The sequence below is a fragment of the Algoriphagus alkaliphilus genome, assembly GCF_900103735.1.
In the GTDB taxonomy this organism is placed as follows: Bacteria; Bacteroidota; Bacteroidia; order Cytophagales; family Cyclobacteriaceae; genus Algoriphagus; species Algoriphagus alkaliphilus.
Window position 1 is genome coordinate 1 of sequence record NZ_FMXE01000034.1, and the last position, 54,003, is coordinate 54,003.

39 protein-coding genes and 2 pseudogenes are annotated in these 54,003 nt (G+C 44.4%); 36 read left to right on the forward strand and 5 right to left on the reverse strand.

The genetic code is table 11. The features are described 5' to 3' along the window. From BLQ81_RS18155 to BLQ81_RS22825, 3 genes and pseudogenes are all read left to right on the forward strand, one after another. Positions 1–938, forward strand: a 938-nt coding sequence (locus tag BLQ81_RS18155; protein WP_139183668.1) for a PQQ-dependent sugar dehydrogenase, incomplete at its 5' end; no start/stop codon positions are given. Positions 939–1,042: 104 nt separating this feature from the next. Beyond that, positions 1,043–1,855: pseudogene (locus tag BLQ81_RS22820) on the forward strand (DUF1593 domain-containing protein); the annotation flags it as partial. Positions 1,856–1,906: 51 nt separating this feature from the next. Further along, entirely contained in the window at positions 1,907–2,350 is a 444-nt protein-coding gene (locus tag BLQ81_RS22825; RefSeq protein ID WP_262481064.1) for a DUF5060 domain-containing protein, read from the forward strand. A gap of 38 nt (positions 2,351–2,388) precedes the next feature. On the opposite strand, the gene BLQ81_RS18165 is transcribed toward BLQ81_RS22825, so the two are convergent. Further along, the gene (locus BLQ81_RS18165; RefSeq protein WP_092733232.1) at positions 2,389–3,603 is read right to left on the reverse strand and encodes an ATP-binding protein; all 1,215 of its coding nucleotides are present in this window, start codon (positions 3,601–3,603) and stop codon (positions 2,389–2,391) included. A gap of 230 nt (positions 3,604–3,833) precedes the next feature. Here BLQ81_RS18165 and BLQ81_RS18170 point away from each other — a divergent pair, with 230 nt between their 5' ends. The 5 genes from BLQ81_RS18170 to BLQ81_RS18190 all read left to right on the forward strand — a co-directional run bounded on the left by BLQ81_RS18170 (position 3,834) and on the right by BLQ81_RS18190 (position 6,797). Continuing rightward, positions 3,834–4,370, forward strand: coding sequence for a DUF2975 domain-containing protein (locus BLQ81_RS18170; RefSeq protein WP_092733235.1), 537 nt, complete (start codon positions 3,834–3,836; stop codon positions 4,368–4,370). Positions 4,371–4,373: 3 nt separating this feature from the next. Continuing rightward, positions 4,374–4,592: a helix-turn-helix domain-containing protein gene (locus tag BLQ81_RS18175; RefSeq protein WP_092733238.1), complete on the forward strand. Its 219-nt coding sequence runs from the start codon at positions 4,374–4,376 to the stop codon at positions 4,590–4,592. A gap of 189 nt (positions 4,593–4,781) precedes the next feature. Next, positions 4,782–5,411, forward strand: a complete 630-nt coding sequence (locus BLQ81_RS18180) for a YdeI/OmpD-associated family protein (protein ID WP_092733241.1) — start codon at positions 4,782–4,784, stop codon at positions 5,409–5,411. A 199-nt stretch (positions 5,412–5,610) separates the two neighbouring features. Continuing rightward, a complete protein-coding gene (locus BLQ81_RS18185; RefSeq protein WP_092733244.1) occupies positions 5,611–5,949 on the forward strand; it encodes a HopJ type III effector protein in 339 nt (112 codons plus the stop codon). A gap of 11 nt (positions 5,950–5,960) precedes the next feature. After that, the gene (locus BLQ81_RS18190) at positions 5,961–6,797 is read left to right on the forward strand and encodes a maleylpyruvate isomerase N-terminal domain-containing protein (RefSeq protein WP_092733247.1); all 837 of its coding nucleotides are present in this window, start codon (positions 5,961–5,963) and stop codon (positions 6,795–6,797) included. A gap of 10 nt (positions 6,798–6,807) precedes the next feature. On the opposite strand, the gene tamL is transcribed toward BLQ81_RS18190, so the two are convergent. From tamL to BLQ81_RS22375, 3 genes are all read right to left on the reverse strand, one after another. Continuing rightward, a complete protein-coding gene (gene tamL / locus BLQ81_RS18195) occupies positions 6,808–9,099 on the reverse strand; it encodes a translocation and assembly module lipoprotein TamL (RefSeq protein ID WP_092733250.1) in 2,292 nt (763 codons plus the stop codon). Next, positions 9,089–14,095, reverse strand: coding sequence for a translocation/assembly module TamB domain-containing protein (locus BLQ81_RS18200; protein ID WP_245693301.1), 5,007 nt, complete (start codon positions 14,093–14,095; stop codon positions 9,089–9,091). Before BLQ81_RS18200 ends, tamL begins: the two co-directional genes overlap by 11 nt. 433 nt (positions 14,096–14,528) lie before the next feature. Further along, the gene (locus BLQ81_RS22375) at positions 14,529–14,699 is read right to left on the reverse strand and encodes a hypothetical protein (RefSeq protein WP_175454273.1); all 171 of its coding nucleotides are present in this window, start codon (positions 14,697–14,699) and stop codon (positions 14,529–14,531) included. Between the two features lie 79 nt (positions 14,700–14,778). Here BLQ81_RS22375 and BLQ81_RS18205 point away from each other — a divergent pair, with 79 nt between their 5' ends. The 28 genes from BLQ81_RS18205 (at position 14,779) to BLQ81_RS22380 (ending at position 53,334) form a co-directional block, all read left to right on the forward strand. Beyond that, entirely contained in the window at positions 14,779–15,804 is a 1,026-nt protein-coding gene (locus BLQ81_RS18205; RefSeq protein WP_092733256.1) for a glycosyltransferase family 4 protein, read from the forward strand. A 521-nt stretch (positions 15,805–16,325) separates the two neighbouring features. Beyond that, a complete protein-coding gene (locus BLQ81_RS18210; protein WP_092733259.1) occupies positions 16,326–17,489 on the forward strand; it encodes a dipeptidase in 1,164 nt (387 codons plus the stop codon). A gap of 3 nt (positions 17,490–17,492) precedes the next feature. Then, a complete protein-coding gene (locus BLQ81_RS18215; RefSeq protein ID WP_092733262.1) occupies positions 17,493–18,212 on the forward strand; it encodes a VIT1/CCC1 transporter family protein in 720 nt (239 codons plus the stop codon). 272 nt (positions 18,213–18,484) lie between these two features. Beyond that, positions 18,485–19,009: a GNAT family N-acetyltransferase gene (locus BLQ81_RS18220; protein ID WP_245693302.1), complete on the forward strand. Its 525-nt coding sequence runs from the start codon at positions 18,485–18,487 to the stop codon at positions 19,007–19,009. A gap of 83 nt (positions 19,010–19,092) precedes the next feature. Then, entirely contained in the window at positions 19,093–19,899 is an 807-nt protein-coding gene (locus BLQ81_RS18225; protein WP_092733265.1) for a metallophosphoesterase family protein, read from the forward strand. A gap of 430 nt (positions 19,900–20,329) precedes the next feature. Beyond that, positions 20,330–21,262 (forward strand): aldo/keto reductase, encoded by a 933-nt coding sequence (locus tag BLQ81_RS18230; RefSeq protein WP_092733338.1) that lies wholly within the window; start codon positions 20,330–20,332, stop codon positions 21,260–21,262. Between the two features lie 156 nt (positions 21,263–21,418). Next, complete coding sequence (locus BLQ81_RS18235) at positions 21,419–22,444, forward strand: zinc-binding alcohol dehydrogenase family protein (RefSeq protein WP_092733268.1); 1,026 nt, start codon at positions 21,419–21,421, stop codon at positions 22,442–22,444. Positions 22,445–22,447: 3 nt separating this feature from the next. After that, positions 22,448–23,263 carry a sugar phosphate isomerase/epimerase family protein gene (locus BLQ81_RS18240; protein WP_092733272.1) on the forward strand — a complete coding sequence of 272 codons (816 nt, stop codon included), beginning with the start codon at positions 22,448–22,450 and terminating at the stop codon, positions 23,261–23,263. Positions 23,264–23,558: 295 nt separating this feature from the next. Then, the gene (locus BLQ81_RS18245) at positions 23,559–23,900 is read left to right on the forward strand and encodes an L-rhamnose mutarotase (RefSeq protein WP_092733275.1); all 342 of its coding nucleotides are present in this window, start codon (positions 23,559–23,561) and stop codon (positions 23,898–23,900) included. Between the two features lie 751 nt (positions 23,901–24,651). Continuing rightward, positions 24,652–24,933: a hypothetical protein gene (locus BLQ81_RS18250; RefSeq protein ID WP_092733278.1), complete on the forward strand. Its 282-nt coding sequence runs from the start codon at positions 24,652–24,654 to the stop codon at positions 24,931–24,933. Between the two features lie 324 nt (positions 24,934–25,257). Continuing rightward, entirely contained in the window at positions 25,258–25,512 is a 255-nt protein-coding gene (locus tag BLQ81_RS18255) for a TFIIB-type zinc ribbon-containing protein (protein WP_092733281.1), read from the forward strand. A gap of 737 nt (positions 25,513–26,249) precedes the next feature. Next, on the forward strand, positions 26,250–34,952 hold the full coding sequence (locus BLQ81_RS18265) for a GH36-type glycosyl hydrolase domain-containing protein (RefSeq protein WP_092733287.1): 8,703 nt from the start codon (positions 26,250–26,252) through the stop codon (positions 34,950–34,952). A 341-nt stretch (positions 34,953–35,293) separates the two neighbouring features. After that, a complete protein-coding gene (locus tag BLQ81_RS22975; protein ID WP_262481063.1) occupies positions 35,294–35,416 on the forward strand; it encodes a hypothetical protein in 123 nt (40 codons plus the stop codon). A gap of 106 nt (positions 35,417–35,522) precedes the next feature. Then, positions 35,523–38,012 carry an N-6 DNA methylase gene (locus BLQ81_RS18270; RefSeq protein ID WP_092733290.1) on the forward strand — a complete coding sequence of 830 codons (2,490 nt, stop codon included), beginning with the start codon at positions 35,523–35,525 and terminating at the stop codon, positions 38,010–38,012. Beyond that, positions 38,003–39,052, forward strand: a complete 1,050-nt coding sequence (locus tag BLQ81_RS18275; protein ID WP_092733293.1) for a PDDEXK nuclease domain-containing protein — start codon at positions 38,003–38,005, stop codon at positions 39,050–39,052. The genes BLQ81_RS18270 and BLQ81_RS18275 overlap by 10 nt, the downstream gene beginning before the upstream one ends. After that, positions 39,045–40,163 (forward strand): restriction endonuclease subunit S, encoded by a 1,119-nt coding sequence (locus tag BLQ81_RS18280; protein ID WP_092733296.1) that lies wholly within the window; start codon positions 39,045–39,047, stop codon positions 40,161–40,163. Before BLQ81_RS18275 ends, BLQ81_RS18280 begins: the two co-directional genes overlap by 8 nt. Before the next feature lies 1 nt (position 40,164). Continuing rightward, the gene (locus BLQ81_RS18285; protein ID WP_092733299.1) at positions 40,165–40,767 is read left to right on the forward strand and encodes a transposase; all 603 of its coding nucleotides are present in this window, start codon (positions 40,165–40,167) and stop codon (positions 40,765–40,767) included. After that, on the forward strand, positions 40,764–43,904 hold the full coding sequence (locus BLQ81_RS18290) for a type I restriction endonuclease subunit R (protein WP_092733302.1): 3,141 nt from the start codon (positions 40,764–40,766) through the stop codon (positions 43,902–43,904). Before BLQ81_RS18285 ends, BLQ81_RS18290 begins: the two co-directional genes overlap by 4 nt. A 3-nt stretch (positions 43,905–43,907) precedes the next feature. Next, a complete protein-coding gene (locus tag BLQ81_RS18295) occupies positions 43,908–44,636 on the forward strand; it encodes a M48 family metallopeptidase (protein ID WP_092733305.1) in 729 nt (242 codons plus the stop codon). 538 nt (positions 44,637–45,174) lie between these two features. Next, complete coding sequence (locus tag BLQ81_RS18300) at positions 45,175–45,705, forward strand: hypothetical protein (protein WP_217636684.1); 531 nt, start codon at positions 45,175–45,177, stop codon at positions 45,703–45,705. A gap of 76 nt (positions 45,706–45,781) precedes the next feature. Then, positions 45,782–46,546 carry a metallophosphoesterase gene (locus BLQ81_RS18305; RefSeq protein WP_092733308.1) on the forward strand — a complete coding sequence of 255 codons (765 nt, stop codon included), beginning with the start codon at positions 45,782–45,784 and terminating at the stop codon, positions 46,544–46,546. After that, positions 46,543–47,214, forward strand: a complete 672-nt coding sequence (locus BLQ81_RS18310) for a DUF3800 domain-containing protein (RefSeq protein ID WP_217636685.1) — start codon at positions 46,543–46,545, stop codon at positions 47,212–47,214. The genes BLQ81_RS18305 and BLQ81_RS18310 overlap by 4 nt, the downstream gene beginning before the upstream one ends. Position 47,215: 1 nt before the next feature. Then, a complete protein-coding gene (locus BLQ81_RS18315; RefSeq protein WP_092733314.1) occupies positions 47,216–47,755 on the forward strand; it encodes a hypothetical protein in 540 nt (179 codons plus the stop codon). A gap of 865 nt (positions 47,756–48,620) precedes the next feature. Next, the gene (locus tag BLQ81_RS18320; RefSeq protein WP_092733317.1) at positions 48,621–48,872 is read left to right on the forward strand and encodes a hypothetical protein; all 252 of its coding nucleotides are present in this window, start codon (positions 48,621–48,623) and stop codon (positions 48,870–48,872) included. An 11-nt stretch (positions 48,873–48,883) separates the two neighbouring features. Next, positions 48,884–50,308 carry an L-lactate permease gene (locus BLQ81_RS18325; protein ID WP_175454274.1) on the forward strand — a complete coding sequence of 475 codons (1,425 nt, stop codon included), beginning with the start codon at positions 48,884–48,886 and terminating at the stop codon, positions 50,306–50,308. A gap of 80 nt (positions 50,309–50,388) precedes the next feature. After that, positions 50,389–52,101 (forward strand): Na/Pi cotransporter family protein, encoded by a 1,713-nt coding sequence (locus BLQ81_RS18330; RefSeq protein WP_092733322.1) that lies wholly within the window; start codon positions 50,389–50,391, stop codon positions 52,099–52,101. Positions 52,102–52,369: 268 nt separating this feature from the next. Next, positions 52,370–53,050, forward strand: a complete 681-nt coding sequence (locus BLQ81_RS18335) for a hypothetical protein (RefSeq protein WP_092733325.1) — start codon at positions 52,370–52,372, stop codon at positions 53,048–53,050. Positions 53,051–53,172: 122 nt separating this feature from the next. After that, positions 53,173–53,334: a hypothetical protein gene (locus BLQ81_RS22380; protein ID WP_175454275.1), complete on the forward strand. Its 162-nt coding sequence runs from the start codon at positions 53,173–53,175 to the stop codon at positions 53,332–53,334. Between the two features lie 457 nt (positions 53,335–53,791). Here BLQ81_RS22380 and BLQ81_RS22525 read toward each other — a convergent pair. Beyond that, positions 53,792–54,003, reverse strand: a pseudogene (locus BLQ81_RS22525) (group II intron reverse transcriptase/maturase); the annotation flags it as partial.

Genomic DNA, 54,003 nt, shown 5'->3' on the forward strand with positions numbered 1-54,003 from the left:
TCGATCCCAAACGGGTAACCGGAATTCCTTTTATCTATGGAACTGACTTGGTTGGAGGGATGATGGATTTGGCTTTGGATCCTAACTATTCAGAAAATGGCTGGATCTATTTCGCTTACAGTCATAATCCAAAGAACACAGCCGATAGGACTTCACCTGCTATGACCAAATTGGTCCGAGGGAAAATAAAGGATTACCAATGGGTGGAGCAAGAGACACTTTTTGAAGCTCCGGATTCGATCTTAGTCAGCGGGGGAACACGTTGGGGAAGCCGCCTTCTCTTTGACACCGATGGATTCCTGTATTTCACCACTGGAGACATGCAGCAAAGCATCGCAGAAGGGCTAAATCCTCAGCTGCCATCTCGGGCAGAGGGAAAAATATTTCGGATCTATCCAGATGGTAGCATTCCCAAAGACAATCCTTATTACGGACAAGAAGGAACTATGCAAGGAATCTATGCGGTGGGCACCCGTAATGTCCAAGGTCTTGCCCAGCATCCAATCACCGGAGCAATCTACTTTACCGATCACGGACCCAAAGGCGGGGATGAAGTGAACCTACTAAAAAACGGAGGGAATTATGGTTGGCCCGTTATCACGTATGGCGTGAATTACAATGACAGTCCCATTACCAGTCATAGGTCCAAAGAAGGTATGGAACAACCTCTGATCTACTATGATCCTTCCATTGCGATCTGTGCGGCTGAATTTATCTATGGGAATATGTTTCCCAAATGGACCAATAACCTATTGATCACCGCGCTGAAAGATCAGGAAATCCGAAGATTGGTAATTGAAGGTGACAAAGTTTTGAGCCAAGAAGTCATCATCAAAGGAATAGGACGGGTGCGGGATGTCAAAATCGGGCCTGACGGGGCATTGTATGTGCTGACGAATTCACCTGACGCGCTGCTTCGAGTGACTCCGATGAAGTAAAGAGTTGACTATTAAATCTGGGATTTTTTTTATACCCTCGACTACAGGACAGAGAGTGTTTTGGATATTTAGAATTTGGGTCTTGATACATTATAATTCAAAACATGACCAAGATCCTGAAATTACTTGTGATCACGCTTACCCTCAGTTTTTTATCAATTCTTACTTTTTCCCAACAACCAGTTCCTGATAAACCCCGCATCCTCATCAGCACCGACATCGGAGGCACGGATCCAGACGATAATCAGAGCATGGCGCATCTGCTGATGTACAGTGATCGCTTTGACATCGAGGGCTTGGTCTCCTCCCCTTCCTATGGGAATGGAAGCACCGCTGAGATCCTTCGGATGATTGATCTGTATGAAAAAGACCTACCCAAGCTCCTCCGACACAACTCCGGATTTACACCCCCTGAGGATTTGCGACAAGTGACCAAGCAGGGCAGAAAGGGAAATGCCCCTTACCGAGGAATTACCACTTCTACCGAAGGCTCGGATTGGATTATTCGCTGCGCAAAAAAAGTGGATGCCCGACCGCTTTGGGTGCTGGTTTGGGGTGGATTGGAAGATCTGGCACAAGCCCTACATGATGCACCGGAAATCCAAAAAAACATCCGCGTCTATTAGATCGGCGGCCCCAACAAAAAGTGGAGCGCTAATGCGTATGCCTACATCGCCGCCAATTTCCCCAAGCTCTGGATGATCGAAGTCAATTCCAGCTACTACGGTTTTTTCTCCAACAATCAGACGCCCGATGTCATCCAAACCACCGATTACTACGACCGACACATCAAAGGCGCCGGTCATTTGGGCGAGGATTTCAAAAGCTATTACAAAGGAGAGATTAAAATGGGCGACACCCCTTCCCTACTCTACCTGATGCAGGGCAATCCGGAAGATCCTACCGGTGAAAGTTGGGGAGGAAGCTTTGAATCGATTTCCAGAAGTGCTCGGGTGGTTTATGACCGGATGACTACCCTTGCCGATACCGTTGCGTTTTGCTCCGTACTTGAATTCCGCCTCAAAGGCCCTGAAATCAACGTTCCGGCTGATTCGGCGGTCTTTTGGATGGAGGTGCCCTATGGTAATTCCAAGCAGATTTGGCCAGGCTACTACCTCGGAAATGGAAACTATGCAATCAATTATGCGCCCAAACAAGCCGAAATCTTGCGCTACCATATCACCTCAAAAATCCCCGGCTCCCCAGCCCTAGCGGGAGAATTGGTGGTCAGCAATAGATGGCCGGGCAAGCCAAACGAAACAGATTACCTCCTCGGGAAGAACTGGTACAGCGATTCTTCCGATCCAGAAAAATACGACGGCAAACTCCAAGGCGGCAAAACCCTCCTAAAATGGCGAAACGACATCCTGGCAGATTGGGGAAAGCGTTGGGAATGGCTGAGGGTTGATTGATTATTTGGAATAGCGGAATTTGAAACGAACCAATAGACTCAAATAGGTTTACTTAGGTATTCAAAAGCAGAAACCAATTCGATCACTTTCCCTTTCTCTTCAAATCGATCTCGCTGATTTTCAGTCACAATTACTCCATACTCAAGATTGAAAAAATCCATAGCATGGATCAGACCTGCATATTCCCTTGCAAAATTTTCATCCGAAATATGGTAACACACCTGAATGGCATGGGTCACCTTTCCCTTTTGTGATAACACAAAATCACATTCTCCCCTGTCATTAAAATAATGGATGGAATTGTACTTGCGTCGAAGATGGAGGTAAACCAGATTTTCTAATTTTCTTCCTATGTTTTCTGAAAATGAAGTCGAAATGGCTGCGACTAAACCCATATCCATGGCATAAACTTTTTTGGGATTCCGATTTTGAGCCTTGAGCGAATAGCTAAACTGAGGTACAAAATCTATCAGATAGGCATCTTGAAAATAAGAGAAGAAGTCCAAAATGGTGACTGCTGATTTGATTCCAAACATGCCGATAAGCTTATTTGCAGAAGTTGGTACACCGATATTACTTAACAAATAAAGCGCAAGTTGCTTAAGAGAGACCACATCTCTGATTCCATGACGGACAGCGATGTCTTTCACCAAAATATCATCCAACAAAGAAGTTATGATTAACTCATTTTCAGTTTTAACAAACTCCGGAATACCTCCTATTTTTAAATAAACTTCAAGAGACTCAGCTGAGGCTGCACGCTTTGTGAAAGCGATAAATTCCTGGTAAGAAAATGGAAACAACTCCTTTGACAACTGCCGGCCAGTCAAATGTGTCCCTAGTTCTTTACTCAAAAGCGAAGCATTAGAGCCAGTTACAAAAACCGAAAACCCTTCCCGTAAAAGCTGATTTACAAATATTTCCCACTTTTCTATCAATTGGATTTCATCTAAAAAAATCACTCGAACAGACCTCAATTGAATTTCCGAGTAAAGCCGTGAAAAATCGGCTGATTCAAAACCAATCAATCGAATATCCTCAAAATTAAGATAGATGGCCTTTTGAAACTTCTGTTTCATCAATTGGAGTAAAAGAGTACTCTTTCCACATCTTCTCTGCCCAGTGATAATGGTTGCATAATTCTCCAAAACCGGTATCTCAGAAAGGGAATCACGGATGAAGCCCGGATCTTTAGCCAAGAAATAATCCTGCTGAGAGTCGATGATCCTGGCAATTTGTTCCTGTCTAAGCATTGCTGATAAGTATTTATTTTATTCAATACTAATGTAAGGCTTTTATCATTACTAATGTAAGATACCTTACATTAGTAATGAAATATTTGGAATATACTAGCTCCTAGCACTCTCTTTTCTGTGAAAAGCTAAAATTGATTTTTAAAACAAATTTCTTTTTCGATTATTATTTATTGTTTATCAATAAATAATTACTGTTATTTGAGTAATCAACTCTAATCTCTTAAGCGATGTCAACAAGAACAGATTTCCTGATCAAATTCCTGCAGGTGATTTCCTGGATCACTTTCATCGGCCTCAGTATTCAAACTGGTGCCTTGATTTTCAATTTTATCTTTACCCAATTCAATCCAGCAGCTGCTAAAGATTTGTACCTAGGCATGGATCTTTCTGAATTGTTTGGTCAAAACGAGATCTATTTTGGCTTTCTGTTCAGTTTCATCATCGTGGTGACTGCGATAAAAGCGTATTTGTTCTTTTTGATTACTCAGATATTCAGTAGCCTGAACTTGGTCAAACCATTTAGCGAGAAGGTCTCCAAGCTGATATCCCAAATCAGCTATTATACCTTTTCCATCGGTTTGATTGGGGCGATCGCTCATCGATACGCCCAAAGCTTAGTGAAACGTGGTTATGATGTCGATTCCGCTGGACAGTTTTGGAATGATTATTCTGCTTTTTTGATGATGGCGGCGGTGGTATTTGTGATTGCCCAGATTTTTAAAAAAGGCTTGGAAATGCAATCTGAAAACGATCTTACTGTATAAGCCATGCCAATCATCGTAAACTTAGACGTCATGATGGCCAAGCGGAAAATATCTCTCAACGAGCTTTCCGAAAAAGTGGATATCACGCTTTCCAATCTTTCCATTCTCAAAACCGGAAAGGCAAAAGCGATCCGCTTCAGTACGCTTGAATCCATCTGTGCGGCTTTGGACTGTCAGCCAGGAGATATTTTGGAGTTTAGAGAGGAAGATAGTATCAAGTAGCTGGTATCAAGTATCTTGATCTTCGGTGTTCATTATTCATCATTCTGTGTTCGATATTTTTTAAATTTCGAACTTCGAATATCGAATGATGAAGAAAGAAAGGCGGAACCTTTAACTAGTTAACCATTAACCCTTAACTTTTTTAAATTTCGAATATCGGATTTTGAATGATGAATAATAAAGAATTCCATGCCCCAGTCCAATCTTCAAGTTGACCTCTTCCTCCTCGAAGGCTGCATGCGCTGCGAAAAGGGCGCAACACCAGCCTGCAAAGTTCACCGCTGGACGCCAATTCTTGAGCAATTGCGACAGCTTCTTTTGGGGACTGAATTGAATGAAGAGCGCAAGTGGGGAGTGCCTGTGTACACCTTGGGAGGAAAAAATGTGATCCTCCTGGGCGTCTTCAATGATTCCTGTGTGATCAGCTTCCTCAAAGGCAGCCTGATGCAAGATCCTAAAGGTATGCTAGAGCTTCCCGGCCCCAATTCCCATGAAGGACGGATCATTCGGTTTACCCAAATGGAAGATCTGGAAAGGGGACATTCAGTCTTAACTCAGTATATCCAAGAAGCCATCGAAGTCGAAAAATCAGGCAAAAAACCAGAGATTCCAATTCGTGGTGGCATAGAAATCCCAAAAGAACTAACTCAAAAATTCAACGAGTATGAAGGACTTGAAAAAGCATTTTTTGCCCTTACTCCCGGGAGGCAGCGAGGCTATTTGATTCACTTCACCGGAGCCAAACAAGTTGAAACGCGACTGAGTAGAATTGAAAAGTGTCTGGAGAAGATTATGGCGGGGAAAGGGATGATGGAATGACAATTTTCAATGAGCAATTGACAATGAGCAATTTTCAATTGACAGTGGACAATTTGTAATGGGCAGAAGACATGGACAATGAACAATTATTAAAAAAGCACAAGAATCAGTTGCCTTGATCATTGAGTTTGATAATTGAACATTGAGTTTGATAATTGAACATTTTATCGTTTTTATCTTGCACAAAATTTAAAGTGACATGACCCTTTTGGACAAAATCCACAATTCACCTGAATCCATTTCTTTCCCGGAAGTCATTGCCCACATTGATGCAAATTTTGACTTCACCCCTACCCGATTTATCAATGGCTCTGCCATCAACGAAGCCGGACAAAACAACGGAAGCTGCAAAGTTTTTTCTTTTGCGAAGCTAAATAACCTTACGGTAGATCAGACACTGTCCCTCTTCGGCGACTACTATCGGATCGATGTTCTGGGTAATCCAGCCGGTTCAGATCATCAAAATATCCGAAATTTCATGAAATCAGGCTGGCAGGGAATTCAATTCGAAGGAACTGCTTTGATCCCAAAATACTAGATTTCCGAGCTATGCAGGCTTTCGTTCCCATACCTACCCTCCACCTCTTTCCCATCCTGGATCAAAAACTACTGGAATTGCTTCGCTCCTTAAGTCCTGAGGACTGGGAGGCACAAACCGTGGCTAAACTCTGGAAAGTCAAAGATGTGGCAGCCCATCTTTTGGATGTGAACCTGAGAACGATCTCTATGTTACGCGATGGCTTTTTTGGAGAAAAACCCGATCACATTCAATCCTATCAGGACTTGGTCAACTATCTGAATGAACTGAACCGAACCTGGGTTCAGGCAATGAAGCGAGTCAGCCCGGCGATTTTGATCGATTTCCTGGAATCCAGCGGAAAGAAATACATCGAGCAACTCGAGTCCTTGCCTCCTTTCGAAAACGCCATTTTTTCAGTAGCCTGGGCAGGACATGAAACCTCGCCGAATTGGTTTCACATCGCCCGTGAATACACCGAAAAATTCCTCCATCAGCAGCAAATCAGGGATGCGGTGAATAAGCCGGGAATTATGACTGCCGAGCTATTTCAGCCTTTTTTGGAAATAGTCATGAAGGCATTCCCATATACCTTCAAGGAGGTGGAGGCCGAAATCGGAACTCTTGTTGCTCTGGAAATAACCACAGAAATCGGAGGAACTTGGAGTATTATTAAAACCGAAAAAACTTGGGAACTAAGCCAAAATCCCTCCGCCAGTCCCCTCGCAAAAGTGATGATGGATCCCGAAACAGCATGGAAGCTTATCTCCAAAAGCTGGAAATCAAATGAGGTTTTGGATCTGGTAAAGATTTATGGTGATCAGAAATTGGGAAGAAAAGCACTGGATATTACAGGATTTATGGCCTGAAGAAATTGGATTAAAATGGAAATCCGATGGCAAAGTTGAAGATCAGGTTATCTCTCCTCCAGGATTTACTCCCCACATCAAATCCGCTAACCCAGCGTTCATTTTCAGGTAGATAAGGAATACGAAGCGGTGTGGCCAAATCAAACCGGATCACAAAAAACTCAATATCGACTCGCAAACCAACCCCTGTCCCCACTGCCAACTCATCCCACCAGGAGGAGGAGAATTTTCCACCCGGCAAGGCTTCATTTTCGTTCATGAGCCAGAGATTACCTGCATCCAGAAATGCGGCACCTTTTAACACCGAAATGATCGGAAATCTATACTCCAAATTTCCTTCCAGCCGAATGTCACCAGCCTGATCAAAGAAAGATGCCTGATTGAACACCTCCGGTCGATAGGTTCCGGGGCCAAGGGATCTGATTCTAAAGGCACGGATGCTGTTAGGCCCACCGGCAAAAAACTGTTTGACGTAAGGCAAAGACACCGAGTTGCCCAGAGGCTTGCCAACACCTGCCAAAAATCGGGTGGCAATGGTGTGCTGGGTGTTCAGTCTGAGGTAATAGCGAAGATCCAAATCAGCCTTGGCATAATGGGCAAACGGCATCCCCAAAAACTCCCCTTCCGCTGAGCCTATGATTTTACTTGCCGCCTTGAACCCACTGCCCGCCAAATCAATCCCAACACCCACAAAAACCCCATGTGTTCTAAATCGATCTACAAGTTTGTTGAAATTGAAGGTGTAATTCATCCCTGCTATAAACTGTTGCTGGAAACTGTTTCGCAGGAACGGATTGGCATCCAGTATTGCTTCAAACTCATTCGAGGTTTTGGTCAGATTGACCACATTGATGCTGACCGGATTTATTTCATGATACACATAGCGATTGACATTCCAGAAATACCCATAGTTTCCCGAAAAAGTATTCAAACGGTACAAGCCTCCCCGATCGAGCAAAGCCGTACCGAGACTAATTTTGGTTTTCGGGACAGAATAGCTAAACCGCTCTTTGATTGGGGTGAAAAATATGACTCTTGGGTAGATCAAATCAGCATTCAACCCGAGTTCCACCGAATTCAACCCTTCTACTGCTCCCCTTCCAACCTGAAATTCGTATGCAAATTTTCCGCTGATGTTGAGTGTTTCACCCCCATAAAACAAATTTCGGTTTCTGTAAATCAGGTTTAAAGCCGGACCTGCAAAGTTGTTTGATTTTGAAATTCCCTGCAGCTCTGCACGCAAGGATCGTTTTTTCATCGGAGAGAGGTAAATGTTTGCTTTCAGATACCCAAGGGTGTCATCAGCCTCCATCTCCTCATATCGGAGATTGACAAATCGGTAATTTCCGATGGAGCTTAATCGATTACTGGAGAGTTTGGATTTACCGGGATGATAAAGTCCATCTTTTTCGATAAGAATATAATCGTCCAATAATTCAGGTCTGAAAACGAGCTGACCTTGTATGAAATTTTTACCGTTGATGGTCACCGTATCTATAAGCTCGGCCTTCTCATCTATGGAATAATTTGGGAAAACATTGATTTGATCTACTCTGTAAGGAATAATTCCTGATTTTGGTACTGAATTTTTAAATCTCAGATACAGATTAAATGTACGCGTGGAATCTCCTTGATTGGTATCGGCTTCGAAGATCAGGTATTCATCATTGAAATTGTAATAGCCTTTATTCTTCAGCGCATCTTCTATTCGTACCCGCTCAGTGTTGAGTTTGGATAGATCAAACCGGGTTCCGCGTGTTAATTTGGTGTCTTTTAACAATTCAATGATTTCACTGTCTACTTCCATCGAATCCCGATCCACGATGAGACTGTCCATTAAATAAGGGCCGGATAGCTTAACAGAATAGGCTACCGATGCAAATTTGCCCTTACGGCTTACCTCAGCATTGGTGATGCTGTAGAAAAACCCTCTGTTTTCCAATCGGTTGAGGATGAGTTCTTCTGTGCCCCGCAGGTTTACACCACTGAAATAAACAGGCTCCTCCCCTATTTTTTTATTTATAAAGCGGTTGATAAAACCGGGTTTTTCCTTTGCTCCCTTGTAGTGTGCCCACAGGCCTATATACATCCCAAGGATCTTCTTATTTGGCTTGGGCCTCAGTAAGTCTTCTACCTCTTCGGTCACTTCCTTGATATCGCTGATTTCTGATTCCGACTCCAGCGTTAACGCTGCCCCGGTATGGAGAAATTCATCATCGGGAATGAATCGCTTTACACTGCAGGCAAATCCCAAAAGAAGCAGAAAAGCGAATCCGACAAGTGCAGTGTATTTAGTTTTCATTCCGCTCTGTTTTGGTTTGACCATCCTTTTCACCTGACTTCTCTTCTTTTTTTATTCCGTTTTTCTTCTCGAGTTCATCGATTGGATTGACCCGGTTTTTATTTTCTTCCGATTGCCTCCACAGCTCCAAGAAGGTGTTGAATTCTCTGTTGAAAATCACACCAAAACCAGTCACCGTCAATTGCCCGTCTATGATGCTTTGAAATTCATTCCGCTGAAATCCCCGGAGACGGTATCGCCCATTTTTTGTCAACAAATATTCGATGCTGATATTTCCCAACAGGGCATTGCCCTGCTGTTGATTTTGAGAGCTTCCTTCCACATCCACTTGGCTGCCCACTTGGACTACGAGTCGATCATCGAACAATTGTTTTTTTGCACTGACATTCAGCTGGGTTCGCTCTTGCGGGGAGCTCCCCTGATAATCAGTAAAACTATCCAAGTCAAAATCCAACTCAAACCCGCTTTTACCCAGAAGATTGCTGGAAAGGGCGTTCAATTGCCCGGATAGCACCTGACTTACGCTGCTTCTCGCAATGGCTTCTGTGCCTCCACCCGATCCGTCACTTCCGGTTGAAGGAAAAAATCGATTTAATACCAGCAGGGAAAACACCTGTTTGTTCAGCTCATCCGCTTGTTCATTGACCTGCAATACTCTGGAATAAACATTCCCTCCCAAGGCTCCTCTTTGAGCCTCCGGCATATCGAGTCGAAATGAAATTTCCGGTCTTAGCAACTCACCGTTTACATTGAGATAGACCAAAAAGGGAAGCTCCTGGAAATATTGATTTTTTGAATCGCCTGTCGAGCCCGTCAACTGAGAAGCCATGAGTTCCGATGATGCGGTCCTGATTTGGTAGATCGCGCTGATTGCAAGTGTCGCATCCATCGGGTCACCGTTCCAGGTAATCCGACTTCCTTGGCCAATTGTAAATTTCCTGCTGACAAGATTGTAGAGGGACATTTCATAATGCCCTTCTCTGATCTCGTAGTTGCCGCTCAGCGTAATGCGCCCGTTAGGGTTGATTTCCAAATTGAGGTCTGCACTACCTGACACCAACAGATTATCTCCGGATCGCTCATCTATCACCAAACGAAACGAAGCCTTAGGGTCTACCTGAAGAATTGCCCGGATATCATATCCCATGAAGGCACTCGCCGTCTCCTCTGTCTTTCTGGTGAGGATATCGTAAGGATCACTTCGGTTTACAAAAACGACCACCCCATCCCGCGCAACCAAGTCAAGTTGTGATTCAGGAATGATCACTGTCAATTCTGTATTTTCCTTTACAGTCAGGTTGGCGGAAACTTTAGGCAAGAAAAGGTCACCGGTGACCCTCACATCTGCATCGATGATCCCTCTCCCATAAAACAAGTCATTGTCGCCTTTGGTAGAATTGACCACAGAAAAGTTTTTTGCGATCAGATTCAAGTCAAATGTGGGATTGATGATCCTTTCTGTGAAGATCGAACCGTCAATTTGAAAGCTGTTTTTGCTTTCATCCTGAATGGTGAATTTCTTGAAATAGAGTCCTGAATTATCCAAAGCTATGGTTTCATCAGCCAATAGGTATTTTGCCTTGAGCTGCGAAACGACAAAAGCCGCATCATTAAATTTAATTTGTCCTGAATAGTTGGGCTTCAATGTTGTTCCACTCGCTTCAATCAGACCTGAAAGGTAACCTGTACCATCTGAGAGCTCAGCTCCGGAAAGCCCCGCTACGACTTCCATATCGATCTGATTGAGGTTCAGCTTCACATCAAAGCTTCCTCCGGCTTCATCGGCCTGAAATTTTCCTGCTAAATCGACATCCATTCCCCCGTCTTTCAGGCGCATGGCAAGCACATAGTCACCCAAAGTCTCAGAGGTAGCCTCCACGCTCAAGTTGCCCAAAGGGATCTGAAGGACATTCAAGCTATCCACCTTCAAATCGCCCAGTAAACCTGTGGCTCCAAAAGGGTTTTCCAGCACAAGCCTACCATTGACTGCGCCCGAAGCAATCAAGTCATTTGGATTGAGCAAACTGGTAAAAGTCTCCAGTCTGAAATTTTCAAATTGGATTGCAAGGTGTTTATCATTAATATCCTCCAAGTCATTTCGCAGGGATAATACCTGTTGGTTTCTCGAAAATTTGAAGTCCTCAAAGTTCACATGCTGTGCGGCAATCTGTATGAGATTAGTTTCAGGTATACTCCATTCACGGGAGTTTACAAGGAGGTTTTCGGGGAAAACATGAATACTCAGCGTATCTCCGGAATAACTGATTTCCGAGGCTATGTGAACCAGCTTTTCTTTGCCTGCAAAGGAGTTGAAACCAAAGTAAAACCGGGACTGCTTGAGTTCTCCTGTAAAATAAGTTCGATCCATCGCCAATGGACCTGAATTAAGTGCCAAAAAGCTAAGCGCTAGGTCCAGATTATCATTAGTGGAATCGATCCTGATTCCCAGACTGTCCACTTCCGTGTCACCGTACTTGACAAAAGGAAAGTCAACACTTCCAATAAACTTGTCTTCAGCCTGATTAAAATTCACCTTGATTCTGGCGCTGTCCAATTGATCCAAACCCTGGAGTAGCACTTGGTTCAAAATCGGAGCCTGGTTGATGGCAAGATCCATTTCCATGGTTATTTTACCCAATGACTCCCCGATGGAGTCCAACTTATCCAAGCGCTGTCTGAAATGCGTCGTAACAGCCGCAATCAAGCTGTCGGGAGAAGTGTTCGAGCGAATGAACCCATTCAGCAAAAGGCTTTGAATCGAAACACTGGTTGAATCTTCGCGGATTCTGGCATCCAGATTCAGTCCCCCAACCGGGTAAGTCCGCTGACCATAGACCACAATGGCATCATCCAAGCTGGTAGTCAAGTCAAAATTGGCTGGATTACCTTCAAAATTAGCCAGTAACTGAAATTTGGCACGGGTACTTTGCCTTGCAAATCCCAACTCAAACAGATCAATCCCTTTCAGGTCCAAATTCAAATCAACACTGGAATTGATCGAATCCAATATCAGCTTGGTAAGCAAATCGAATTTCAAAAATTCATCATCCAACCACATGTGAACATCCCCAGCGCCGTTTATCAACTGTCCCTCAAGTGCCAAGCCTGAAAAGTCATTGCCGTTGATTCTTAGTCTTTCAAATGAGGAAGAGAGTTCGGCACTGAAATCATTCAGGCTTCTTCCGGATCCATTGCCTGATAGACTGAACGAGAGCGTATCCAATCCCGGATTACCCAAAATAGCTCCCAATTGGAGTCTGTCCACATCCAAATCCGCTTTGAATGCGAGAATTGCACTGTTCTGAAAACTTCCGTCCAGCAGCAGATTTCCCAGGTCAGTTTCAAGATTAACCCTTGCCAGTATATCATCGAGTTTACCCGAAGCATTCGCCTTGATGCTGATCAGATTCGGCAGCTTCACTCCCAGTTGGGATTCATCCACAAATTTGAGCAGGGTCTCACGGTTGGTTTGAAATTCCAGTCTTGAAAAATCGAAAGCCAACAAGTCGGAGTCCAACAGATTGCCGGCCTGACCAGTGCCGCTGAAATAAGTTTCACTCCAGCTCAAATCGAAAAGCGGGATCCCGACCGCATTCAGATCACCTTTTACCTCCAGCCGCAGGGCTATCGGGGCAGAAGCCAATTCCCGAATGAGGGTGTCGTAGGCAAGCTCGGGAGCAAAGAAATAACTGTCTCTGAGGTCCAGACGGGTTTCGGCCAAGGAAATATCAAACTTGGTTTTTTCCGGATTTTCGATCAAATCCTGTATGGACTGAAAGCCAAAATTGGCAATTCCTTTCAGCTGACTTCTGTTGGTTTCGATCCAAAGCTTCTCGATTTTGGAGTCAGCCTCTGAGATCGAAAAATCAAACCGGAGGTTTTTCAACTCAAATCCTCCTGCCTCTACAAATCCCGCCTCGCTAAGCTTAAGACCTGCCTGCTTATTTTCCAGAAAAATATCCCCTGCCTCAAGGCGCAGCGCTTTGATCGCTAACACCTCCGGATTAAAGTACCCCTGTCTGATTTCTTGGTCTTCGGAAGTTTTGAACTCCACCGAATTTTTGGCGAGTGACAAGCTTCCTATCTGAACGTCCCAAACGGGCCATGCGAAGGGAATTGATTCAACAACTTCCTCAAGGGCTTCAGCCACTTTAAAATCATAAAAGAGGATGTCCGAATCTCGAAGCGCGATGGAATTAACCTTAATCCGCTGATTTCGAAGATTAATTTCCGGTGCCTGAACATTAAAATCGCCAATCTTCAACCCTGCCTGCTGCCTGTCCACGGTATTGCTATAGGCGATGGAGACATTGGAAAGTTGGAAATTATCCAAGATCAAAAAGGGCAAAACCGAGGCGATAGAATCCTCTTCACCAGGTTCAAAAGCTTTGGTTTGAGAGTAGGAAAGCTGTGAATTTTGGAGGGTAAAGTTAGAAATCCGGAATTCAGACTTTTCTAAATTCAGAACCGGGACTTCGATTTTCAAGGATTCGAGCTTTAAAAAAGCATCAATTCCCATGCGCTCATCGAGGTATTTCAGGTCAAAATCCTTCAGCGAAACTGGAGATAATTTAATGGAAAGCACTTGGGAATTTTGCTGATTTGCCGGATCGACTTCGACGGCCACTTCCCCATTCTGTGTATCAAATGCCTCAATCAAAAAGTCGAAATTGAATTTTCCGGACACTTCAGTTCTGGAAATGTTGGCTTTAAGTCCTTCCCATTCCAGTTTGGTGATGTTAATGGCACCGGTTCTTATCAATGGAAGAATCTCAACCCCTGCTTCCAATTTTCGGGAGTAGATCAAAGTATCTCCGGCTGTATCCCCGAGGTAAAGCCCTTCCAAAAATAAATTTCCGGAGAAAGTAATGTAGAGCTTGTCAATGGAAACCGCTGTCTTGGTTTTATTGGAGACAAATTGGGTCGCCTTGTCCACAACGATGCCCTGACCCCAAGGGCTGCGGATAAAAAGCACTAAAAGAATCGCGATTACCAAAAGTGAGGCTATCGTAATCCCTAAAACCTTTAAGAATGTCCTGATAAATCTTTTGATAGAATTTATTTTAACTAGTTGGACTTTAAGAGCATCACACTCTCCCTTGCCTAATGGTCAAGAAATAAGCCAAATGGGTTCAAAAAACGGTCAATTAGATAATCGGGAATTGATCGATATGTTTACAAAACTAAGAATTTTGACGGGAAATTCAGTTTTAGACAAATTCATGCCTGCCAAATGGCCCCCATCCCTGTGCTGTGTCTCTACACTACAGTCGATTCTAAGCAATAAGCCTGTCTGATTGAATGTAAGTGGAAAATCGAATTGGAATAGGTGCTTGGAGCTGTATGGAGTGGATACACAATTGGAAATCAATAATCCCGGTCTTTGAGGAAACTAAACTGGGATGTGTTGAGAAAACCTTTGATCATTTTTATTTGCTCACCTCAATCACAAATCGCTGATATCGCGTCATCGGATGAACACCATTGTCTTGGAAGTTTGGATCATAGGTTTTGGCTTTGAGGAAAGAAAAATAGGGAAAGGCAAGTGAAAAACCAGAGAATTTATTGACCCCACCATTTAAGCTTTGAGCTTTTGGCACCAATCATTGCGATGGGATCAAATGCAAAATCCAGCCTAAACTTTTTACTTTGCAGCAAACGTACCGCCTTCGCTGATTCATGATCATTTACACCTTCCCTGTCCGAACTGCTTTTATCGATCGAGATTTGGAGATGATCGGGCCTGTTTCGGCCATCAAGTCCTTGGAATTCACTCAAAGTCCACTAAAGCTCCCCTTCTTTTTTATCCTTCAGTTTTTTCAGCTGCTTTGGTATCTGCCCAAAACGAGTCAGTACCTCTGCTTTTTCGGGGGCTATCACAGTGTATTACCGGCTTGGTTTGGAAAGATTTTCGGTAAAAAATGTACGATTCAGGCCGGGGGAACCGACTGCATCAACATGCCTGAGATCGGGTATGGGAATTTCAGAAAGAAATGGCTGCGAAAAGCTACCGTCTATTCCTTCAAAAATTGCAGTCTGATTCTTCCTGTAGCCGAGGCTTTGGTCAAACAGGATTATCGATATGATCCAAAAATCTCTCCGAAGCAGGGCTTATTGAATTTGATTCCGGATTTAAAAACTCCCATTCAGGTCATCCCCAATGGATTTGACACGGAATACTGGAGGGACTTGGGAAAGGGAAGAAAACCATTCAGCTTTATCTCCGTCGCTACCGGCACCTCCAATCCGGCCCGTGCCATCGTAAAAGGCTATGACTTAATTGAAAAACTGGCCGAAAATCATTCCGATTGGACCTTCACTTTGGTGGGAGATTCAGCTTACGTTTCGCCGAATTCAAATGTCTTAGTCTTGGGAAAAATGAATCCTGCTGAACTGCTTAAAAGCTACAATTCACACCAATTCTATCTTCAACTTTCCACTTCAGAAGGTTTCCCGAATGCCTTGGGCGAAGCTATGGCTTGTGGCTGCGTGCCGATTGGCTCAGCCGTAGGAGCAATTCCTGAGATTATTGGGAACGCAGGGTTTTTGCTGTTCAAAAAGGATTTTGGAGAGTTAGAGCCACTGTTGGAAATAACCAAAAACACGCCGTTACAACCATTGGCAAACCGTGCAAGAATAAGGATTGAAATGCTGTTTAATTTTGAACAGCGAAAATCAAAAATCCTTAAAAAACTGAATCTCTGATAATTTTTTCTCTCAGGTCAGGGTGACATCTGTCATTTAATCTAAAGATCAACAAAACATAAAATCTCCAGCTTTTCCAACTTTCCGATACAATCAGTAAGAATTCCCTGTTTTTGGCCCTAGATTCAGAATCTTCTGGAAATCGATTTCCTTGAACCGCCGAAACCGGTTTTTAGGATTCTTACACTTTTTTTACCCGAAAGTGATTTTTTTTAAACCGGTTTTTCAATTTTTGACTTAAATCAAAAAGTAAATAGCAAAAAATAAGGGAGCCTTTTTAAAATCAGGCTCCCTATCAGGGTTTATTGTCAATGGATTAAAACCATATAAACTTTGGCAAAGCGCTGGGTTGAGCAACTATTCTGTTTGCAAAAGTTTCCTAAACGTATTAAAACCAAACAAAAAATCAAAATTTCAGATTAAAATTTTTGATTTATTTTTCTTAATCCTCTGTTCGATTCTTCATACGATATATCGGAGCTATTCAAAATTCCTTTTAACTTGAAACCAAACCCCAGCCGATGAAAAAATTCATCCTATTTCTTGTCATCCTTTTTGTCGTTTACTTAATCGGCATCAACACCGTCCCACAATACATTGAGGCCGAACGAAATCCGGTCAAAGCCGCAGGACCCTATCAGATATCTCCGGAAGCCCAAGCCATCTATGCCCGGCTCGATTTCATTTCAGACTTGCATTGCGATGCCCTCCTCTGGGGCAGGAATCTGAATAAAAGAGGGAATCAGGGACACGTCGATTTCCCAAGAATGAGGGAAGCCAATGTTGCCCTGGAGATGTTTACAATTGTCTCCAAATCTCCCGCAGGCCAAAATATGCAGAGTAACAGCGAAGACGCTTTTGACAACATCACCCCGCTGACCATCGCAAAAGGCGAAAGCCCCTGGAATTGGTTTAGCCTGATCAACCGAACTTTGTCGCAATCAGAGGCACTGAAAAATTTTGTGGAAAATGAAGGTGAAAAAGCCATTTTCGTCCGGTCAAAAGCTGATCTTGAAAAGCTCATCGAAGCCCGGAAAACAGACAAAGAAGTCATCGGCGCCATGTTGGGAATTGAAGGGGGGCACGCACTGGAGGGGATGCCGGAGAATCTGGACAAAGTCTACGCTGCCGGCGTGCGAATGGTCGGGCCAACTCACTTTTTTGACAATGAATTCGGCGGTTCGGCCCATGGTCAAAGCGGTGAAGGGTTGACGGACTTCGGGAAAAAGATGATCGCCCGAATGAATGAATTGGGGATCTTCATCGATTTAGCCCATGCCTCTCCCGCTATTGTCGAAGATATACTTAGACTAAGCTCCAAACCCGTGATTGTGTCTCATACCGGTGTGCGGGCGGTATTGGATTCTCAACGAAATCTCAGCGACGAACAGATTCAAAAAATCGCGGCAAAAGGAGGAATCATCGGAATCGCCTTTTTTGACATGGCAGTGGGTACGCCCGAACTGCCAAACATCATTGCATCAATCAAGCATGTGCGTGATTTAGTAGGAGTCGAATTTGTGGCTTTGGGCTCAGATTATGACGGGTCGGTGGCTGTTCCTTTTGACATTACCGGACTTCCCCTTATTGTCGAAGGACTTTTAAATGCCGGATTTACGGAAGAAGAAATCAAAGCAGTGATGGGCGAAAATGTAAAGCGCTTTTTGCTTGAAAACTTAAACTGATCCATGGAAAAAGCTATCCATCAGGAGAATGCCAATTTCGGTAAACTTCAGGAGTACCTCCGCGAATTTGTCTATGGGGGAATTGACGGGGCAGTGACCACCTTCGCTGTGGTAGCTGGTGGGTTTGGAGCCAACCTTGACGCAGGAATCCTGATTATTCTCGGCTTGGCCAATCTCCTGGCTGACGGATTCTCGATGTCGGTGGGGGCCTATCTTTCAGCTAAAAGCGAGCGGGATAATTACGACAAGCACCAGAAAATAGAGTATTGGGAAGTCGAAAACCTTCCGGAAATCGAACGGGAAGAAATCGTCGAAATCTACCGTGAAAAAGGCTTCAAAGGGGATCTCCTGGACAAAATCGTCAACCACATTTGTGATGACAAAGATCTTTGGGTAGCGGAGATGATGAAGGACGAACTGGGGATGATGCGCGACAGCAAAAGCCCCTTCAAAATCGGTGTGGCAACCCTGATATCCTTTATTCTGGTTGGGTTTATCCCCCTGATGGTCTACCTCTGGGATTTCTTTTTCCCTACTGATCTTGACACCTTCCTTTGGACCAGTATTTTGACCGGACTTGCATTTATGATCGTGGGGTGGCTGAAGGGAATCGTCAATCAAACCTCCAAGCTGCGCAGCGTCTCGGAGACACTGGCCCTGGGACTTTTGGCAGCGATCGTTGCCTATTATGTCGGTGATATTTTAAAAAGCTTTTTCATTTAGATTTTATTGCTCAGTTGGAAATTTGGTACAGATTAAACTGGCTCAAAAGCTGATCAGTCCGGGAAAATTCCTGGCCTTTATTGTGAAAATTGTAGCTTTTGCCGAATGGAAACCAGTCAGCCGGACGATGGATCAACTGGATATCCTAGCTAGCTACAGCTGATTGGTCCATTTTCTGAAAACGGAAAAGAACTTGGAATTCAAATTTTGAATCAAACATTTTTCACCTTACCTTTTAATTATTCGAAGCCCAATCTAAACCCCAATCGACCTTGCCGAAGGAAAATTTTTTAATCAGAAATGCCCAACCGAGTGAATTTGAGGAGACCGGTCAATTGATGGTCGAGGTCTACTCCGAGCTGAAAGGTTTTCCGAAACAAGCTGATTTTCCGGAATACTATGACTTGCTGCTTCATATCGGTAGGCTCACCGAAAAACCCGAGGTCACACTTCTGGTCGCTTTGGGCCCCGAAGAAGAAGTTTCGGGAGCGGTTGTTTATTTTGGAGACATGAGTCAATATGGCTCCAAGGGAATCGCACCAAATGAATCAAATGCTGCTGGAATCCGATTTTTGGCGGTTTCCAAGAGCGAAAGGGGTCAGGGAATCGGAAAGGCATTGACGCTGGCATGCATTCAAAAAGCCAAAGAATCCGGACTCGAACAGGTGATTCTTCATACTACCCACACGATGATGACCGCTTGGAAGATGTACGAGGGAATGGGATTTCAGCGAGCTGAGGAACTGGATTTTTTTCAGGGGGATTTACATGTCTATGGCTTTCGGTATTTTCTTTGATCCGGAGCTTGAGCTTGGTTCTGTCCTACAACCTTTCCCGGCCAATCCCTGATTTTTCTTTTAGAATCTCTTAATTTAATGGCATGCAAAGACGTCCTTTCCTCTACAAAATCAGTTTAATCAGCAGCTCCCTGATGTCCATGCCATTCATTTCCTTCGGAAAAGCAGATTTCCCCAAAGCCACGCGTCTCAAATTCATCACTGCTTCGGACGGACACTTCGGGCAACCCGACACGGACTACCAAACCTCCCACCGCAACTTGATCGAAGCAATTCATCGGGAGGAAAATGTGGATTTTGTGGTTTTCAACGGGGATTTGATCCACGACGAACCCAAGTGGATGCCGGAAGTCAGAAAGGTCTACGACACACTCCAAGTACCCTACTATGTATGCAAGGGCAACCACGACCGAATTTCGGAAAACAGTTGGCTTCAAATCTGGAACCAACCCGCAGACTTCGCTTTCACCAAAAAGGATAACTACGGTTTTCTATTGCTCAACTGCTCCAACGAAGCAGGGGACTACCTATGCGCAAATATTGACTTTGCCAGAGCTATTCTTGACGAATACAGCAAGCTTTCCCATGTATTTCTTTTTGTCCACATTTCCCAAAATGACTGGACCCGACATGGGGTGGCTTGTGAGGATCTGCTCAAACTGATCGCCAGCTACCCAAATGTCAAAGCGAGCTTTCATGGACATGACCACGACGTGGACGGGATCATGATCAACCGCAAAAAGTCTTACCTCTGGTCAGGACACTTTGGCGGCAGTTGGGGTAATCCTTTTCCAAGCTATCGGGTTTGTGAAGTGGGTGAAGACGGCAAGACCATCACTTACCTCAAGTCAGTCATAGACGGGATGATCCTGAACGGACACAACCTTTGAGGTTTTTCCAACCTCGAAGGTTTAAGGTTTTTAACCCCATTGTCGGAAATTTTGCCACGGAGACACGAAGGCACAAAGATCTTTAAAGCTAAGATCGAAGATAAATTGAGACAGGTATTTGGTTTATTGAAAAACCTAAAAATCCGAATTGATGCTTTCGATACTATTCAAAATACAAAAGAAGAGCTTTAGTCCTTGCTTTTAAACATCAAGGATAGGAATGTGGCAAAGAATTCTACAAAAAACTTACCTGAAGGCAGTCAGGTATGAGGGAAACCCATTCAAACCCTATTTCAAAAATCTTAGCGTCTTAGCTCCTTTGTGGCAAAAAAACCCATTCCTAAAATCCCAACTCAGGACTCCCCCCTTCAAAAAATCTACTATCTTGTTTTCCCAAGCTTTAAAGCTAATCAAACCTAGCCCATCACCTATGCAATACCGCACCTTAGGAAAAACAGGTCTGGAAGTTTCCATTCTGGGATTTGGAGCCTCTCCCCTGGGAAATGTTTTTGACCCGGTAGATGAAAAAGAAGGGATCTCCGCCGTCCACTATGCCTTGGATCAGGGGATCAATTTCTTCGACGTTTCCCCGTTTTACGGTCTCACTTTGGCCGAAAGCCGACTCGGAAAAGCATTGGAAGGATCCCGGAAGGACATCATTCTCGCCAGCAAATGCGGCCGCTACGACTTGCAGCATTTTGACTTTTCCCGAAAAAAAATCCTACAAAGCATCGACGAGTCCCTAGTCCGATTGAAAACTGACTATCTCGATCTTTTCCAATTGCACGATATTGAGTTTGTAGACAAACAAATCATCCTAGCAGAAGCAGTTCCTGCAATGCGGGAGGTGGTCGCTTCCGGCAAAGCCCGCTTCTGGGGAATCACAGGTTTGCCGGTCCGCTACCTCGCACAAATCGCCCGGGAGACGAATCCTGACACCGTCCTCTCTTGGGGACACTACAACCTGCTGGAAGACGAAATCAACGAGGAACTCGTGCCCCTTTCACTGGAAATGGAATTCGGCTTGATGAATGCTGCACCGCTGATGCAGCGCATCCTTTCAGACGGAACTTTGCCCCCTTGGCATCGCTCCCCTCCTGAGGTCAAAGCCATGCAACCGATTCTGCTGGAGTTCTGCAAATGCTACGGCATACGGCTGAGTGATGTGGCTTTGCGCTATGCCATGGATCATCCCTATATCGCCACGACCATTATCGGCATGTGCGAACTCGAGGTCGTCAAACAGAATGTGGAGGCTTTGGACTTTGAAATACCCGAAGTATTGCTTGAAAAAATCGAAACACTGCTCGCCCCGGTGAAGAACAGGATGTGGTTTGAGGGGAAGGAGGAGAATAATATTTAGTATCAAGATGTTAGACTTAAGTATCAAGAGTTTAGAATCAAGACAAATTTGGATTGTCAGGCTGAGCGGAGTCGAAGCCATTACTTAATTATTAATTAAAAATAAATTAACAAATCAGCTATGGACTATGGTCTGTCGACTGTTGACTAAAAACCTATGAAAGCCCTTTTTCTTACCGAAGTCGGAAAATCTGAAGTCCGCGAAATCGAGAAACCAAGTCCAAAACCCAATGAAGTCCTCCTCAAAGTAGAAATGGTCGGGTTTTGTGGGGGAGATATGAATGGGTTCAAAGGCCTTTTCCCTCTTCAGGAATATCCCAACATCCTCGGACATGAAGTGGGTGCGCTTATCGAAGAATTGGGCGGAGATGTACCGCAGCAGTTTCAAATCGGCTCCAAAGTCACCCTCTACCCCTATCTCGCTTGCGGCACCTGCGTGGCTTGTCGAAAAGGCCGCCCCAATGCCTGCAAAACCAACAAAACCATGGGAGTGCGTCGTCCGGGCGCAATGACGCGCTATGTCTGTGCTCCCTGGCAGGATCTTTTCCCCTCCGATAAACTCAGCTTCAGGGAGCTTGCCCTTGCCGAACCACTGACTGTAGGCTTTCATGCTGTGGCTCGAGGAAGAGTAAGTGCGGAAGATTGCGTGGCGGTCTTGGGTTGTGGAATCGTAGGCCTCGGGGCTGTCGCCTCTGCAGTCAACCGAAATGCAACAGTCATCGCTATCGACTTGGACGATTCGAAGCTTGAAATCGCCCGCAAGATCGGCGTCGCACATACCATCAATCCATCCAAAGAAGACCTTCATGCGAGATTTCAGGAGATCACAAATGGCGATGGCCCCGATGTGATCATCGAAGCCGTCGGAAGCCCTACGACCTACCGGGCTGCGGTGGAAGAAGTGGCCTTTTTGGGAAGGGTGGTCTGCATCGGCTATGCCAAAGCACCAGTGGAGTTCAATACCTCGCTTTTTGTCCAAAAGGAAATCGAAATCCTCGGCTCGAGAAACTGTGTGGGCCGAACTGATTTTCCTGAGGTGATCGCTTATCTGGAAGCCGGAAAATTCCCTGTGGACGAAGTGATCTCCAAAGTGATCTCCATCGACGAGGGACCCGAAACTTTAAAATCCTGGGCCGAAAATCCCCAGGGAATTATCAAAATTATGATTGACTTTAATCGGTAAGAAATGATCAAATCTGCTGTTACTATTGCCCTTGTTCCACAAATAAAAAGTGGCCCCTGGATATTTTGGGAAGACTTGGAGCAAAGCATGAAAAAAGCCGCTGCCTTGGGATTCGATGGTATTGAACTTTTTACCTCTTCAGCCGATGCCATTGATCCAGACCATCTGGGTGAATTATTGGAAAAATACCAACTTCAGCTTGCGGCTGTGGGTACCGGTGCCGGAAAAGTCATCCATGGCTTGACCCTCACTGATCCTGATCCGGAAATCCGAAAAAAGGCCATTTCCTTCATCTCAGACATGATTACTTTCGGAGCAAAGTTTGGTGCGCCGGCAATTATTGGATCCATGCAAGGCAATGTGCTTCCAACCGGAGACCGAGAAGAAACCCTGACTTGGCTCGCTGAAGGTTTGGAAATCCTCGGAAAACAAGCCGAATCAGAAAGAGCATTTCTGATCTATGAACCGCTAAATCGCTATGAAACCAACTTGATGAATACACTCGCAGCCGGAGGCAGTTTTATTGAAAAACACAGGCTGAACAAGGTCAGACTTCTGGCAGACCTCTTTCACATGAATATCGAGGAGGAAAACATCGCCCAGTCTATTCTGGATTTTGGAAAGCACATTGGGCACGTCCACTTCGCGGATTCCAACCGCAAACCGATGGGCTTGGGCCATACCGATATGGGGCCAATTGCGGAAGCTTTGAAAGAAATCGGCTATGAAGGTTATATCTCAGCGGAGGCTTTCCCCTCTCCCAATCCTGATACCGCAGCAGAGCAGACGATTCAGGAATTTAGGAAATGGTTCAAGTAAATAGGAAGTACGAGATACGAAGTACGAGATACGAAGTAAGAAATACGAAGTACGAGGCTCTGGGCAAAGGGGAGGTTTTGATCACTGGATAACTTAAAAGTTTCAAGTTTTCCAGAAATTGAACCTCAAATAAAACTGAAAGCCCCGAAGCAATCTCCCAATTTGAGTTATATAATTGGGATAAGCCACTGTCGTTCCTCCCTCGCAGTGACGAAGAAAACCTTACCACCATACAACTTTAACACCTCAAAACACAACTTCCCAGCCTCCTAACCCCCAAACCTCCTAACCTCCCATGAAACGCTTCTGCCTCACCCTCGACCTGATCGACGATCCCGAATCCATCCGAATCTATGAAGCGCATCACGCTCCCGGTGCCGCTTGGCCCGAAGTCACGCAGCATGACATCGACTGTGGGGTGTCTAACATCGAGATCTTCCGAACCGGTAATAGGATGTTTATGATTCTGGAGACAGACGATGACTTTACCTTTGAGAAAAAGGCCGAAATGGATGCCTCAAACCCCATCATCGCCAAATGGGAAGCACTGATGTGGGGTTTTCAACAGCCCATCCCCTGGGCAAAGCCGGGTGAAAAATGGGTATTGATGGATCGGATTTTCAAGTCAGGGCTTTAAGGAAACCTTTGAGGTTTTTCCAACCTCGAAGTTTTTTGATTTTGACCTTAAAGGAATCGAAGGAACGCGATTTTTTTACCACAGAGAAAAGAGAGAGTTTGATTTGAAGAATTCTTTATGTTAAATTAATATTCCCCTGCAAGCCTGGACTGAGCGTAGTTACAAACACCCAGCGTCAAGAGGAATTTCAACGCTTTAGACAGTAGAGGAATTTCCAATACAGCGATTAAAACGTAAATTTCTTTTATGGGCGAAGCATACCAGATCAAAGACCAAGAAATGCCTTAATTTTTGACGTTCCAAGTTGAAGGATGGGCTGATGTTTTTACCAGAAAAACCTATAAGATTATCCGCTTCTTTGCCAGTAAATCCATGCAATTATTGAAAATTGGCCTAAATTCTAATCTTCAGGCCCTCTTCGCTCTCCGGTCTTCGGTCTTCCAGCCCCTCACCTATGGAAAATTCACCTACTGGCAGAATAGCGTATGTCCAAAAAATTTATCTTGATAGGAAAGTTGTGCAACAAGCACACGGGTTATGTTTCAGGCGGGGTGACGTGCAATCTTGGAGCTTTATGTCCCCCTATGCGGGATTCAGTTCTGGTTGAAAATTTTGTACTCCGAAACCCACCCAAACGCAAAGCTCAAAAACCTTACCCAACATAATAGGAGAAATTCTGCGAGTGCAATAAATAAACGCAAAAATGTCAATTAGAATAAAGTATATTTAACAGAATAATAAAAAAAATGTCATGAAAAAAAAATTGAAAACAACCCTCTGTGTTGCATTTCTATCAGTTACATTCATCTCTTGTGGAGATGTAAGCAGAAAAGTTGACGAAAACATTGATAAGTTGATAAATAAAACCCAATATTTAGACTCTTTACTAAATCAAGAAGTCGATAAAGTTTTAACTCTCGATTCACTTATCGATAAAGAACACCAAAAGGTAATAAAACTTGATTCGCTTATACAGAAATCATCCTCAAAACTTGATTCTGTTGTAAATAAGGTTTTAAAACCTCAGAATTAGTAGTTGTAAACAAATATAATAATACAAACATGAAATGCCCATGATCCCGTAGGTACGGGATCACACACCGGAATGATTATCCGAAATGCGAGATTCCCTGTCCGACTACAGGCGGGCATGTGGCCTTAAAGAAAAAATTATATACACATGAAATGCCCATGAGAAAGGCTTCTCGCACAGGGGAATGATTATCCAGTGCATTCCATCTGACCAATAAAAATCAAATTATAAACAGATGAAATACCCATGTCGAAAGAGCGACACACAGGAGCATGATTATCTGGGGGTATTCCATGTGGCAATTAAAAACCAAATTATAAACACATGAAATGTCCAAATTGTAAAGAGGTAAACTTAGTTATGAGCGATCGTAACGGGATAGAAATTGACTATTGCCCTGAATGTCGCGGAGTTTGGCTTGACCGAGGTGAACTTGATAAAATTATTGAACGAGCTATGCCTCAACAAGATAATAGACTTCCCGATGATAATTATCAAGGGAAGGATTATCAAAACAGAGACGATAATTACCGTAATAAAAAAAAGAAAGGACTTCTAGGTAATATTTTTGATTTTTAATAATCAAGCAGGTAAGTGGGATTTCACCCCAAACCTCTCACAGCACCCTGCGTTATAGTTTCCCTGCTTTTGGCTTGGAAATCGTTGTCATTCCCTTTTTGCATGTTCGCGGAATATTTAAAACTCAATGTGACAAGCGCAGTTTTGAGACAGTCTCCAGCATCAGTTGGAATATTCGAATGTTTTTCAACCTGCACCAAGCCCGAGATTTGCAACAGCCAACACCATCAATTCCCGGATCTGAGCTCTATCTTGAAAATTATTTTCTTTTTCGGGCTGCTGCCAGATCTCTCAAATTGCTCAGAAAAACAAAAAATCGGAGGGCTTTTTTGCGGGATAATTGCGAAACCAATCCCTTTTTCCCAATTGTAAATCAGAACTCAGTCCTCAAAAAGGAAATCCATTTCTGGCTCGGCTTACTTTATCAGTTTTCAAAAGTATTTTAGTTTAACCTTATTCTTCAGTCAATTAGCTTAACTGAAACCAGTAATTTTAGTGTATATTTAAAAAATTGAGGGAGGAGGACTGACACCGGATCATTTTTTATTTAATGAAAGTGCCTTAATTCTGAATTGAAGCAAGGCTTCTGGAAATTATTCATTTGTCGGTGATTATCATTTTCAAATTCCTCAGAAGCACTATCAGTCCATGGGCTCAGGCCTAAGGTATTTCCGTATCAAGTGGCCGGGGATTTTTCCTGCACGTTGGCAAAAGTGTAGGGGCATAATTTACTATCTATGAAGGAACAACTGACAGTCTCATTTAACATCAACTTCTTGAAGGAGAGTGCCATTAGTTTGGCCAAAATTCATAAAGTCTCCCCAACCTCCAACAAATCGATCCCGATTAAGCCGATTCTGGAAGACTCCAAAGAGATACTTACTGAGACCTATCGGACCCTGTCGAAGTATGTGAAATCAGAAAAAGAGATTTCGCCGGCTTCAGAATGGCTGATGGACAACTTTTACATCATTCAGGAACAGATTGTACAGATTGCCATTGACTTCCCAAAAGCCTATCAAAAAAACATCCCCATCCTGACCATCGGGGAACACAAGGGGTTCCCAAGGGTATATGAGATCGTGCTCAATATGCTCACACACACCGATAATGTGTTGAACAATGAAGTCACGGTAGAATATATCCGAAGTTATCAGGAGGAGAAAACGCTTCTGCTGGGAGAACTCTGGGCGATACCCATTATGATTCGATTGTTTCTTATCCAAATATTGGCAGAGAAAGCCTCCCGGATTTTGGAGCAGAAAAACATCAAAAGTGAAGTTGAGAAGTTTATAAGAAAAATTGAAAAGGAGGATTTAAAAGAGCCAGGATCCTTCGCGCATGCGATTAGCGGCTGGGCAATAGACCATTCCGAAAAGTTAGGGCTCCTGTATCTTTTGGAGTTGTTCAATCAGCTTCAATCCATCGGTCTGATGCACGAGGAACAAAAACGCTGGTTCAATTATCACATCAACCAATACGATATCACCCTGGAAGACGCCATGCGTTTGGAGGCACAAAAGCAGTCCAGGCTTCAGGTCAATATTCAAAATGCCATTATTTCATTACGGGAAATTACCGAAACAGACTGGTCGGATTTTGTGGAGGATTGCTCCGTCATCCACAGGATTCTCAAAGAAGATCCTGCCGGGTACTATTCGGAAATGGATTTTCAGACCCGGGACAGCTACCGCAGGACTGTGGAAAAAATCAGCAGACATTCGGATCTCGAAGAGTATCAGGTATCCAACCGCGCTTTGGACTTGGCAAAAGCACAGGCTTTGGTCAGCAATGGAACTGAAAGAACCTTGTTGTTTGATTCCACGCAGATAAAAAACCACATCGGCTATTACCTCGTCGGGGATGGATCACCTGAGCTTAAAAAGATTGTCGGGTACTCTGCCCCGCTCAGAGAGCGATTTTACCAGGCCTATGAGTCAGATTTTCGCCTATACCTCTACACCATTTTTCTAGTTGCCCTTTCCTTTGTGGGAGTCTTGTGGTATTCCACCGGTACGATCAGTTATTCTCCTCTGGTAATCATTTCTGTAATTCTTGTCGCTTTTTTTCCGGCACTCGAACTGTCCATCATAGCGGTAAACCGGTTTTTTTCATTTTTTCTTCCCCCTCGGGTTCTTCCCAAGATGGATTACAAGGAGAATATTCCAGACGCTTCCCGCACGCTCGTCGTTATCCCTACTCTCTTAGCATCACCCGAAGAGGCATTGCTTCAGATTGAAAACATGGAGATCCATGCTTTTGCCAACCCGGACACGGGACTTCAATTTGCTTTACTTTCCGACTTCAGGGATGCGGACAGCCAGAATTTAGCAGGCGATGGAGCCATCCTCATCACCGCCAAAAATGCAATCGACGCCCTCAATGCGAAGTATTCCTCCCAGTATGGCAACAAATTTTTTATGCTCCATCGCGAACGTCAGTGGAATAAATCTGAAAACGCATGGATGGGTTGGGAAAGAAAACGGGGGAAACTCGAAGAATTAAACAACTTAATCTGTGATCCCGGCACTGCGACCTCCTACCGGTTTTTTGCCGGGGAATTCCTAGACACGCTCAATTCCACGCCGATACACTATGTCATCACCCTCGATGCCGACACAAAACTGCCGCCAGGATCTGCCACAAAACTAGTCAGCACCATCGCGCATCCGCTCAACAAAGCCCAATATGACGCGGATAAAAAAAGAATTACCAGGGGCTATGCGATCATTCAGCCACGCATTTCATTTTTTCCCGAATCCGCCAAAAAAACCTGGTTTTCAAGAATTTTCTCCGGAAATGTGGGAATAGACCCCTATTCCGCAGCCGTCTCCGACATTTATCAGGACCTGATCGGTGAAGCCATTTTTACGGGCAAGGGGATCTATGATGTCAAAGCCTTTCACTTGGTTTTAAACAACAAGTTTCCCGAAAACAGAATCCTCTCCCATGACCTCATCGAAAGCACCTATTTGAGAACGGGGCTGGCCACTGATATTGAATTGTTTGACGACTACCCAAGCACTTACCTGAGTTTCGTCAAACGTAACCACCGCTGGACACGGGGCGATTGGCAGATTGCTTCCTGGTTATTTCAATTTGTACCGGGGCCAAAGGGGAAAATCCGGAATGAGCTCAGCCTTTTATCGAAATGGAAAATTTTTGATAACCTTCGCCGATCCCTGAATTTTTTGTTTCTGACCATTTTCTTTATCGCCGGCCTGTTTTGGCTGCCCGGATCAGGATGGATCTGGACAGCCGCAGCTTTGGGAATTTTGGCATTCCCTACTTATGTGAGTTTTTCGAGCGACCTGCTCAACAGACCGGCACGGGTCCGATGGAAGCTCTACATGGAAAAAGTACGGGATAACTTGAGAATAAATACCGTTCAGGCCATTTCTACCATCATCATCGTCCCACATCAGACCGCCATTCAACTGGATGCAGCTTTCCGGACCTTATACCGCCTGATCTTTTCAAAAAAGTGGCTACTCGAATGGACCACGGCTTCCCATGCCGAGAAACTCAGCCCAAATTCCCCGGGGGTCTACTTTCGATTAATGCTCATTTCCGTTTTACTGGGGATTTTTATCCTGTTCACGGCCATTGTCCTTGCTCCTCCCTATTTGTGGATTGTGACTCCGGTCTTCCTGCTCTGGTCCGGCTCTCCGCTTTACATGTGGTACATCAGTCAGCCCTTTAAAAAAAGCCCCGAAATTATCTCGGAAGAGGAGCAGTTGAAGCTCCGCATGTATGCCAGACGCACTTGGTTCTATTTCGAGCGATTTGTGAATGATGAGCATTTTTGGCTGCCTCCGGACAATTATCAGGAGGACCCCCCACTCCCCGCCGCAGAGCGAACCTCTCCGACCAATATTGGATTGGCACTGGTATCCAACCAAGTGGCCTACAATATGGGCTACATCACCCTCGGCACCTTGCTCGAACGACAGCAGAAATCGTTACAGGCAGTTCTTAATCTGGAAAAATACGCCGGCCATCTCTTTAATTGGTATGAAACCCGACTGGGAGGAATCCTGAATCCCAAATACATCTCTACCGTCGACTCCGGAAACCTCGCCGCCAGCTTAATAGTAACCAAAGAAGCCATCATTCAGGTGATGGGATCCCGCGGGATCAACAAAAATTTCATCATCGGACTGCGGGACACTTTGCTGACGATTGAAGTGATTTTTAACGAATACTCAGGTAAGGAGTCCTTTTCCAAATCATCATTTGATCAAATTCTCCATCACGCAGATTTGATGCTCAGCAAGCTCAGCACTGCATCCGCGAAGAATCAAAGTCTCAACCTGGAATTGCTGAAGGCTTTAAAAGAGGATGCCGTCAATCTGAGTGCGGTCGACCTGATGTCACTCGGGAGCAATATGGATGACCGGAACAGGGAAAATCTGCTCTTTTGGATAGAAAGTCCACTCAAGCATGTCGAGCGGGCGATAGAGGAATACAAATGCCTGACCCTGCCGGATCAGCTGGACATCAATGCCTTTTCACCCGATGAATTGAATGTCATGCTCAAGGAGAATTACCGGGATCACTCCTGCAATCTCCTACTGGAAAAATGGTTGAATCAGGCTGATGAAATCGTCGTGCTGGCCGAAAAAATGATCGACGAGATGGATTTCTCTTTTCTCTATCAGAAAAAGAGAGGCCTGTTCAGTATTGGATATAATTTGGATTCGGCACAGTTTGACAACAGCACCTATGACCTCCTGGCAAGTGAGGCACGGATTGCCTCCTACGTCGCCATCGCAAAAGGCGATGTGCCCGTCGAACACTGGTTTAGGCTGAGTAGAAGGCTCACCCGCATCAACCGGGACGAGATGCTGCTTTCATGGGGCGGTACCATGTTTGAGTACTTGATGCCTTTGCTCTTTTTTAAATCTTATCCCGACACCATGATGACTCACACCTTTCACAATGTGATCAACTGGCAAAAACACTACGGGGATGACCGGGATCTTCCCTGGGGGTTTTCTGAAAGTGCCTATTACTTTCTCAATATCGACTTACACTACCAATACCGGACTTTTGGTGTGCCGGGGCTTGGTTTGAAGCGAGGTTTGGCGGATGAATATGTGGTTGCCCCCTATGCAAGCATGCTCGCTCTGATGGTCAAATCGAAAGTTTCGATTCAAAACCTGAATGACATCGAAAAAATCGGAGGTTTCGGCCTTTTTGGATTCTATGATGCGATCGATTTCACCCATTCCCACCTCACCGAGGATGTGCCCTTCAAACTAGTGAAAACCTATATGGTTCACCATCACGGGATGAGTCTGATCGCTTTGGATAATATATTGAATGGCTGCTCCATCACTGAAAACTTCCACGCGGACCGCCGTGTCAAAAGTTGTGAGCTCCTCCTGCAGGAACGCATCCCGCGTGGGGCACCGATCAAAGAGCCCCATCCGATTGATGCCGAACTCGAACCTGCCATCAAATCATCTGCTAACTATGTAGCAGACCACTCCGGAATCAACGAACTCGACGCAAGTCCCCCAAGGCTGCATACGCTCTCCAATGGGAATTTCTCAGCGATGATCACCCATGCAGGCACCGGCTATTCCGGCCATAACGGGATTGTGATGAACGCCTGGAAACCGGATTCCACCATTGATCCACTGGGATTGTTCTTTTACATCAAAGACACCGAAAGTGGAAAGTTCTGGTCGGCCATGCATCAGCCGGTCAGGAGTAAGCCCGACAGATATGACACCTGGTTTCACAACGGAAAAGTGGTCTGCTCCCGGGTGGACGACTGGATCGAGACCACCACGGAAATCTGCGTTTCTCCCGATCATCAAATCGAACTCCGTAAACTTACTCTGACCAACTATGCCGACCGAAAGCGCACGCTGGAGGTATCGAGCTATGCGGAAGTCGTCTTGAACAGGCTGGTGGATCACAATGCCCACCCTGCATTTTCCAAACTCTTTATCGAGACCGAATACCTCAATACCCACCATTCCATCATTGCCAAGCGCAGGCCTCGCAGTGAAAATGAAAAACCCATCTGGCTGGTTCACACCTTTGCCGGCAACAATCAGGACAATCTGAATAGCCCACTTTATTTTGAAACCGAGAGGTCAAATTTCATCGGCAAAGGCAGATCGCTGAGCAATCCCGAAGCCATGGATGATGGAAACATATTCAAGGGATTCCAGGGGAATGTATCGGATCCGATTGTCAGCTTCAGAAAACAAATCTCGCTCAACCCCGGAGAGAAAATCCAGGTCACTTTTGGGCTGGGCTTTGCCGATTCGAGAGAGGCCGCCATCCAACTGGCAGACCTGTACGACAGCCAACTTGCCGTAAACAGGGCTTTTGACCTTGCCTCCATTTACGGTTTGGTGGAGCTTAACCACCTCGCCATCAAAACCCGGCAGGCGCATTATTTCCAAAAACTCGCCTCCTACCTGTACTATGCGGATCCTTCCTATCGGGCAGATAAAAAGTACCTCCTGATCAACCATAAAAAGCAGCAAGACCTCTGGGCCTATGGCATTTCGGGAGATTTCCCGCTGGTCATCTTCCGGATCAATGAAGCCAGCCAACTCAAGCAGCTGAAGATTTTAATCAAAGCCCATACCTTTTGGCGTCTGCGGGGCATTGAATCCGAATTGCTCATCATCAACGAACATGCACCCGGATATATCGACGAAATTCAGGAAGCCATTCAGGTGGCGATTGAGTCCTCCCTCGAGCGGGACATCATGAACCGAAGAGGCGGGATCTTCCTCTGTAGATCTGATAAAATCCAACGAGATGATCTGACCCTCCTGCTGACGGTAGCTCACGCTATTTTCGACAAGCAGCTGCCCGATTTATCTAGAATCATCCCGCCCGCGGAGACTAGCTCCTGGAACAAAGGGGATGAACCGGCCAACTACCTGCCCCTGAAAGATCCCGCCTACGATATCGATGAATTGTATGAACAGAGTCAGTCGGGACTGCAATTCTTCAATGGCTATGGCGGATTCTCGGCAGATGGACGGGAGTATCATATATTGATCAAAAGAGATGTGGAAACCGGCTACCCGGTATTTCCGCCTGCACCCTGGATCAATGTGATTGCCAATGCCAAATTCGGATTTACAGTCTCAGAGCGGGGTGCCGGCTACACCTGGAGTGAAAACAGCCGTGAAAACAAGCTCAGCTCCTGGTCAAATGATCCGATCCAGGACACCCACTCCGAGGCTTTTTACATCCGGGATGAAGTCAAACGAAAATACTGGTCCCCTACCCCCGGGCCGGTAAACAGCTCGGGATTTTACCGGGTGATTCACGGCTTTGGCTTTACCCGCTTTGAGCATTTCTCAAATGGCCTGGACCAATCGCTGATTCAGTTTGTCCCCCAACATGAGCCGGTAAAAATCTCCAAGCTCATCCTGAAAAATCAGAGTGGCGAAACCCAAAGGCTCTCTGTATTCCGATATTTGGAGCGGGTCTTGGGCGTAGAGCGGAGGAGTGCCTCCCGGTTTGTCAATCAGGAAATCTCAGCGGATGGAAGTACCCTCTATGCCAAAAACAATTACAACAATGAGTTTGCCGGGCGTACCGTCTTCTCGGCTGTCATCAACCCGATGGACACTGCGCAATTCCGCCACAGCACGGATCGAAAGCGCTTTATAGGGCGAAATCGCTCCCTGAGCAAGCCCCTCGTGGTCGCCACCGATCGACTGCTGGACAACCGCGTCAGCCTGGGCGGAGACCCCTGTTCGGTGATCCAGACCAGTTTTGATCTGGCACCGGGTCAGAGTGTATCCCTTCTCTTTTTGGAAGGCGAATGTGCCAACAGAAATGAAGCCGATGCACTGATCCAGCGCTTTTCGGACAGCGTCCATACCGATGCCGAACTGGAGTCCATTCAGGAGTTTTGGAGAAAAACGCTGACAAAAGTCGTGATCACCACGCCCGATCGATCCCTGGACATCATGGTAAACGGCTGGCTGATGTACCAAAATTTATCCAGCCGAATGTGGGCCCGCACGGCCTTTTATCAGGCCGGGGGTGCCTTTGGATTCCGGGATCAGTTGCAGGATTCCACTGCTGCCCTCTATGTGGATCCGAAGCTTTGCCGAAATCAGATTTTGATCCATGCCGAAAAGCAATTCAAGGAAGGCGATGTCCTGCATTGGTGGCACATGCCAACCGGGCGAGGCATCCGTTCCAAAATCACCGACGACCGGCTCTGGCTTCCCTATGTGGTGGAATTTTACTGCCAATCTACCGGGGACGAGTCCATACTGACTGAATATGCGCCTTACATTTCCTCGCGGAAACTCGAAGCATTTGAGCACGAAGCCTACCTGCACCCGCATAGCCTGGATGAAAAGGGGACGATCTACCAGCACTGCTGCAAGGCAATCGATATCTCCCTCAAATTCGGCATCCATGGACTGCCGCTGATCGGCGGAGGAGACTGGAACGACGGCATGAACCGCGTGGGAGAAAACGGAAAAGGGGAAAGTGTCTGGCTGGGCTTTTTCATCTACCATGTGCTGACCCGCTTTGAAAAAATCTGCCGAAAAATGAATGACCCGACACGCGCGGAGCATTACCTCGCTGTAGCGAAAAAACTGAATGAGGTGCTGAATACGGAGGGCTGGGATGGAAAATGGTACCTGCGGGCATTCTACGACGACGGCACTCCGCTCGGCTCTTCCCAAAATGAAGAATGCAGGATCGATGCAATCTCTCAGGCTTGGTCCATTTTCTCGGGTGTCGCTTCCGAGGAGCGAAGCAGGCAGGTCTTGGCCGCACTCGAAGAACACCTGGTGTCGGAAAAGGACAGAATCATCCGGCTGCTTGCCCCGCCTTTTGACAAAACACCCAAGGATCCGGGCTACATCAAGGGCTATATCCCCGGTGTGCGGGAAAATGGCGGGCAATACACCCATGCCGCGCTTTGGACGGTAAAGGCCTTTGCAGAGACGGGAATGGGAGAAAAAGCCCTGCACTACCTTCACATGATCAACCCCATCAACCATGCGCTCGACCGGCAGTCGGCCAACACCTACAAGGTGGAGCCCTTTGTCGTGGTCGCGGATATCTATGGAGAAAAAGCCCTCACGGGACAGGGAGGCTGGTCCTGGTACACCGGTTCGGCCGGATGGATGTATCGGGTGGCCCTGGAGTCTGTGCTCGGCTTGCGATTGAATGGGGACTCCATTCTGCTGAAGCCCGCGATTTCGGCAAGCTGGAAGGGATTCAGCATCGACCTGAGGCTGGAGGATGAGGAGACGAGCTATCACATTCAAGTCGACAATCCCGAGGGACTGCAAACCGGCTTGCTGGAAGGCAGCATCGATGGGGAAGCAGTGCATTTCGAAGAAGCTGCCGCCATGCTCCCCCTCAAGCGGGACAGGCAGCACCATGAGATTTTACTGAGAATCAGAGGAGCTGGATCGGCATAAAAATTTCGTGGGGAGAAATTTGGAAACTTTGCTTAAAAATTATAACATTAGTACAAATTACTCGGCGATTTTCGATCAGGGGTAATCAAGGCGGTAACTCTATTTTTTCGATTCGAAACAAGAGCAAGCCGAAACCTGAACTGATCGAACAGCCGAAGCAAGGCAGATTTTTCCCATCGATACTCAGCAAAAAAACTTGAAGACAAGCTTACAGACGTATCAGCCAATCAGCTACCCGAGGATGATTTCGTGGAGGGATACTTGTTGGCAGGCGAGTCCGAAAAGGAATCTGGAACTAAGGGCCTTCTTGCTAAGTGATAAAAAATATTTCACCATAAAATATGGAGATCAGTGAAGCAAATAAGGCAGCTATTAGCCAAAAAATGGGGGTAATGAACGATTTGGTGGTCAGTGTGAAAAGACCCATTAACCAACAATATGAGAATGAAATTTTTGCTGCATAAAGACATCAGAGAAATAGCCACCGGACAAATGACTATTTCGGCTATTTTAAAACTGTCTTTACCAACACAGAAACTGATTAAAAATTAGTAGAACAAGACAAGAATAATGGCAATCAAAAAATCTGAATTATACAGTTCCCTTTGGGCAAGTTGTGATGAGCTGAGAGGCGGAATGGACCCAAGTCAATACAAGGATTATATTCTTGTATTGTTGTTTGTAAAATATGTGAGTGACAAATATGCCAATGACCCTGATGCGATTATTGAAATACCTCAAGGTGGAAGTTTCAAGGATATGCAAGCCTTAAAAGGCAACAAGGATATTGGCAACCAAATCAACATTATCATAGGTGAATTGGCGAAGGCCAACGACCTGAAAGGCGTGATAGATGTAGCCGATTTTGCAGACGATGATAAATTGGGCAAGGGTAAAGAAATGGTGGACAAACTCACCAACCTGATTGCCATTTTTGAAAATCCTGCACTTGATTTTTCTAAAAACCGCGCAGGTGGCGATGATATTCTGGGCGATGCCTTTGAATATTTGATGAAAAACTTTGCTACCGAAAGCGGCAAGAGTAAAGGTCAATTCTATACGCCAAGTGAAGTAAGCCGGGTAATGGCTAAAGTGCTGAGTATTCACGATGCTACCAACAAAACCACCTTTTATGACCCGACATGCGGCTCCGGATCTTTGCTCTTGAAAGCATTGGACGAGGCTGATGGCAAAGGCACTATATACGGACAGGAGAAAGATGTGGCAACGGCTGCACTTGCCCGGATGAACATGATATTGCATGGACAGGAAGCGATTGAAATCCACCGCGGACAAAGCACCCTTTCCGATCCCTTTTTTAAAGACAGCAACGGCTATCTCAAAACTTTCGACTTTGTGGTGGCCAATCCTCCTTTCTCATCCGTAAACTGGGCTTCTGGTTTTAATCCCCAAGACGACCTATATGGCCGCTTTGAAAAGGATGAAATTGAAAGTGCCAAAACCGGTAAAGCATCTTATAAAACACCACCAGACAAAAACGGTGATTATGCATTTCTACTCCACATTCTCAAATCATTAAAAAGCACAGGCAAAGGGGCTTGTATATTGCCGCATGGTGTGTTGTTCAGAGGCAATGCCGAGGCTGAAATCCGCAAGAGCCTGATTTTGCGTGGTTATATCAAAGGGATTATCGGCTTACCCGCTAACTTGTTTTATGGTACGGGCATCCCTGCTTGTATCATAGTTTTAGACAAAGAGGGAGCTAGTGAGCGCAAACATATCTTTTTGGTGGATGCAAGCAAGGGCTTCATCAAAGACGGTAACAAAAACCGCCTGCGTGAACAGGACATTCACAAGATTGTGGATGTTTTTAATAAACAGATTGAATTGCCCAAGTTTAGCAGACTGGTACCTGTGGATGAAATCAGTGACCCAAAAAATGATTTCAACCTGAATATTCCCCGATACATAGACAGCCAGGAATCGGAAGACATCCAAGATATTGAAGCGCATTTATTGGGCGATATTCCCAATGCGGATATTGATGCTTTGGAAGAATATTGGAACGTTTATCCCAACCTACGCAAACAACTCTTTAAAGATGGCCGCCAAAACTATTCGCAACTTACGGTCGAACCGGCACAGGTAAAAAGCGAGATCTTTCAGCACCCCGAATTTGTGGCATTTAGCCAAGAAATGGATGCTTTGTTTGAAGGCTGGAAAACCAAGAATACCCAATTTTTAAAAACTTTAACCCCCATGGCTAGTGGAGGGCAAAAACCAAAGCAAACCATATATCGGATTTCCGAAGATGTGCTGGCGACCTACACTGGCAAAGCCCTGATGGACAAATACGATGTGTATCAGCATTTGATGAATTATTGGAATGAAGTCATGCAGGACGATTGCTATCTGATAGCGGTGGATGGGTGGAAAGCAGAACTGAGCATCATCAAACAAACCAAATCGGCTACGGTGTGGGATTGCGATTTGGCACCAAAAACCTTGGTGATAGACCGCTACTTCCAAGCTGAAAAAAAGGCAATTGAAAAATTGGAAGCCGACAAAGAAACCATTGCTACCCAACTGACTGAATTAGAGGAGGAGCATTCAACGGAGGATGGATACTTTGCGGATCTGGATAAAGTGAACAAAGCCAATGTGCAAAAGAGATTAAAGGAACTCTTGGCAAATAAGCCAAAATCCAAAAAACCTACTTATCTGATCGCAGCTGAACCGGAAGCTTCCTATGGCGAACAGGCAATTCTAGAACAGTACCTAGAGCTGGTAGAAACCCAAGCCGAAATCAACAAAAAAATAAAAGAGGCTATCATCGACTTGGATATAAAAGTGATAGAACGCTACAAAACACTCACCGAAACCGAGATCAAACAACTTGTGGTGGATGATAAATGGATGGCAAGCATAGAACGAAGTGTAAAGACCGAAATGGAACGCATCAGCCAACGCCTAACCCAACGCATCAAAGAACTGGCAGAGCGATACGAAACACCGCTACCTAAGCAAACCACCGATGTAGCCAAACTGGAAGAAAAAGTAAACGCTCACCTTGAAAAAATGGGATTTGTATGGGGTTAAATAAATTTCAAAATCAGTTATTCGATGATATAGCTCGACTTATTGAAGAAGCAAGAACTTTTGTTGCAAACACAAGTAATACAACTATTACGCTTTTGTATTGGAAAATTGGCAATCGTATCAATAACGATTTTCTTGATAACCAACGAGCAGAATACGGAAAACAGATTGTGTCGCAACTGGCGACAAAATTGCAGGCGCAATATGGAAAACGTGGATTTCAGGAAAGAAACATCAGAAGAATGATGCAGTTTGCCGAATTATTTCCTGATTTTCAGATTGTGTCGCAGGCTGCGACCAAATTGAGCTGGTCGCATTTCATAGAGCTTTTATCACTGAAAGAGGAAATTAAAAGGGATTTTTACCTTACAATGGCGCTGAACGAAGCCTGGGGCAGAGATACGCTAAGAGGTAGAATAGATGGAATGTTGTATGAGCGTACAATCATAAGTGGCAAGCCAGACGAGGTCATCAAAACAGAACTTGCCAATATGCAACAAGGTGAAAACCTTTCACCTGATTTGATATTCAAAAGTCCTTACTTTTTAGACTTCACGGGTTTAAAAGGAATGTACAGCGAGAAAAATCTCGAAGACAGCCTGATTGTTTCGATTGAGCAGTTTATTATGGAGCTAGGTGTGGGTTTTACCTTTGTAGAACGCCAAAAACGAATGATTATAGACGGAGAAGATTTTTATCTAGACCTGCTTTTTTACCACCGCAAATTGAAACGGCTCATTGCCATTGAACTAAAATTGGGCAAATTTAAAGCTGCCTACAAAGGACAAATGGAACTCTACCTGCGTTGGCTCGATAAATTCGAAAAACAAGCAAGCGAAGAAACACCACTTGGTCTAATCCTTTGTGCCGAAGGCGGACACGAACAAATAGAATTATTACAACTCGAAAACGCGGGCATAAAAGTAGCTGAATACCTGACCGAGCTACCCGACCGCCAATTGCTTAAAGATAAACTCCATAAAGAACTGGAACTCAAAAGGCAATTGTTTGACAATAGAATGGAGGGCGAAAATGAGTAATACGGCATACAAACAAACCGAAGTAGGGTTAATTCCAAGTGATTGGGAGGTGAAGGAGTTTGGAGAAATTTGTTGTCCTTCAAAAGCAAGAATAAATCCTGTTACTTCTAGTGAAATCTATAAGTGTATTGAGTTAGAACATTTGTCACAAGGTTCTGGGATATTGCTTGGCTTTGCCAATTCACAGGATTTAAAAAGTCAAAAATCAATTTTTGAAAAAGGTGATGTTCTTTTTGGTAAACTAAGACCCTATCTTAGAAAATATTTGCTTGCTGATTTTGATGGTGTTTGTACAACTGAAATTTGGGTTTTGAAATCAGAAAAGGAAACTTCAAATAAATTTCTTTATCAATTAGTTCAAAGCGATAAAATCATTGAAGCTGCAAATTTATCAACTGGCACCAAAATGCCAAGAGCAGAATGGAAGACTGTTTCAGAAACTAAAATTCCTATTCCCACCAAAGCCGAACAAACCGCTATAGCCACCGCCCTATCCGATGCCGATGCCTTGATTACTGGTTTAGAAAAACTCATTGCCAAAAAACGCAACATCAAGCAAGGGGCAATGCAAAAACTGCTGCAACCTACAGCCGGTTGGGAAGTGAAGAAGTTGGGGGAGATTTGTGAAAATATTGGTTCTGGAAAATCTAATACACAATCAAAAGAGGGGAAATACCCTACTTTTGGTTCAACTGGAATTATTGGTTGGTGTAACACTTTTGACTATTCTGGACATAGGATTTTAGTTGCGAGAGTTGGGGCAAATGCTGGAACTGTAAATATTGTTAATGGAAACTATTGCGTTTCTGATAATACAATAATGATTTCCTTAAAACCTAAAATTGACTTAAATTTCATTTTTAGTTTTTTAATTCTTTTCCAACTTAATAAACTTGTATTTGGTTCTGGTCAACCACTTATTACAGGCGGACAATTAAGAAACATTGAAATCCCCATCCCAAAGTCTATAGAAGAACAAACCCATATCGCCACCATTCTTTCGGATATGGATGTCGAGATCAATGCCTTAGAAACCAAATTGGAGAAATACAAAAAGGTAAAATTGGGGATGATGCAGAATTTATTAACGGGGAGGATAAGGTTGGTGTAATATGGCAATATTTCAAAACAAATACCGCAACGAATCCGCAAGGGCACAATGGTGGGATTATGCCAATGATGGCATTTATTTTATTACCATCTGCACCGCTGGCCGTGAATGGTTATTCGGTGAAATTTCGAACAATGAAATGCATTTGTCGCCCATTGGCGAAATGGTGTATCAGGAATGGAATATTTCATTTGATATGCGTGCCGAATTGTTTTGCGACACATTTGTAATAATGCCAAACCATATACACGCCATAATGCGAATTGATAATGGCATTGTAGGGACGCACGGTATTGTAGGGACGCACGGTATTGTAGTAGGGACGCACGGCCGTGCGTCCCTACGTCCAACGCCACCACCCACCAATACCGGTGTTGCCTATCGTTCATCAAAATCAATTTCATCATTTGTTGCGGGGTTTAAATCGGCCGCCACAAAACGGATAAATGAATACCGCAATTCTCCAAAAATGTCTGTTTGGCAAACGCGTTTTCACGACCACATTATTCGCAATGATGCGGAATACCAACGAATTTATAATTATATCGAAACCAATATTGAAAATTGGGGAAAAGATAAATTTTTTAACAACGAAGAACTATGAGCAAAGTAGGACAGATAGAGCGTGCCACTCAAAACCGTATCGTAAAGCTTTTTCAGGAAGTTTTACAGTATCGGTATTTGGGCAATTGGGAAAAAGAAGAAGAAAACAGCAATGTGGATGAAGCTTTGTTGACCGCCTTCTTAACCAAGCAAGGGCACAGTCTGTCACTTATCAACAAAGTTCTTTTTGAGTTAAAAAAAACCGTTACCATCAACACAAGCGATGACCTGTACCAAGCCAACAAAAATGTCTATGCAGCTTTACGGTATGGCATCAATGTAAAGGAAGAAACGGGACAAAATAAACAGACTCTCTACCTGATAGATTGGAAAAACCCAGAGGAAAATGACTTTGCTATTGCAGAAGAAGTAACCATCAGAGGACAACACAGTAAGAGACCCGATATTGTAATTTACCTCAATGGAATAGCCATTGGAGTATTGGAACTGAAACGGAGCACAGTTTCAGTTTCCGAAGGCATCCGCCAAAACAACGACAACCAAAAACACCTGTTTATCAAACCTTTTTACACCACTATTCAATTGGTAATGGCAGGGCAGGATGTGGAAGGATTGCGTTATGCAGCCATTGATACTTCCGAAAAGTATTATTTGAAATGGAAAGAAGTCAGTGAAGAGTTTAACCGGAATGACACCTATCTTTTGGAACTTACCAGACCCATCAGAGAGCAATCCGACAAAGCAGATAATCTGCTCGATAAGCATGTGATTGAAATGTTGGGAAAAGAACGATTGCTCGAAATCCTTCATGACTTTGTGGTCTATGACCGAGGTCAAAAGAAATTTTGCAGGCCCAACCAATACTTTGGGATAAAAGCTGCCCAGGAATATATAAGGCAAAAAGAAGGGGGGATCATTTGGCATACCCAGGGAAGTGGTAAAAGCCTGACAATGGTATGGCTGACCAAATGGATAAGAGAATACAATCCCAATGCACGGGTGCTTATCATCACTGACCGAGATGAGTTGGACAAACAAATCGAAAAGGTTTTTAAAGGTGTTGGAGAAGATATTTTTAGATGTGTACCAAAAGATGGAAAAAGCGGTGGCGCAGTATTAATCGAAAAACTGAACGACACCAAACCTTGGCTGCTGTGTTCACTCATCCACAAATTTGGAAACAAGGAAGAAGGTGCTGATAAAACAAAAGACTATGACAGCTATTTGCAAGAATTGAAAAACAGCCTGCCAAAGGATTTTAAGCCCAAGGGAGATTTTTATGTGTTCGTAGATGAATGTCACCGATCCCAAAGCGGTGATTTGAATAAAGCTATGCGGGAATTGTTGGGAGAAAAGGCGCTATTTATTGGCTTTACAGGGACTCCCATCATGCAAGCTGATAAAAAGCAAAGTATAACCATTTTTGGTAAATACATCCATACCTACAAATTTGACGAGGCTGTAAAAGATGGTGTCGTATTGGATTTACGGTATGAAGCCAGAGACATCGAGCAAAAAATCACTTCTTTGGACAAAATAGACCTTTGGTTCGATAGTAAAACCAAAGGCTTAACAGATTTTGCCAAAACCGAACTCAAACAGAAATGGGGCACGATGAAAAAAGTGTTCAGTTCAGTTGGACGGTTACAAAAAATAGTCGCTGATATTTTATTGGATATGGAAACCCGTGAGCGTCTGCAAAACGGCAGGGGTAATGCAATATTGGTATCGGACAGCATCTATAATGCCTGTCGTTTCTATCAGTTGTTTCAGGATTCAGGATTTACACGTTGTGCTATTGTGACGTCATTTGCTCCAGCTTACAGTGACATCAAAGGTGAAGGAGAGGGGTACACTGAAAAGTTGATGCAATATGATATTTATCAAAAAATGCTCAATGGCAAAACCACCGAGGACTTTGAAGACGAGGTCAAGAAACGGTTTATTGACGAACCTGCACAAATGAAGTTGCTGATTGTTGTGGACAAGCTTCTTACAGGTTTTGATGCACCAAGTGCCACATTTCTCTACATTGACAAGAGTATGCGGGACCACGGTTTGTTTCAGGCCATTTGCCGGGTAAACAGATTGGATGGGGAAGATAAAGATTACGGTTACATCATTGATTACAAGGATTTGTTTGGCAGTTTGGAAAGTGCCTACAAAGATTTTACCTCCCTGGCTTTTGAAGATTACGACAAAAAAGATGTAGAAGGCTTGTTGAGCGACCGATTAACCAAAGGCAAAGAACGCCTTGATGATGCGTTGGAAACTATCAAAGCCTTGTGCGAACCAGTGGTTCCTCCAAAAGGAACAAAGGAATATATTGCTTATTTCTGTGGCAATCCCCAACTGAAAGAGGATTTAAAAGATACCGAGCCAAAAAGGGTTGCTTTATACAAGGCCGTGATTTCACTAATTCGTGCTTATGCCAATATAGCGGATGAAATGGAAGAAGCAGGCTACAAACCAACCGAAATTGAAACCATTAAAAACGATTTAAAGCATTTTGAATCTGTTCGTAAGGAGATTCAATTAGCCAGTGGCGATTGGGTGGATTTGAAGCAATACGAACCTGCAATGCGGCATTTAATTGATAACTACATTGCGGCAGAGGAAAGCGAAAAAGTATCTGCTTTTGATGATTTCAGTTTGGTTGAATTACTGGTAAAGGAGGGCAAAGATGCCTTAGATAAATTGCCAGCCGGCATCAAAAAGAACAAAGAAGCAATGGCGGAAACCATTGAAAACAACCTTCGGAAAGTTATCATTGAAGAAAGCCCGACCAATCCTATCTACTATGAAAAAATGAGTGCGCTGCTTGACGAACTCATCAAATTAAGAAAAGAGGAAGCAGGGGAATATGAAAAATATCTGAAAGAAATACTGGAGCTTGCAGTCAAAATCAAGAAGCCTGAAACAAGCAACGAATATCCTTCTACCATCAACACCCAAGGAAAACGGGCATTGTATGACAATTTGGATAAAGATGAACCATTGACTCTTGTGATGGACAGTGCAGTCATCTATGGCAAACACGATGATTGGGAAGGTACACTTTCAAAAGAAAAACACCTAAAGAACAAAGTTGTAAAGCCGGTTTTGGAAGAGTACAATAAAGTTGAAAAATTAGATCCGATTTTTGAGGTAATCAAACAGCAAAAAGATTACAAGTAGGCAATGGAAGAAGTCAAAGTTTTACAAATCAATTCAAACCTTTCCATTGATGTTGTTAGAAAGGACATCAAGAATATGCATTTGGCTGTGTATCCGCCGACGGGCAGGGTCCGTATTGCCGCACCATTACGGGTGAATGATGAAGCCGTTAGACTATTTGCGATTTCCAAAATTAGTTGGATAAGAAAGAACCAACGAAGCTTTGAATCCCAAGACCGCCAAGTACCAAGACAATTCAAAGAACGTGAAAGCCATTACTTTCAGGGGAAAAGGTATTTGCTGAGAATAATAGAACAGGAAGCACCGCCCAAGGTGGTGTTTAAAACCAAAACCTATATCGACCTGTACGTAAGACCAAACAGCTCCATCGAGCAACGACAAATCATTATCAATCAATGGTATCGTGCTGAATTAAAAAAACTTATTCCACCCATTATTGACAAATGGGAAAAGAAAATGGGCGTTACCGTCGACGACTGGCAAGTAAAGCAAATGAAAACCAAATGGGGGACCTGCAATATTGAGAAAAAGCGAATTTGGATAAACTTAGAATTGGCTAAGAAACCAATTCTTTGTGTGGAATACATTGTGGTTCATGAAATGATCCATCTTTTAGAAAGGAAGCACAATGATCGTTTTTTGTCCTTAATGGAAAAATTTATGCCACAATGGAAATTTTACAAAGAAGAATTAAACCGTTTGCCGGTTAGTCATGGGGAATGGTCATACTAAAATTATGCAAAACATTTTTGGGTAGCCATTACCCTAGCCGCAAGGAATCCACCCGCCCCGCAGGGTTTCCAATGACGAAATTGAAAAGAACGGCTACAACCTGAACATTGCAAGATATGTAAGTACATTAAATGGCGAAGTACCAAAAGACTTAACGGACTTAAAAAAAACTGACTTCAATAAATGACAGTATTAAAGAAAATACGGACAAACACAATGAATACTTGAAGGAGTTGGTGTTGAATCCGATTTAAAATACCAAGTCTATTTGAAAGCATCCGGAATGCTTTCGGAACCAAAGTCGCAAAAGCCTACATTCAAACCAAAGCTTTGTCAAAGAGCTTGCAAAACCACCGTAAAGACAGAAATGACAATGAAAAACAAGACGAAATAGGTATACCGAATTTACTACTTTCATTTCCGACGAAGCACCGCCTGTCCTATCTTAACGGGAAAATACCTGCCTGCGTAAAGCAGTAAACCGTAACATCCTATACAAGCCAGCACCTAGTCGCACACAAGAAATAACATAAATAACATGCTTGGGATCCTAAAAAATACCACAATCACCAAAGGATTTGTTCTGGCTGGATTATTCAATATGACAGTATTGGTTTTTTCAAGATTCTTTACCAATCCTGTTATTCCTGAATCTGACCCGGTGGTGATGTCAAATTTCGGATTGGTAATGATTGTGGTTTGGGGGCTGGCCTATATTTCTGTTTCAAAAAATTATCCTGCTGTAAAATGGCTGGTGGCCGTCTTTGCAGTTGAGAAATTAATCTATGGTATCGTCTGGACTAAATGGAACCTTAACCACGAGCTCTCGGCAGTCTACGCCAAAGACACCATGGCCGGAATTTTCTATACCATCTATGGCCTCAATGACTGGATATTTTTTATCTTTTTCTCCTATGTGTTTTTACGGCTGATGCTGTATAAGAACTCCCAAAAGCTGCGCAGAATAGCACGGACTGAAACCCGGCCGTCCGGCGATATTCCAACCCAAAGAGCTGCAATCGAAACACTGAATAGCCAAACTGAAAATATCCGAATTGATTCAACATAGAAAAGATGGAAAAATTCAAAATCCAAACAGCTATGGGAATGACCTAAATCCACCGAAAGATAAAAAGAGATAAATCATGCCTCTCAAACTCCAATACGCTTCAGACCTTCACTTAGAATTTCCTGCAAACAAGGAATACCTAAAACTGTACCCTTTGCAGCCCGTAGGCGATGTATTGGTATTGGCGGGAGATATTTTGCCCTTTGCGATATTGGATAAACACCAGGATTTTTTCAGTTACGTGGCAGATAGTTTTGAAACTACCTATTGGCTTCCTGGCAATCATGAATATTACCGTTTTGATCTAGCTGAAAAAAACAGTGTGTTGAATGAGCAAATCCGCAGCAATGTGTTTTTGGTAAACAATACTTCGGCGATTTATAAAAATACGAGACTGATTTTCTCTACCCTGTGGAGTAAAATCAGTCCGGAGAATCAATGGCTGATAGAAAGAAACTTGAATGATTTTCATCAAATTAAGTACAAGGGATTTCGCTTTTCGGGTGAACATTACAATCAATTGCATGAGGAAAGTTTGGCATTTATTCAAAATGAGTTGAAAACTGTACAAGAGGGAAAATTAGCAGTAATCACACATCATTGCCCCACTTTTCTCAACTATCCTGAGCAATACAAGGGAGATGTCCTGAATGAAGCCTTTGCAGTAGAGTTATATGATTTGATTGAAAATTCAGAAATCGTGTTTTGGGTTTATGGCCATCATCACAGTAATGTGCCGGAGTTCAATATTGGAAAGACCAAGATGTTGACCAATCAATTAGGATATGTGCAGCAAGGAGAGCAAGGGCGATTTGAACCCAATAAATGGATAGAGATATGAATAAGACCTTTAACTTCTACTGCGATGAAAGCTGTCATTTAGAGAATGACGGTCAGCCCTATATGCTGATCGGATATATCAGCTGTGCCTACAATCAGGTGAAAATGCATTCTCAAAGTATCCGACAGCTTAAAGAAGATCATGGGGTGTTTTCAGAAGTGAAGTGGAGCAAACTTTCCAAATCTGCCTATCCTCTTTACAATGATTTGGTTGACTACTTTTTTGCAACCGATCTCCAATACAGAGCTATTGTGATCGACAAGAGTAAGCTCCGTCATGCAGATTTCTCCCAAGATCATGACGACTTTTATTACAAAATGTATTTCCAGCTTCTGAGCAAAAAATTGGTGCCGGAGTATTGCCATAATATCTATCTGGACATCAAGGATACCCGTAGTGCTAAAAAGGTAAATGGTCTCAGATCCTTTCTTTCCTCAAATTTGATCCAGGTCAGGAACCTACAGAATATCCGCTCTCACGAGAGTGAACTGATGCAGCTGGCGGATATTATTACCGGAGCGTTGTCTTATCACCTACGGGGATTAGAGCGGGTAATTGCCAAAAACAAAATAATCGAAAAAATTCAGCAGCATAGCAAGCATCCCCTGACTCATTCTACAACTAAGGATCAGAAAAAATTCAATCTCTTTTTTATTGATTTGAAGTGATATGATGCCAACCAATCTACTTAAGAACTATCCGGATTTGCTGGAAATCATGCATTTGTCTGAAAGAGAAAGAACCATCTCGCTTCGATCAATTTTCCGAAGGGATGTGGAGGAAAATCCAGGCTTGAATTTCAGGACTAAGATCATTCGCCCTATTAAAGGTGAGGAACCTGCCATGGATTTACTTTTCAAGCATTTGACGACGGAAGAAATACAGGAGATGGACGAGAATGGAAAGGAATACCCGAAAAGGATTTTTGAGAAGGACCGATCTCAACGCTTACATTGGGTAAGGTTTCATTTAGAAGAATCAAAAAAAGAAGGAGTTGAAATATTCAGCGTTGAAGAAAGGGATCAGAAAAAAAGGGTAGACATCATTCGGACATACATTTTCGATGTTGATCAGAATTATGTCATTGTACTTGATCCGCAGCGTAGTCTTAGGGATTACTATTTGGTAACTGCCTACTATCTGAACAAGGATTATGGAGCGAAAAAGATCAAGAAGCTCTTGAAGAAAAAGCTTCCCATCCTCCATTAAAACCGCAGGGCTCGATACATATCTTGATGTACCGAGCCCCGAAACTCCTTTTTCCAATGGTAAAATGAGCAGGACAAAAGTATCAGAATCAATTGATTTAAACAATTTATTTAAAAATAATTAACACCTGTGTTTTGAGAACCTGTTAGAGGACGCGTTAGAGTTTTGGTTAGAGAACGCAAGAGTTTAGAAAGATGTGAAACAGGAGATTGAGGTGTAAGGCGTTGATGAATCGGATGAATTAAATTTAGAAGAAGAGTTAGAAGAAGCTCTTCTCCATCATGATCAAAAAGCTGTAGAAGAATCGATTCTCCATATTGAGCGATAAATTCTCTATAACAGGCTTCTATCAGTTAGAGATGCGCCAGGCAGATGAATTGTCAAAGAAAATGGAGCTAATATCAGTAAAAGAATTCTCCATAACTGGCGATGAATTCTCCATAATTAATACGAAACAGGCATTAAAGATTAAAAAGGGCCTTTTTGATTAGGAACAATTCTCCATAACACATTCAAAATTCTCGATAAACTTCATAAAATGGTTGAACTAACCGAAGGACCTGTTAGAGATTTTGTTAGAGAACCTGTTAGAGTTTCTGTTAGAAAACACATCAGTTTAGCGTGATGAAATCGAGCTTTTCTGCCACAAGCAGGCCTGCCTGTGGCAGACAGGCATGACCCTGCGGTGTCACACTGAGGAATGATTATCCCTCATGCGAAGATTCCCTGTCCGACTACAGGCGGGCATGTGATCATTGAAAATCAAATTATAAACAGATGAAGCGGTAAAATCATTAACTATGGTATCGTCTGGACTAATTGGATCCTTAACCACGAGCTCTCGGCAGTCTACGCCAAAGACACCATGGCCGGAATTTTCTATACCATCTATGGCCTCAATGACTGGATATTTTTTATCTTTTTCTCCTATGTGTTTTTACGGCTGATGCTGGATAAGAACTCCCAAAAGCTGCGCAGAATAGCACGGACTGAAACCCGGCCGTCCGGTGAAAATGTAAGCGTATTTTGTGCCTACACCCCATCAGCCACCGGAATCTCCCCCCCTGCTAGTGATAATCTAGCCCAAAGGATGCAACTTGGTCCTGCGGAAAATTGATTGCATTGCTTTTGGAAAACTGGACCGTCCTTATCTCATTTCTTATTCTGCTCCTTGGGGTATTTGCCCTGAGAAAACTCTGGCTCGGTGCCTTACTCGCCCTGCTTTTTGTCTTTGTTTCCAAGGCTATTGTCCTGCAAGAACTTGCCTTTGCCCTGCTCCCCTTCGGCTCGGGTTTTGTCATCTCCGTCGAATTGGCCCTGCTGCTCTTTGGGGCTTACTTCTTCTACCATACACTTTACGCCAACGGGCATTTCACAAAATTTATCGAAGTCAACGCCTCCTTCTCCTCCAAGCTTTTTGTCATTCTTATCCTCTGCCTATTTATGGGGAGTTTTATGGAAGGGATAGCCGGATTTGGCATCCCGGCCATGCTGATCGCCCCCCTCCTGCTGAGCTTGGGATTTAAGCCGCTGACGAGTATCGTCTTGCCTTTGGCCGCCAACACGACCGCCGTGACTTTTGGGGCTTTGGGAACGCCCTTTAAGGTTGGTTTGGGAATCTATGAATCTGATTCCACGGTGCTCCATACCCTGATCTTAAACAGCCTGCCGGCATTGGTGCTGCCCTTTCTCTTGGCCTACATCTTTAGCCAAACCGAACAGACTGAAACCAATTGGAAAAAGGACTGGAAAATGCTTACCGGGGCGGGTTTCTCTTTTACCCTTCCCTACTTCCTCACCGGCTTGGTAAGTGTGGAGTATCCGGCGGTACTTGCCGGATTTGTAGGCTTGGTGCTCTTTGTATCGCTCTTTGTGGCCAAAAGCGAACGGCCCAGCGCGTCCTTTTGGCTGGACACCTTTTATCCCTACCTGATTTTGGTCCTGCTCTTGGTCTTGGCCAAGTATTTCCTCTCCGATTATAGCTGGAAATTCAAGGACAGCATCCGTCCCCTGTCCCTGTATCAGCCCGGGTTGATATTTATGCTAAGCAGCTTGGTGTATCTTATCCCCATCCAAAAAAACAGGCTCTGGGTCCAGCTTTTCAGTCAGGGAAAAGATACCCTCCTGAAAACCGGGAAGTCCATGGCCACGATATTCTTGCTCGTTTGCTTTGCGCAGCTGATTCAGGGAGACCTGCTGCAGCTCATCAATACCCACTACATGGGATTGCGGGAGACCACTAAGCTCCTGCTCAATCCACTGATCGGAGTCACGGGTAGCTTTATCAGCGGAAGCGCGACGATGAGCAATCTGCTCCTCGGCAATGCGATACAAGCGGATGTGACGCTCGGGAGAAATCTGCCCCTGCTCCTGGCACTGCTGCACACGGGGAGTGCCATCGGCAATGCGATATCCCTGCAGAATATCATCATGGTGAAGTCGGTGGTGAATCAGCCTCTGATCGGATATGCCAAGCTGATGAAATACAATCTCCTTGTCGTGGGCTTTTATGTGGTGTTGGTGATCGTCTTGGCTCTGCTGATCCGGGGCTGAAGTAGCTGAAATGTGAAAGGGAATGTGGATTCCGGAGAGTGATCGATTGAAAAAAATTATAAATTCCGATTCTGGAAATTATGGATACAGTTGATTTTGAAATATGGATGTTCATCGCCGGATTGGGAATTTTTCTATTCGGAATGTATCACCTAGAGACCGGGCTGAAGGGTCTGGCGGGCAATTCATTCAAGAAATTGCTGCAACGCTTCACCGACAAACGCTGGAAAGGGATTCTGACGGGCTCTTTTGTGACGGCCATTCTGCAAAGCAGTTCCCTGGTCACACTACTGGTGCTGGCGTTTTTAGGAGCGGGCATGATCAGCCTGCAGAATTCACTTGGAGTGGTTTTTGGGGCAAATCTGGGTACCACAGTGACCGCCTGGATCGTAGCCACCGTGGGATTCAAACTGGACATCGCAGATCTTTCGTACCCCTTTTTGGCCATAGGTTCCTTAAGCTACCTCCTGCTGGACAGTCGCCCGGTATTAAAAAACTGGGGCAGTTTTCTGATCGGATTCGGCTTGCTTTTCCTCGGGCTTGATTTTATGAAAACCTCCATCGAGGATGTGGCCGGGCAAGTGGACCTGCGCCTGTATGCAAATGTGGGCTTGTGGATATTTCTTTTGATCGGCCTGATCACCACGGTATTGATCCAGTCGAGTTCGGCCATGATCGTGATCGTCCTGAGCGCACTAAATGCCGAACTGATCAGCATCCACCAATCCGTGGCCATAATCATCGGCGCAAATGTCGGGACAACCTCCACGCTGATCATTGCTTCCTTCAATGGCACCGCGGACAAAAAACGCCTGGCTGCCGCAAATGTGATTTTCAACCTCGTCGCCGGGGCGGTGAGCTTTTTGCTGCTGAGGCAAATGGTTTATTTCACCATTCATTACCTCGGCATCAGGGAACCCCTGCTGGAGTTGGTATTTCTGAATACCCTGATCAACCTGATCGGCATCGTCCTGTTTTTTCCCTTCATCCCCGCTTTTGCGCGATTTATGAACCGTCGGTTTGTTAAATCCGAGCCATCCGGAACCTGTCTTTACATCAAAAATGTGGACCCTGAGGTCTCCGATGTAGCACTTCAGGCATTGGACAATGAAATCTCGAGGGTCTACACCCTGGTTGAGGAATTTATCCTGGACTGCCTGCTCATCGGCAAGAATGGAAACCATCGCTCTTCCGGGATAAAAAATATTTTCAGGATAGAAAAAAACCTGCTGGAAACCTACGCTCAACTTAAGACCATCGAAGATGAAATCACCGACTATTACACTCAGATCCAGCGCTTTAAGCTGACTCAATCCGAAGCCGATCTTACTTCCAATTACCTGATCCGTGTGAGATCGATGATCATAGCCGCCAAAAACATCAAAGATGTCATTCCAAACATCAAAGAAATGGCTGATAGCGAGGACCCTGTGGCGGTTGAAATTCTGGGCAGCCTGCAGAACTTTGCGGTTAAGAACCTGAATAAACTGAGCAGCCAAGCGCCGGAGGGAATGGGCAGGGAAGAAATCTCCCGGCTGCAGCGTGAGTATGAGGATTTCTACATTCTGACGGTTAATTATCTTTATAAAAATATTCCGCCCAAGGCGCAGTTGAGCGTTTCGGTGTCCTCAATCACCAATGCGATCAGAAAGATCGTCTCCACTTTGGAGGAATTAATAACCTCGGTTAATCATCCGGAATCCAGGAATAACAAGGGGACGGAGCCTGCCGCGACAGATGCGGGAACTTTGCCTGCCGAGAGTCCATTTGGACCTTTGCAGGGCCAAGACTGATTTTCTCCCCAGGTCAGTATTGGACCTGACAGCATTGGATACTCCAGTCTTAAGCTTCAGGGGGGCTGCTGAAAATTATACTGGCTTGACCCTAAGGCTCCTACTCCGACTTCGTTTTTCAGCGGACTAATTCCCGGCTTCTGAAGGCTGAATCCCGTTAAGCATAGGGAAGCTCGAAACCATCGCCGACAACAGGGAGGAGCAGGCCTTTCACAGGAGCATCCGCCGAAAAGCTTTGGGAGTAGGTAAAGAAGCAAAACACAAACACATGAACTTTACGATCACAATCACCAACGTTTCAACAGTTGAAGAACTTCCCGGCTATTGGAAGGATCAGGATTACATCAACTTGTTGGAAGCCTTCAATTTTCCAGATGCCAACACGGTAAAGCCGGAAAACCTGAGGGAAATGCTCCATATGGCAATCACCGATTTTGAACCCAATGAAGCTGCGGAGATTGTATTGACCTACAAACTTTCCAAGCGCTTAAACGAAGGGCAAATCGCTCAAATTTCCAATGACATGCTGCTGGACAAGATCTCCGAGGAGTATCCTGAAATCGACCTGCATCATGATTTGTTCAGCATCAACCAATTGCTTTTTAAGGCTTTCAACGGGAAATTCCCAAATGCAAAAGCAACCCTGGCTGACTTCTCTATGGTTTCCAAGGATGGCTTTGCGGGGGAAATCACCAAGGAAATGGTTTTAAAATCCCTGAATAATGGGATCTCGGACAGGAATCTCATCAAAAGATTATTCACCGAGCAGATGACTACCGCCAAGAAATTTGAAGAGGCGGATGGGGTATTGTGGGAATTGAACAAGAAAGATGCGACAAACTTTAATCTGGTAACTTCAGAATACTGGTTGAAAAAGGAGGAGTTTGAACAGCCTGAATTTGAAGGGCATTGCTTGCTGACGGAAGATGAGGAAAGCAGGAATTCCTAAGCAGGCCGCGGTTGAGTGTAGTTTGACGCTTGCCCATTTAGCCCGCGCTGCTGACTTTAGTCTATTTTTATGGGTCAGTGGGAATGATTGCCGAAGAATTTCTCCTTCCCAAGAAACTACCTATGGATCGAACTGAAACAGTCTTTTGCCCGGTGTGTGACAGTGTCGATCATCAGCATTTCACCTCCACCAATGCCCTGATGCATGCGGCCAATGCGGAGCACTATGGATTCCACAAGTGCTCGGCCTGCGAGTCGGTGTTTTTGACCAATGGCATCAGGTAAAATGAATTAGCCGTCTATTATACCCGGGATTACCTACCCTACAAAGGGTCAGCGGCATGAGGCAGATACAGTTCCTATGTGGCAGGAAATCAACGAAAATTGGATCGGAAGCGCGTGCAGGTGGTAGCAGGGATGACCAAGGACAAAAAGGGTTTTTTCAATGGGTTTGCAGTTGATCGTCGTTCAAAAGAAGTAAAAACTTGCCATCCCCGTTTGAGCGATGCTTAGCTGTTTTTGGGAACTGAAGCTCGAAGGCTTCGGCTGTCAATTGCCTTCGGTGCGTGAATTAACACCGCAGCCCTACCCTCCTCGGACAAGAAGTTCGATTCCGGATGAACAGAACCCTTAAACATTCTTTTTAGAGTCGAGTAGGTAAGGGGAATTTCACCCCAAACCTCTCACAGCACCATGCGTGATAGTCTCTCCGCCGCGGCGGACGCTTCCAAAGTCAGGTCCCCTACTTTTTACCAAGAGTTGGTGGTACAAGTTGCCAATGTGCGAATAGATTTGGCTTTCCCCGGTAAACTGTTACCAGCCACCTGATAGCCTTTCTTTTACCCATTCTCCGTTTCTGAGCCATCTTCCATTCTATCAATTTTCTGTTCAGCCAATACCACAATCCTATCGTAGTCCATTTATGGAACTTGCAGTAATAATTGATCCAGCCCT

Bases quoted from the DNA above. Each gene is read 5' to 3' on its own strand.
- BLQ81_RS22825 (WP_262481064.1), top strand. From the start codon at position 1,907: ATGACTACCCTTGCCGATACCGTTGCGTTTTGCTCCGTACTTGAATTC.
- BLQ81_RS18165 (WP_092733232.1), bottom strand. From the start codon at position 3,603: ATGCTTAGACAGGAACAAATTGCCAGGATCATCGACTCTCAGCAGGAT.
- BLQ81_RS18170 (WP_092733235.1), top strand. From the start codon at position 3,834: ATGTCAACAAGAACAGATTTCCTGATCAAATTCCTGCAGGTGATTTCC.
- BLQ81_RS18175 (WP_092733238.1), top strand. From the start codon at position 4,374: ATGCCAATCATCGTAAACTTAGACGTCATGATGGCCAAGCGGAAAATA.
- BLQ81_RS18180 (WP_092733241.1), top strand. From the start codon at position 4,782: ATGCCCCAGTCCAATCTTCAAGTTGACCTCTTCCTCCTCGAAGGCTGC.
- BLQ81_RS18185 (WP_092733244.1), top strand. From the start codon at position 5,611: ATGACCCTTTTGGACAAAATCCACAATTCACCTGAATCCATTTCTTTC.
- BLQ81_RS18190 (WP_092733247.1), top strand. From the start codon at position 5,961: ATGCAGGCTTTCGTTCCCATACCTACCCTCCACCTCTTTCCCATCCTG.
- tamL (WP_092733250.1), bottom strand. From the start codon at position 9,099: ATGAAAACTAAATACACTGCACTTGTCGGATTCGCTTTTCTGCTTCTT.
- BLQ81_RS18205 (WP_092733256.1), top strand. From the start codon at position 14,779: ATGATCATTTACACCTTCCCTGTCCGAACTGCTTTTATCGATCGAGAT.
- BLQ81_RS18210 (WP_092733259.1), top strand. From the start codon at position 16,326: ATGAAAAAATTCATCCTATTTCTTGTCATCCTTTTTGTCGTTTACTTA.
- BLQ81_RS18215 (WP_092733262.1), top strand. From the start codon at position 17,493: ATGGAAAAAGCTATCCATCAGGAGAATGCCAATTTCGGTAAACTTCAG.
- BLQ81_RS18225 (WP_092733265.1), top strand. From the start codon at position 19,093: ATGCAAAGACGTCCTTTCCTCTACAAAATCAGTTTAATCAGCAGCTCC.
- BLQ81_RS18230 (WP_092733338.1), top strand. From the start codon at position 20,330: ATGCAATACCGCACCTTAGGAAAAACAGGTCTGGAAGTTTCCATTCTG.
- BLQ81_RS18235 (WP_092733268.1), top strand. From the start codon at position 21,419: ATGAAAGCCCTTTTTCTTACCGAAGTCGGAAAATCTGAAGTCCGCGAA.
- BLQ81_RS18240 (WP_092733272.1), top strand. From the start codon at position 22,448: ATGATCAAATCTGCTGTTACTATTGCCCTTGTTCCACAAATAAAAAGT.
- BLQ81_RS18245 (WP_092733275.1), top strand. From the start codon at position 23,559: ATGAAACGCTTCTGCCTCACCCTCGACCTGATCGACGATCCCGAATCC.
- BLQ81_RS18250 (WP_092733278.1), top strand. From the start codon at position 24,652: ATGAAAAAAAAATTGAAAACAACCCTCTGTGTTGCATTTCTATCAGTT.
- BLQ81_RS18255 (WP_092733281.1), top strand. From the start codon at position 25,258: ATGAAATGTCCAAATTGTAAAGAGGTAAACTTAGTTATGAGCGATCGT.
- BLQ81_RS18265 (WP_092733287.1), top strand. From the start codon at position 26,250: ATGAAGGAACAACTGACAGTCTCATTTAACATCAACTTCTTGAAGGAG.
- BLQ81_RS22975 (WP_262481063.1), top strand. From the start codon at position 35,294: ATGGAGATCAGTGAAGCAAATAAGGCAGCTATTAGCCAAAAAATGGGG.
- BLQ81_RS18270 (WP_092733290.1), top strand. From the start codon at position 35,523: ATGGCAATCAAAAAATCTGAATTATACAGTTCCCTTTGGGCAAGTTGT.
- BLQ81_RS18275 (WP_092733293.1), top strand. From the start codon at position 38,003: ATGGGGTTAAATAAATTTCAAAATCAGTTATTCGATGATATAGCTCGA.
- BLQ81_RS18280 (WP_092733296.1), top strand. From the start codon at position 39,045: ATGAGTAATACGGCATACAAACAAACCGAAGTAGGGTTAATTCCAAGT.
- BLQ81_RS18285 (WP_092733299.1), top strand. From the start codon at position 40,165: ATGGCAATATTTCAAAACAAATACCGCAACGAATCCGCAAGGGCACAA.
- BLQ81_RS18290 (WP_092733302.1), top strand. From the start codon at position 40,764: ATGAGCAAAGTAGGACAGATAGAGCGTGCCACTCAAAACCGTATCGTA.
- BLQ81_RS18295 (WP_092733305.1), top strand. From the start codon at position 43,908: ATGGAAGAAGTCAAAGTTTTACAAATCAATTCAAACCTTTCCATTGAT.
- BLQ81_RS18300 (WP_217636684.1), top strand. From the start codon at position 45,175: ATGCTTGGGATCCTAAAAAATACCACAATCACCAAAGGATTTGTTCTG.
- BLQ81_RS18305 (WP_092733308.1), top strand. From the start codon at position 45,782: ATGCCTCTCAAACTCCAATACGCTTCAGACCTTCACTTAGAATTTCCT.
- BLQ81_RS18310 (WP_217636685.1), top strand. From the start codon at position 46,543: ATGAATAAGACCTTTAACTTCTACTGCGATGAAAGCTGTCATTTAGAG.
- BLQ81_RS18315 (WP_092733314.1), top strand. From the start codon at position 47,216: ATGATGCCAACCAATCTACTTAAGAACTATCCGGATTTGCTGGAAATC.
- BLQ81_RS18320 (WP_092733317.1), top strand. From the start codon at position 48,621: ATGGCCGGAATTTTCTATACCATCTATGGCCTCAATGACTGGATATTT.
- BLQ81_RS18330 (WP_092733322.1), top strand. From the start codon at position 50,389: ATGGATACAGTTGATTTTGAAATATGGATGTTCATCGCCGGATTGGGA.
- BLQ81_RS18335 (WP_092733325.1), top strand. From the start codon at position 52,370: ATGAACTTTACGATCACAATCACCAACGTTTCAACAGTTGAAGAACTT.
- BLQ81_RS22380 (WP_175454275.1), top strand. From the start codon at position 53,173: ATGGATCGAACTGAAACAGTCTTTTGCCCGGTGTGTGACAGTGTCGAT.